General features: G+C 71.4%; 43 protein-coding genes. 25 read left to right on the forward strand and 18 right to left on the reverse strand.

Annotated features, from left to right (window positions below; all coding sequences use genetic code 11):
• Window positions 1-189: 189 nt before the first annotated feature.
• The 5 genes from ACFWPS_RS43560 to ACFWPS_RS43580 all read left to right on the forward strand — a co-directional run bounded on the left by ACFWPS_RS43560 (window position 190) and on the right by ACFWPS_RS43580 (window position 6,820).
• On the forward strand, window positions 190-2,181 hold the full coding sequence (locus tag ACFWPS_RS43560; RefSeq protein ID WP_383716847.1) for an Ig-like domain repeat protein: 1,992 nt from the start codon (window positions 190-192) through the stop codon (window positions 2,179-2,181).
• Window positions 2,182-2,258: 77 nt separating this feature from the next.
• Window positions 2,259-3,173: a sortase gene (locus ACFWPS_RS43565; protein WP_383716850.1), complete on the forward strand. Its 915-nt coding sequence runs from the start codon at window positions 2,259-2,261 to the stop codon at window positions 3,171-3,173.
• A gap of 77 nt (window positions 3,174-3,250) precedes the next feature.
• Entirely contained in the window at window positions 3,251-4,072 is an 822-nt protein-coding gene (pstB, locus tag ACFWPS_RS43570; RefSeq protein ID WP_383716944.1) for a phosphate ABC transporter ATP-binding protein PstB, read from the forward strand.
• A gap of 535 nt (window positions 4,073-4,607) precedes the next feature.
• Window positions 4,608-4,889 carry a hypothetical protein gene (locus ACFWPS_RS43575; protein WP_383716854.1) on the forward strand — a complete coding sequence of 94 codons (282 nt, stop codon included), beginning with the start codon at window positions 4,608-4,610 and terminating at the stop codon, window positions 4,887-4,889.
• Between the two features lie 131 nt (window positions 4,890-5,020).
• Window positions 5,021-6,820: a phosphatidylglycerol lysyltransferase domain-containing protein gene (locus tag ACFWPS_RS43580; RefSeq protein ID WP_383716856.1), complete on the forward strand. Its 1,800-nt coding sequence runs from the start codon at window positions 5,021-5,023 to the stop codon at window positions 6,818-6,820.
• Window positions 6,821-6,853: 33 nt separating this feature from the next.
• Here the strand turns inward: ACFWPS_RS43580 and ACFWPS_RS43585 are convergent, their stop codons facing one another.
• From ACFWPS_RS43585 to ACFWPS_RS43605, 5 genes are all read right to left on the reverse strand, one after another.
• Window positions 6,854-8,122, reverse strand: a complete 1,269-nt coding sequence (locus ACFWPS_RS43585) for an ArgE/DapE family deacylase (RefSeq protein WP_383716859.1) — start codon at window positions 8,120-8,122, stop codon at window positions 6,854-6,856.
• 103 nt (window positions 8,123-8,225) lie between these two features.
• Entirely contained in the window at window positions 8,226-9,644 is a 1,419-nt protein-coding gene (locus ACFWPS_RS43590; protein ID WP_383716947.1) for an ATP-binding protein, read from the reverse strand.
• A gap of 75 nt (window positions 9,645-9,719) precedes the next feature.
• Window positions 9,720-10,460: a response regulator transcription factor gene (locus ACFWPS_RS43595; RefSeq protein ID WP_383716862.1), complete on the reverse strand. Its 741-nt coding sequence runs from the start codon at window positions 10,458-10,460 to the stop codon at window positions 9,720-9,722.
• A 320-nt stretch (window positions 10,461-10,780) separates the two neighbouring features.
• On the reverse strand, window positions 10,781-11,377 hold the full coding sequence (locus ACFWPS_RS43600) for an FMN reductase (protein ID WP_383716865.1): 597 nt from the start codon (window positions 11,375-11,377) through the stop codon (window positions 10,781-10,783).
• Entirely contained in the window at window positions 11,374-12,483 is a 1,110-nt protein-coding gene (locus ACFWPS_RS43605; protein WP_383716869.1) for an LLM class flavin-dependent oxidoreductase, read from the reverse strand. Before ACFWPS_RS43605 ends, ACFWPS_RS43600 begins: the two co-directional genes overlap by 4 nt.
• 211 nt (window positions 12,484-12,694) lie before the next feature.
• On the opposite strand from ACFWPS_RS43605, the gene ACFWPS_RS43610 reads away from it, so the two are divergent.
• A complete protein-coding gene (locus tag ACFWPS_RS43610; RefSeq protein WP_383716872.1) occupies window positions 12,695-13,726 on the forward strand; it encodes a thaumatin family protein in 1,032 nt (343 codons plus the stop codon).
• A gap of 98 nt (window positions 13,727-13,824) precedes the next feature.
• On the opposite strand, the gene ACFWPS_RS43615 is transcribed toward ACFWPS_RS43610, so the two are convergent.
• Entirely contained in the window at window positions 13,825-15,795 is a 1,971-nt protein-coding gene (locus ACFWPS_RS43615; protein WP_383716875.1) for a sigma-70 family RNA polymerase sigma factor, read from the reverse strand.
• A 173-nt stretch (window positions 15,796-15,968) separates the two neighbouring features.
• On the opposite strand from ACFWPS_RS43615, the gene ACFWPS_RS43620 reads away from it, so the two are divergent.
• Together ACFWPS_RS43620 and ACFWPS_RS43625 are read left to right on the forward strand one after the other, a co-directional pair.
• A complete protein-coding gene (locus tag ACFWPS_RS43620; protein WP_383716878.1) occupies window positions 15,969-17,003 on the forward strand; it encodes a thaumatin family protein in 1,035 nt (344 codons plus the stop codon).
• A gap of 192 nt (window positions 17,004-17,195) precedes the next feature.
• A complete protein-coding gene (locus ACFWPS_RS43625) occupies window positions 17,196-18,032 on the forward strand; it encodes an alpha/beta fold hydrolase (protein WP_383716881.1) in 837 nt (278 codons plus the stop codon).
• A 22-nt stretch (window positions 18,033-18,054) separates the two neighbouring features.
• Here ACFWPS_RS43625 and ACFWPS_RS43630 read toward each other — a convergent pair whose 3' ends face one another.
• Window positions 18,055-18,519 carry a hypothetical protein gene (locus ACFWPS_RS43630; protein WP_383716884.1) on the reverse strand — a complete coding sequence of 155 codons (465 nt, stop codon included), beginning with the start codon at window positions 18,517-18,519 and terminating at the stop codon, window positions 18,055-18,057.
• 128 nt (window positions 18,520-18,647) lie between these two features.
• On the opposite strand from ACFWPS_RS43630, the gene ACFWPS_RS43635 reads away from it, so the two are divergent.
• From ACFWPS_RS43635 to ACFWPS_RS43655, 5 genes are all read left to right on the forward strand, one after another.
• Window positions 18,648-18,980, forward strand: coding sequence for a YnfA family protein (locus tag ACFWPS_RS43635; RefSeq protein ID WP_189266375.1), 333 nt, complete (start codon window positions 18,648-18,650; stop codon window positions 18,978-18,980).
• Between the two features lie 168 nt (window positions 18,981-19,148).
• Entirely contained in the window at window positions 19,149-19,907 is a 759-nt protein-coding gene (locus tag ACFWPS_RS43640) for an SDR family NAD(P)-dependent oxidoreductase (RefSeq protein ID WP_383716886.1), read from the forward strand.
• Window positions 19,907-20,089 (forward strand): hypothetical protein, encoded by a 183-nt coding sequence (locus ACFWPS_RS43645; protein WP_383716950.1) that lies wholly within the window; start codon window positions 19,907-19,909, stop codon window positions 20,087-20,089. The genes ACFWPS_RS43640 and ACFWPS_RS43645 overlap by 1 nt, the downstream gene beginning before the upstream one ends.
• An 11-nt stretch (window positions 20,090-20,100) precedes the next feature.
• Window positions 20,101-21,366, forward strand: a complete 1,266-nt coding sequence (locus ACFWPS_RS43650) for a tyrosine-protein phosphatase (RefSeq protein ID WP_383716888.1) — start codon at window positions 20,101-20,103, stop codon at window positions 21,364-21,366.
• Window positions 21,367-21,539: 173 nt separating this feature from the next.
• On the forward strand, window positions 21,540-22,334 hold the full coding sequence (locus ACFWPS_RS43655; protein WP_383716890.1) for a hypothetical protein: 795 nt from the start codon (window positions 21,540-21,542) through the stop codon (window positions 22,332-22,334).
• A 47-nt stretch (window positions 22,335-22,381) separates the two neighbouring features.
• Here ACFWPS_RS43655 and ACFWPS_RS43660 read toward each other — a convergent pair whose 3' ends face one another.
• Window positions 22,382-23,575: an RtcB family protein gene (locus ACFWPS_RS43660; RefSeq protein WP_383716892.1), complete on the reverse strand. Its 1,194-nt coding sequence runs from the start codon at window positions 23,573-23,575 to the stop codon at window positions 22,382-22,384.
• 227 nt (window positions 23,576-23,802) lie between these two features.
• Between ACFWPS_RS43660 and ACFWPS_RS43665 the strand changes: the two genes are divergently transcribed.
• The 3 genes from ACFWPS_RS43665 (at window position 23,803) to ACFWPS_RS43675 (ending at window position 27,105) form a co-directional block, all read left to right on the forward strand.
• The gene (locus ACFWPS_RS43665; protein ID WP_383716895.1) at window positions 23,803-24,651 is read left to right on the forward strand and encodes a DUF3558 domain-containing protein; all 849 of its coding nucleotides are present in this window, start codon (window positions 23,803-23,805) and stop codon (window positions 24,649-24,651) included.
• A gap of 117 nt (window positions 24,652-24,768) precedes the next feature.
• Window positions 24,769-25,668: a DUF3558 family protein gene (locus ACFWPS_RS43670; RefSeq protein ID WP_383716898.1), complete on the forward strand. Its 900-nt coding sequence runs from the start codon at window positions 24,769-24,771 to the stop codon at window positions 25,666-25,668.
• A 99-nt stretch (window positions 25,669-25,767) separates the two neighbouring features.
• On the forward strand, window positions 25,768-27,105 hold the full coding sequence (locus ACFWPS_RS43675) for a DUF2637 domain-containing protein (protein ID WP_383716901.1): 1,338 nt from the start codon (window positions 25,768-25,770) through the stop codon (window positions 27,103-27,105).
• A gap of 73 nt (window positions 27,106-27,178) precedes the next feature.
• Here ACFWPS_RS43675 and lysS read toward each other — a convergent pair whose 3' ends face one another.
• Window positions 27,179-28,909 (reverse strand): lysine--tRNA ligase, encoded by a 1,731-nt coding sequence (lysS, locus tag ACFWPS_RS43680; RefSeq protein WP_383716903.1) that lies wholly within the window; start codon window positions 28,907-28,909, stop codon window positions 27,179-27,181.
• A 346-nt stretch (window positions 28,910-29,255) separates the two neighbouring features.
• Between lysS and argS the strand changes: the two genes are divergently transcribed.
• Both argS and ACFWPS_RS43690 read left to right on the forward strand, forming a co-directional pair.
• Window positions 29,256-31,013: an arginine--tRNA ligase gene (argS, locus tag ACFWPS_RS43685; RefSeq protein ID WP_383716905.1), complete on the forward strand. Its 1,758-nt coding sequence runs from the start codon at window positions 29,256-29,258 to the stop codon at window positions 31,011-31,013.
• Window positions 31,014-31,059: 46 nt separating this feature from the next.
• Window positions 31,060-31,833 carry a DUF4253 domain-containing protein gene (locus ACFWPS_RS43690; protein ID WP_383716907.1) on the forward strand — a complete coding sequence of 258 codons (774 nt, stop codon included), beginning with the start codon at window positions 31,060-31,062 and terminating at the stop codon, window positions 31,831-31,833.
• Window positions 31,834-31,974: 141 nt separating this feature from the next.
• On the opposite strand, the gene ACFWPS_RS43695 is transcribed toward ACFWPS_RS43690, so the two are convergent.
• Window positions 31,975-33,168 carry a PLP-dependent aminotransferase family protein gene (locus tag ACFWPS_RS43695; RefSeq protein ID WP_383716910.1) on the reverse strand — a complete coding sequence of 398 codons (1,194 nt, stop codon included), beginning with the start codon at window positions 33,166-33,168 and terminating at the stop codon, window positions 31,975-31,977.
• 336 nt (window positions 33,169-33,504) lie between these two features.
• Between ACFWPS_RS43695 and ACFWPS_RS43700 the strand changes: the two genes are divergently transcribed.
• A complete protein-coding gene (locus ACFWPS_RS43700) occupies window positions 33,505-33,702 on the forward strand; it encodes a hypothetical protein (protein ID WP_383716912.1) in 198 nt (65 codons plus the stop codon).
• On the opposite strand, the gene ACFWPS_RS43705 is transcribed toward ACFWPS_RS43700, so the two are convergent.
• The 3 genes from ACFWPS_RS43705 to ACFWPS_RS43715 all read right to left on the reverse strand — a co-directional run bounded on the left by ACFWPS_RS43705 (window position 33,675) and on the right by ACFWPS_RS43715 (window position 36,157).
• Window positions 33,675-34,577 carry an SAM-dependent methyltransferase gene (locus ACFWPS_RS43705; protein ID WP_383716915.1) on the reverse strand — a complete coding sequence of 301 codons (903 nt, stop codon included), beginning with the start codon at window positions 34,575-34,577 and terminating at the stop codon, window positions 33,675-33,677. The genes ACFWPS_RS43700 and ACFWPS_RS43705 overlap by 28 nt on opposite strands.
• Before the next feature lie 125 nt (window positions 34,578-34,702).
• A complete protein-coding gene (hemB, locus tag ACFWPS_RS43710) occupies window positions 34,703-35,695 on the reverse strand; it encodes a porphobilinogen synthase (RefSeq protein ID WP_383716917.1) in 993 nt (330 codons plus the stop codon).
• Between the two features lie 96 nt (window positions 35,696-35,791).
• Window positions 35,792-36,157, reverse strand: coding sequence for a hypothetical protein (locus tag ACFWPS_RS43715; protein ID WP_383716919.1), 366 nt, complete (start codon window positions 36,155-36,157; stop codon window positions 35,792-35,794).
• A 162-nt stretch (window positions 36,158-36,319) separates the two neighbouring features.
• On the opposite strand from ACFWPS_RS43715, the gene ACFWPS_RS43720 reads away from it, so the two are divergent.
• The 3 genes from ACFWPS_RS43720 to ACFWPS_RS43730 all read left to right on the forward strand — a co-directional run bounded on the left by ACFWPS_RS43720 (window position 36,320) and on the right by ACFWPS_RS43730 (window position 37,895).
• Window positions 36,320-36,670 (forward strand): hypothetical protein, encoded by a 351-nt coding sequence (locus tag ACFWPS_RS43720; RefSeq protein ID WP_383716921.1) that lies wholly within the window; start codon window positions 36,320-36,322, stop codon window positions 36,668-36,670.
• Window positions 36,667-37,461 (forward strand): hypothetical protein, encoded by a 795-nt coding sequence (locus ACFWPS_RS43725; RefSeq protein ID WP_383716923.1) that lies wholly within the window; start codon window positions 36,667-36,669, stop codon window positions 37,459-37,461. Before ACFWPS_RS43720 ends, ACFWPS_RS43725 begins: the two co-directional genes overlap by 4 nt.
• Window positions 37,462-37,523: 62 nt before the next feature.
• A complete protein-coding gene (locus ACFWPS_RS43730; protein WP_383716926.1) occupies window positions 37,524-37,895 on the forward strand; it encodes a roadblock/LC7 domain-containing protein in 372 nt (123 codons plus the stop codon).
• 221 nt (window positions 37,896-38,116) lie between these two features.
• Here the strand turns inward: ACFWPS_RS43730 and ACFWPS_RS43735 are convergent, their stop codons facing one another.
• The 5 genes from ACFWPS_RS43735 to ACFWPS_RS43755 all read right to left on the reverse strand — a co-directional run bounded on the left by ACFWPS_RS43735 (window position 38,117) and on the right by ACFWPS_RS43755 (window position 43,778).
• On the reverse strand, window positions 38,117-39,823 hold the full coding sequence (locus ACFWPS_RS43735) for a uroporphyrinogen-III synthase (protein ID WP_383716927.1): 1,707 nt from the start codon (window positions 39,821-39,823) through the stop codon (window positions 38,117-38,119).
• Window positions 39,820-40,779 carry a hydroxymethylbilane synthase gene (gene hemC / locus ACFWPS_RS43740; RefSeq protein ID WP_383716930.1) on the reverse strand — a complete coding sequence of 320 codons (960 nt, stop codon included), beginning with the start codon at window positions 40,777-40,779 and terminating at the stop codon, window positions 39,820-39,822. The genes ACFWPS_RS43735 and hemC overlap by 4 nt, the downstream gene beginning before the upstream one ends.
• The gene (locus ACFWPS_RS43745; protein WP_383716931.1) at window positions 40,776-42,470 is read right to left on the reverse strand and encodes a glutamyl-tRNA reductase; all 1,695 of its coding nucleotides are present in this window, start codon (window positions 42,468-42,470) and stop codon (window positions 40,776-40,778) included. The genes hemC and ACFWPS_RS43745 overlap by 4 nt, the downstream gene beginning before the upstream one ends.
• Complete coding sequence (locus ACFWPS_RS43750) at window positions 42,467-43,222, reverse strand: redox-sensing transcriptional repressor Rex (protein WP_217554719.1); 756 nt, start codon at window positions 43,220-43,222, stop codon at window positions 42,467-42,469. Before ACFWPS_RS43750 ends, ACFWPS_RS43745 begins: the two co-directional genes overlap by 4 nt.
• A gap of 280 nt (window positions 43,223-43,502) precedes the next feature.
• Window positions 43,503-43,778 carry a glutaredoxin family protein gene (locus ACFWPS_RS43755; protein WP_383716934.1) on the reverse strand — a complete coding sequence of 92 codons (276 nt, stop codon included), beginning with the start codon at window positions 43,776-43,778 and terminating at the stop codon, window positions 43,503-43,505.
• A gap of 148 nt (window positions 43,779-43,926) precedes the next feature.
• Here ACFWPS_RS43755 and ACFWPS_RS43760 point away from each other — a divergent pair, with 148 nt between their 5' ends.
• From ACFWPS_RS43760 to ACFWPS_RS43770, 3 genes are all read left to right on the forward strand, one after another.
• Entirely contained in the window at window positions 43,927-44,850 is a 924-nt protein-coding gene (locus tag ACFWPS_RS43760) for an HAD family hydrolase (RefSeq protein WP_383716937.1), read from the forward strand.
• Window positions 44,851-45,355: 505 nt separating this feature from the next.
• Window positions 45,356-46,198, forward strand: a complete 843-nt coding sequence (locus tag ACFWPS_RS43765) for an ECF subfamily RNA polymerase sigma factor, BldN family (RefSeq protein WP_383716939.1) — start codon at window positions 45,356-45,358, stop codon at window positions 46,196-46,198.
• A 234-nt stretch (window positions 46,199-46,432) separates the two neighbouring features.
• Window positions 46,433-47,677: a DUF5667 domain-containing protein gene (locus ACFWPS_RS43770; RefSeq protein WP_383716941.1), complete on the forward strand. Its 1,245-nt coding sequence runs from the start codon at window positions 46,433-46,435 to the stop codon at window positions 47,675-47,677.
• The last annotated feature ends 50 nt before the right edge of the window (window positions 47,678-47,727 follow it).

Here is a 47,727-nt window from a genome sequence, read left to right on the forward strand (position 1 = left end):
GCCCCCCCCCGGGGCCCCCCCCAAAACAAAAACACCCCCCCCGCCCCCGGGGGGGGCCCCCCCGCGACCCCCCGCCCCCCCCCCCCGCGCCCCCCCCCCCCCACCGCGGGGGGGGCCGCCCGGCCCGCACCACCCTGCCAGATCCTCTGGCAACCACCCAGCTAGCTAGCTCTTGTCAGGAGACTCTCGATGCGCAGAATGCGCTCTTCGGCGGCGTTCGTCGCCGCTGCCGTGGTGGCCGGCGGCATCGCCCTCGCCAGCCCGGCGGTCGCCGACCCGGACGCCGGTGCCTTCCGCCAGCTGGTCGGCGTGGGCTCGGACACCACGCAGGACGTGCTGAACGCCCTGGCCGGTGACACCGTCAACGGCACCAGCTACTCCGCCACCGCGGTGAAGTCGGCGAACGGCGCGGGCATCGCGTCGTACGACGCGATCGAGCCCGGCACCGGCTCCACCACCTCCTCCATCAAGACCCGCACGGACGGCCCGTCCTTCCTGCGCCCGAACGGCTCCGGCAACGGCCGTCTCGCCCTCAGCGAGGCCCTGACCGGCGACAAGTTCCCGACCAGCGCCGGTGTCTCCATCAGCGGCCAGGTCGACTTCGCCCGTTCCTCCGGCGGCCCGTCCGTCTCCGGCACCGCGCTGACCTACATCCCGATGGCGCGGGACGCGGTCGGCGTCGCGGTCAAGGGCTCGGCCCTGGACACGCTGACCGTGGACCAGCTGCACGACATCTACTCGGGCACGCTCACCACGGTGAACGGCCAGACGGTGCACCCGCGGATCCCGCAGTCCGGCTCCGGCACCCGCAAGTTCTTCCTCGCGGCGATCGGCCTGACCGACGCGACGCTCTCCCCGAGCGTCACCACCGTCCAGGAGAACCAGGCCAACCCGGCCCTCACCGAGGACGGCGCGCTCGTCCCGTTCTCCGTCGGCTCCTGGATCGCCCAGAACAACGGCATCTCCCCCGACTACAGCAAGACGGCGGCCGCGGCCGGCGGTCACCTGGCCGCCGTCCAGCTGCCCGGCGACACCGGCGCCACCAGCCCGGTCACCACGGTGAACGGCAAGCTTGCCCCGGTCAACGCCTACTACGAGAACTCGACCTTCGGCCGCGACGTCTACAACGTCGTCCCGAGCCGCGCGATCGACACCGGCAGCATCTTCTTCGACAAGGACCTGTACGACGTCTTCGTCACCAGCGGCAGCCACAGCGCCGAGCTGGCGTCGGACGCCGCCGAGTCGGTCATCTCCAAGTTCGGCTTCGTCAACGAGTCCTACAACGGCTCCATCTCGGTGGCCAAGCACGCCAAGCTCGGCGGCCTGGAGGAGTCCGGCGTCGACGCCTCGGTGCCCGGCGCCCCCACGGTGAAGGCCTCCGTCGGCGACGCGAGCCTGAAGCTGTCCTGGACCGCCCCGTCCGCCACCGCGCTGCCGGTCACCGACTACCGGATCACCCTGACCGACGCGGACGGCGGCGTCGTCGCCGTCAAGGACGTCGCTGCCACCGCCACGTCGTACTCCTTCACCGGCCTGACCAACGGCACCTACACCGCCACGGTCACCGCCGACAACCTCAACGGCACCGGTGCCGCGGCCACCTGGACCGGCGCGGTCAAGTACGCGAGCAAGACGGTGGCCACCACCGCGACCACCGCCTACGGCAAGACCCCGAAGGTCGTCGTCACCGTCACCGACACGCACAGCGTCGCGCCGACCGGCAAGGTCACCGTCAAGGACGGCACCACCGTCCTCGGCACCGGCACCCTGGACTCGTCCGGCAAGGTCACCATCGGCCTGTCGAACCACCTCAAGGTCGCCACCCACTCCCTGTCGGTCTCCTACGCGGGCAGCTCCAGCCTGAACGCGTCCTCGACGACCGTCTCCCTGAAGATCACCAAGGCGACGGCGTCGGTCTCCACCTCCGCCCCGACCTCGGTGAGCCACACCGCCAAGGCCAAGGTCACCGTCAAGGTCACCGCGACCGGCACCACCCCGACCGGCACCGTCCGCATCTACCAGGGCACCAAGGTCATCGCGACCGGCACCCTGAGCAGCGGCAAGGTCGTCGTCACCCTGCCGAAGCTGGCCAAGGGCAAGCACACCCTGCACGCCTTCTACGTCGGCTCCTCGACCGTGAACTCGAAGACCGGCGCCAACTTCACCATCACCTCCAAGTGACCGTCTGACGGGCCCGCCGGGAGCCTCGTACGGCTCCCGGCGGCCCCTCACTCATTCTTCGAAGGAGGCGGGCCGCCATGACCGTCGCCGTACCGACACCGAAAACCCTGGCTCCGGCCGTGCCCCGCAGGCCCGTCCGCAGCCTCACCTTCGTCCGCCACCTCTCGCGCGGCGGACTGCTCAGCCTCGCCGCCCTGCTGCTCGGCATCACCGCCCAGCTGCTGGTGTTCAGCGGCGCCCAGGAACACTCCGCCCAGCACGCCGACTTCGACCAGCTCCGCGAGCAACTCGCCCTGGGCACCGCCCCGGTGGCCCAGACCGGGCAGGACGGCAAGCTGCTGGCACCCGGCACGCCGGTCGCGCTCATCCAGGTGCCGAAGCTGGGCCTGAGCCAGGTCGTCCTGGAGGGCACCGACTCCTCCGTCATGACCGACGGCCCCGGGCACCGCCGGGACACCCCGATGCCCGGCCAGGCCGGCACCAGCGTGCTGATGGGGCGGGCAGGGGCGTACGGCGGCCCGTTCGGCGAGCTCTCCGGGCTCGCCACCGGCGACACGTTCACCGTGACCACCGGCCAGGGCAAGGCGAAGTTCCAGGTCATCGACGTACGGCGGGCCGGCGACCCGGCGCCGACGGCGCTGGCCTCGGGCAAGAGCCGGCTGGTCCTCATCACCGCCACCGGCCCCAGGTACATACCCTCCGGGGTGCTGCGTGTCGACGCCGACCTGGTCTCCGACACGTTCCAGACCCCGTCCGCCGTGATCCGGGCCGGCACCCTGCCGGCCTCCGAGGAGCCGCTGGCCCGCCCCTCCGGGGTGCCGTGGCCGCTGGTGATGTGGCTGCAGGCGCTGCTCCTCACCGCCGTGGCCGCCGTCTGGACCTGGCACCGCTGGGGCCGCCACCAGACGTGGATCGTCTTCGCCCCGGTCGTCGCGGTGCTCGGCCTCCAGGTCGCGACGCGGACCACCGAACTGCTGCCGAACCTGCTGTGACCCAGGTGACCGAGGTGATCAAAGTGACTGAAGTGACTGACGTAACTGAAATGACCGAGACAGCCGGGACAGCCGAGATGACCGACACCGCCGTACTCCCCGCCGCCGTGGTGGACGGGCCCGCCCCCGCCACCCTCGACGCCCGCGCCGTCTCCGCCTGGTTCGGCTCCCACCAGGTGCTCAGCCAGGTGTCGCTGACCATGCCCGCGGGCGAGGTGACCGCGCTGATCGGCCCGTCCGGCTGCGGCAAGTCGACGTTCCTGCGCACCCTCAACCGGATGCACGAGCTGATCCCCTCCGCGCAGTTCGGCGGTGAGGTGCTCTTCGAGGGCGAGGACATCTACGACCCGTCCTGGCGGCTGACCGACGCCCGCCGCAGGATCGGCATGGTCTTCCAGAAGCCGAACCCGTTCCCGGCGATGTCGATCTACGACAACGTGGTGGCGGGTCTGAAACTGACCGGCACGAAGGTGAACCGCCGGGAGAGGGACGTCCTGGTCGAGGAGTCCCTGACCCGCGCCGGCCTGTGGAAGGAGGTCCGCGACCGACTCCGCCAGCCCGGCGGCGCCCTCTCCGGCGGCCAGCAGCAGCGCCTGTGCATCGCGCGGGCCCTCGCGGTCCGCCCCCGGGTCCTCCTCATGGACGAGCCGTGCTCGGCCCTGGACCCCACCTCCACCCGCCGCGTCGAGGAGACCATCCAGGACCTGGCCGGCCAGGTCACGATCGTCATCGTCACCCACAACATGCAGCAGGCGGCCCGCGTCTCCCAGCAGTGCGCGTTCTTCCTGGCCGAGCAGGGCACCCCGGGCGGCATCGTCGAGCACGGCGCCACGGACGCCGTCTTCAACTCCCCCCAGGACCAGCGCACGGCCGACTACGTGGCGGGCCGGTTCGGCTGAGCCCGGCCGGCGGTGGGCCGGCGGGCGCGGAACAGCCCCTGGCGCGCCCTCACCGTCCCATCGCCGTCAGAGCCGTCAGAGCTCCGCCATTACCGTCCCATCGCCGTCAGAGCCGTCAGAGCTCCGCCGTCACCGTCCCATCGCCGTCAGAGCCGTCACGGCACCGCATTCGCCGTACGTCGCCTCACAGCCGTCACGTCGCCGTATTGCCGTCACGTCGCCGTCATCGCCGTCCGGTCGCCGTGTTCGCCGTCCGGTCGCCGTGTTCGTCATCACGTCGCCGTCATCTCGGCGCACGCCGCGTCGTCACCCGTGTGGGCCACGGTGGAGCGCGCCGGACACGGCGGCGGCCCGCTGACCCGCTTGTCCGCCCGGTCCCCAGCCGCCCGCACGGCCCCCGCAGCTCCGGGCGAGGAGCCCGCTGCCGCCCCCATGTCCTCGTTGACGCGAACATGCACGTCCCGAGCCCGGCCGGACCCTACGTATTGTAGGTTCCCCATCGGCCACGGCGGCTCGTCAGCTCACGGGGGTACACATGCAGGGCACGGACACGCAGGAGGCGCGGCGCAGCCTCGCCCCCACGGTGGCGGTGCTGGTGGCGAGCCTGGTGGTCGCGGCGGTGGGTGTGTACGAGCTGTCCGGCTTCGGGCTGCACAGCCTGGACCGGCGCCCGCATCTGTTCAGCGACGGGCTGGCGACCGGTGGGGTGATCGTCGCGGCGGTGGCTGCCGGGGCGGCGATCGGCAACCTGGCGTGGATGCTGGCGGCCCGGCGGCGGGCGGAGCGGGAGCGGGTGCAGGCCCCCGCAGGTCCGTAAGAGGCGGTGCGCCCTTTCACACCGTTTTCCGTACCGAGGCGGATCCCCACCCCACCTCCCACAGTTACCTTACAGACTGTAGGGTCAGCCCTTCGTCAACCCGCTCCCCGTCCCCAAGGTGACCGGTCCCCATGCCCGCACAGCTGTCGACCCTGATCCCGCCCCGTGTGTCCGCCGCCCTACGCGCCCCCACAGGCGCATCCGGCGGCGCCCTGCGCAGGCGGGCCGCCGACTTCACCGTCTGGTACCTGCGTGTGATCGCCGTACTGAACATAGTGGCGGTGATGTCGCTCCCCTTCCGCCAGGAGGTCGACGAGCACAACAACGGCCGTCTCACCCTGCACCTGCACCGGCAGCACGCGCACCACTCCGGCCAGTTCTTCACCCCGTACCTGGCCACGGCGGGCCTGGTCTCGGCCGCCCTCGCCATCTTCTTCGTCCTGGTGATGCGCCGCCGAAAGCGCGCGGCCTGGGTGGTCAACGTTCTCCTGTCCACCCCGCTCTTCGCCCTCTACGTCCTCGCGCTCACCCAGCACGAGTACCGCGCCCACGTCTTCAACTGGGTCTCCGCCGCCGTCACCGGCCTCTTCCTGGCCGCGCTGCTGATCAGCCGCCGGGAGTTCAACGCGGTCGGCGACCCGTCGAACCCGAAGACGGCGCTGGCGGTGGGGGTCGGCGGCATCCTGGTGACCGGCGGCCTGGGCACGCTCCTCGTCCACGCCACGAACAAGATCCCGGGCGCCACCCTCACCGACGAGATCGCCTACACCCTCCTCCGGGGCGTCAGCGTCGGCCCGCTCGCCGACCACGTCACCGCGGTCCACGCCCCCCGCTGGACCGACATCGTCGTCAACGTGCTGCTCGCGGCCGCCTTCTGCCTGGTCCTGTACGCGGGTTTCCGCTCCCCGCGCGGCCGCCGCCTGCTCAGCACGGAGGACGAGTCGAAGCTGAGGTGCCTGCTGGACAAGCACGGCGCCCGCGACTCCCTCGGCTACTTCGCCCTGCGCCGCGACAAGATGGCGATCTTCTCGCCCACCGGCAAGGCGGCGGTCACCTACCGTGTCGTCGGCGGCGTCAGCCTCGCCTCGGGCGACCCGATCGGCGACCCGGAGGCCTGGCCCGGCGCGATCGACGCATGGCTGACGGAGGCGCGGCGCCACGCGTGGACGCCGGCCGTCATGGGCGCGAGCGAGGAGGCGGGCACCGTCTACGCCCGCCACGGCCTGGACGCCCTGGAACTCGGCGACGAGGCGATCGTCGACATCGCCGACTTCACCCTGGAGGGGCGGGCGATGCGCGTCGTCCGCCAGGCCCACAACCGCGTCCGCCGAGCCGGTTACACCGTCCGTATCCGCCGCCACGAGGACATCCCGCCCGAGGAGATGGCGACCCTGATCGACCGGGCCGACCACTGGCGCGACGGCGCCACCGAACGCGGCTTCTCCATGGCCCTGGGCCGCCTCGGCGACCCCGCCGACGGCCGCTGCGTGATGCTGGAGTGCCGGGACGCGAACGACGTCCCACGCGCCCTCCTCAGCTTCGTCCCCTGGGGCGAGCAGGGCCTCTCCCTGGACCTGATGCGCCGCGACCGCGACTCGGAGAACGGCCTGATGGAGTTCATGGTCGTAGAACTTCTCCTCAGGGCGGCGGAGTTGAAGGTGGACCGTGTCTCCCTGAACTTCGCGATGTTCCGCTCGGTCTTCGACCGCGGCTCCCGCCTCGGCGCGGGCCCGGTCCTCCGCCTCTGGCACGCGACCCTGACGTTCTTCTCCCGCTGGTGGCAGATCGAGTCCCTGTACCGGGCGAACGCCAAGTACCGCCCTGTGTGGGAGCCCCGCTACATCCTCTTCACGAAGAGCAGCGACCTCCCCCGCATCGGCCTGGCGAGCGCCCGCGCGGAGGGGTTCCTCACGGTTCCCTGGGGGTCCTGACCGAGCCCCTGACCGGGCAGGGTGCCCCGGCCCCTACCCGACCCCCACCGTCCGCAGCACCGTCACCACCAGTGTCCGGGCCACCGCCATCACCTCTGCCACCGACAGCCGCTCCTGCGCGCTGTGCGCCACCCGGACGTCCCCCGGCCCGTACTGGAGCGTCGGGATCCCGGCCCCGGCGTACAGCCGCAGGTCGCTGCCGTAGGGCGCCCCGCGCTCCCGGGGCCGGGACGCCCAGCCGTTGGCGTCCGTGCACGCGTCCCGGACCACCGCCGCCAGCGGATGCCCCTCCTTCAGCCGCCCGCTCGCGAACTGCCCGCCCGGCCAGGTCACCGTCGCCGGGTGCTCCCGCAACCACGGGTCGGCCGCGCACACCTGCGCCACGCACCGCTCCAGCTCGGCCCGCGCGGCCGCCGGTTCCTCGCCCAGCCGGACCCCCAGCCGGCCCTCGGCGGTCAGCAGGTCCGGCACGCTGCTCGCCCAGTCGCCGGCGTGCAGGGTGCCGACCGAGAGGGCGTACGGGATCGGGTACTCGGCCATCAGGGGCGAGGGGTCGAGGTTGCGGGCCCGCTCCAGGTCGGCCAGCGCCCGGTGGATCGCCAGGTATCCGTCGATCGCGCTCACCCCGGCATCCCGCGAACTGGCGTGTGCCGCCTTGCCCGGCACGGAGAGCCGGAACGTCAGCGCCCCCGCGTTGGCCGTGACGAGCGTCCCGGCGGTCGGCTCGGTGATCACGCAGGCGTCGCCGTCGTACCCCCTGCGCAGGGTCCCGAACGCCCCCAGCCCGCCGTCCTCCTCCCCCACCACGAAGTGCACCGCCACCCGCCCCCGCAGCCGCACCCCGGCCGCCCGGATCGCGGCCAGCGCGGCGAGGTGCGCCACCAGACCGGCCTTCATGTCACAGGCCCCGCGCCCGTGCACGACATCGCCCGTCACCCTCGGCACGAACGGATCTCCCTGCCAGGCGGCCGGATCCCCCGGCGGTACGACGTCCACGTGCCCCTGGAGGATCAGCGTCGGCCCGTCGCCGCCGCCGGGCGTCCGCCCGACCAGGCCCCACGCCTCGTCCCGCGCCACCTCCATGCCCGGAAACCCCGGGTCGGCGAGCAGCGCCGGCAGGTCCATGGACCACAGGTCGACATCGAGGCCGAGGCGTTCCAGCCGGCCGGCCAGCAGATGCTGGAGCTCGGACTCCGCCGGGCTCCCGGTCACGCTCGGCACCGCCATCAGTTCCAGCAGGCTCCGGCCGACGGCCGCCTCGTCGACGCAGCCGAGGGCCGCGGCCTCCTGATCGGTCAGCATGAGTTCCTCCCCGCAGTCACCCGATGCCCTGATCATCACCCCGCCGCCGGGGATGCGTCACCACCCGGGTCGGCATGCGGTGTGCGGGCCCGGGCCGGGTGGTTCAGCCGCGCCGCAGCCCGCCCACGATCCCCCCGCCCACCGTGAACCCGATCACCGCGCCGCCGCCCTCGCGGCGGAAGGCGAAGGGGGCGCCGCCGTGGGCCATGGCGACCTCGCGGACGATGGAGAGGCCGAGGCCGGAGCCGGGGAGGGAGCGGGCGTCGGCGGCGCGGTAGAAGCGGTCGAAGATCCGGATCAGGTCGCCCTCGGCGATACCGGGGCCGCGGTCGAGGACCTCGACGCGGACCGTGCCCGGCCGGGCCGGGCCGGTGACGCTGATCTCGATGGGGGCCTTGCCGTCCCGGTCGAACTTGGCCGCGTTCTCGACGAGGTTGGAGACGGCCCGCTGGAGCATCCCCGGGCGGCCGTCGGTGGTCGTGTCGCCGGCGGCGCGGAGGACGATCTCGCGGCCGGTCCGGCGCCGGGCCAGCCCCGCCACGTCCTCCGCGATGTCGGCCAGGTCCAGGTGCTGCGGGGGCTCGTTGTCGGACTGCCCGGCGGCGAGGTCGACCAGCTCGTTGACCAGGTCGGTCAGCTCGCGCGCCTCCTGGCCGAGGTCGGCGACGAGTTCGTCACGGGTCGCGGGCGGGAGTTCGTCGATCCGGCGGAGCAGGGAGATGTTGGTACGCAGCGAGGTCAGCGGGGTGCGGAGCTCGTGGCCCGCGTCCTGGACCAGGCGCCGCTGGTCCTCCTCCGACTGGGCGAGGCGGCCCAGCATCCGGTCGAAGGCGCGGCCCAGCCTGCCCACCTCGTCCAGTCCCGTCACCGGCACCTGGATGCCGAGCTGCCGGGTACGGGCCACGTCCTCGGCGGCCGAGGTGAGGATCACCAGCCGGCGGGTGATCCGCCGGGCCAGCCACCAGCCGAACAGGCCTGCGGCCACCACCACGGCCGACATCAGCAGCAGCGTCCGCTGCTGGAGCGCCTGCAGCAGGTCCTCGGTGTCGCTGAACTCCTGCGCCACCTGCACCGCGCCCCGCCCGCCGCCGAGCGAGACCGTGGCGATCCGGAACAGGTCCTCGCCGGCCTGGACGTCCTTGTGCTGGACCGTCTTCCCGGCCTGCGCGGCGGTGGCGGCCGCCCGGTCCGCGTCCGTGACGGGCAGCACCGGGCTGCCGCGGTCGACGATCTCGCCCTGCGCGCCGAGTACCTGGACGTCGGTGCGCGCGGGCCGGACCAGATCATGGCCGGGCTGGGACGAGGAGAACTCCTCCGGCGCCATCCTGTGCTGCTTGACCTCGTCCTGGACGTCGGAGACGACCTGCGTGAACACCGACTGCTGGTCGACGCGGACCAGCCGGGCGGCGGCGTTGTACGACAGGATGCCGACGACGATCGTGACGGCGGCGGTGATCGCCGCGAAGGAGACGACGAAGGTGGTGCGCAGGGAGACGAGCTTGGGCCGGCGCCGGGCCAGCATCCGCCTGAGCCGCTTGGGCAGCCCGGGCCGCCCGGGCCGCTCCGGCTGCTCCGGCCGCTTGAGGCGGCGGCCCACTCAGTCCTCCCGCAGCACGTAACCCACGCCCCGGACGGTGTGGATCAGCTGCGGGGCGCCCGGCTCGTCGAGCTTGCGGCGCAGGTAGCCGACGTAGACGGCGAGGTTCTTGGAGCCGGGGCCGAAGTCGTAGCCCCAGATGCGGTCGTAGATCGTGGAGTGGTCGAGGACGATGCCCGCGTTCCGCGCGAGCAGCTCAAGGAGCTCGAACTCGGTGCGGGTGAGCTCCAGCTCGCGCTTGCCGCGCCAGGCCCGGCGGGCCTGGAGGTCCATCCGCAGTCCGGCCGCCTCGACCTGCCGGTCGGAGACCTGCGGCTCCCGGCCGGGCTCGGCGGCGACACCGCCGCCGGCGCTACCGCCGCCGGTGGTCACGGGCAGGGTGCGGCGCAGCAGTGCCCGCAGCCGGGCGAAGACCTCTTCGACGTCGAAGGGCTTGACGACGTAGTCGTCGGCGCCGGCGTCCAGGCCCGCGATCCGGTCGGCGGTCTCGACCAGCGCGGTCAGCATGAGGATCGGGGTACGGTCCCCTTCCGCCCGCAGGACGCGGCAGACCTGGAGGCCGTCGATGCCGGGCATCATCACGTCCAGGAGGAGGACGTCGGGGCTGGTGCGGTGGGCGTGCGCCAAGGCCTCCACACCGTCAGCGACCGCCGTCACCTCATATCCCTCCAGGGTGAGGGCCCGCTCCAGGGCGTGGCGGATGGCACGGTCGTCTTCGGCGAGCAGCACAGTCTGGGGCACGTCCCCAGTCTGCCAAGGCCTCCGGCGGTTCTGCCGTGGTGAGCGGGCCTACGATCACCCTTTTTACCTGCCTCTCACCGTCACAGAGGCAACCGGGCGCCGCGATTCGGGTGCGGGTGGGTGGGGGCCGCGGTCGTTCGGGTGCGGGTGCGCGGGGGCTGGTCGCGCAGTTCCCCGCGCCCCTGAAGGGGCGCCATAGCTGCGGGCAGGCGTGCCGCAGGGCGGCACGGGTGGGCGCTGGGGGTCCCCCCGGCCGAAGGCTGGGGGAGGCACCCGGCAAGCGCCGGTGAGCGTCCCCACCCCCCGGCCCCAGCCCCGGCTCAGCTCGCAGCCAGCCTCGCCAGCTGCTCCGCGAAGGGGACGACCGGCAGAGCCTCGGGCTCCTCCCGCCCGGCCCCGCTCAGCCCCTGCATCAACCCCGCCAGCTCCCCCGCCGCCCGCTCGACCCGGCCCTCCAGCCCCTCCGCGCCCCAGTCCTCCGACGCCGCGTACACGCCCGTCGGCACGACCACCGCCCGCAGGTACGCGAACATCGGCCGCAGCGCGTGCTCCAGCACCAGCGAGTGCCGTGCCGTACCCCCGGTCGCCGCGATCAGCACCGGCTTCCCCGCCAGCGCGTCCTTGTCGAGCACGTCGAAGAACGACTTGAACAGCCCGCTGTAGGAGGCCGTGAACACCGGCGTGACCGCGATCAGGCCGTCCGCCCCGGTCACCGCATCCAGGGCCGCCGCGAGCCTGCGCCCGGGGAACCCGTTCGTGAAGTTGTGCGCGATCTCGACCGCGAGGTCGCGCAGCTCCACCACCTCGACCTCGACCCGGGCCTGGGCCTGCCGGCCCACGGCCGCGGCCAGCCGGTCCGCCAGCAGCCGGGTGGACGACGGCACGCTCAGCCCCGCCGAGACGACGACGAGCTTCATGCCCCGACCTCCTTCTTGTCCGAAGCCTTCTCCTGCGCGGCGGCGGCGACCAGCGACGCGTGCGTCGGCGCCTCGGGAACGTCCGCCGGACGGCCCTTCGCGAACTCCTTGCGCAGGACGGGGACGACCTCCTCGCCGAGCATGTCGAGCTGCTCCAGGACCGTCTTCAGCGGCAGCCCCGCGTGGTCCATCAGGAACAGCTGGCGCTGGTAGTCGCCCGCGTACTCGCGGAAGCCCAGCGTCTTCTCGATCACCTGCTGCGGCGAGCCCACCGTGAGCGGGGTCTGGTCGGTGAAGTCCTCCAGCGAGGGCCCGTGCCCGTAGACCGGCGCGTTGTCGAAGTACGGCCGGAACTCACGGACGGCGTCCTGCGAGTTCTTCCGCATGAACACCTGGCCGCCCAGGCCGACGATCGCCTGCTCGGGCGTTCCGTGCCCGTAGTGCGCGAACCGCTTCCGGTAGAAGTCGACCATCCGCTTGGTGTGGTCGGCGGGCCAGAAGATGTTGTTGTGGAAGAAGCCGTCGCCGTAGTAGGCGGCCTGCTCCGCTATCTCGGGCGAGCGGATCGAGCCGTGCCAGACGAACGGCGGTACGTCGTCCATCGGCCGCGGGGTGGAGGTGAAGCCCTGCAGCGGTGTGCGGAACTTGCCCTCCCAGTCGACGACGTCCTCGCGCCACAGCCGGCGCAGCAGGGCGTAGTTCTCGACGGCGAGGTTGATGCCCTCGCGGATGTCCTGCCCGAACCAGGGGTAGACCGGCCCGGTGTTGCCGCGGCCCATCATCAGGTCCACCCGGCCGTCGGCCAGGTGCTGGAGCATCGCGAAGTCCTCGGCGATCTTCACCGGGTCGTTGGTGGTGATGAGGGTGGTGGAGGTGGAGAGGATCAGCTTCTCCGTCTGCGCGGCGACGTAACCGAGCATGGTGGTCGGCGACGACGGCACGAACGGCGGGTTGTGGTGCTCACCCGTCGCGAACACGTCCAGGCCGACCTCCTCGGCCTTCAGCGCGATCGCGACCATCGCCTTGATGCGCTCCCGCTCGCTCGGCGTCCGCCCCGTGGTGGGGTCCGGCGTGACGTCGCCGACCGTGAAGATCCCGAACTGCATGCTCGCTCACCCTCCAGGTTGTTTACGATTCAACTATACCCACAGAACGAGACCCCGCCGCCACCTATTCCCCACGCCCGCCGACCCGACTGCTGCCCGGCTCCCGCCCGGTCGCCGCCGGCAGCCACCCCGTTTCCGTTATCCCGCCGCAACCGTCCGGGTCTCCGCTACGACAGCCCACGCCCGTGGGAACGGACAGGAGCCCCGTGACATGCAGCACCACCGCCGCCGCCGACCCCGCCGGTACTCCGGCCTCGCCGCCACCGCCGCCGTAGTCCTCACCTGCCTCGCCCTGGTGACCGGCGTGGTGCTGGCCCGTATGCAGACGGGCCCGGCATCGGACCGGCGCACCACCACCGCCGAGCCGGCGGTCACACCCCGTACGACGACCGCCGCCACCCCCCTCGCCGGCCCCTCCGGGAAGCCGTCACCGTCCGGCTCGGCCTCGGCCTCGGCGACCCCGCACGCCCGCACCTCGCCCTCGGCCAAGGCCTCGCCCACCCGCACCGCCCAGCAGCCGACGACCGCCGCCAAGGCCCCCGGCAAACGCACCATCACCCTCGTGAACCGGCTCGACCAGACCATCTGGCCGGCCATCGCCGCCGACCCGAAGCACCCGGTCGAGGCCACCGGCTGGGTCCTGCGCCCCGGTGCCAGCCTCAGCTTCACCATCCCCGACCACTGGGACGTCCGGCTCTGGGCCCGTACCGGCTGCTCCTTCGACGCCGCCGGCGACGGGGACTGCCTGACCGGCGGCTGCGGCCACTTCCAGTGCGGCTCGACCTGGGGAGAATTCCCCTCCACCCTCGCCGAGTTCAACCTGAACGCCTGGAACGGCATGGACTTCTACGACGTCAGCCTGGTCGAGGGCAACAACCTGCCGATGTGGATCAACAGTTACGGCGGCACGTCGAAGGACAGGATCGACGCCAACGGGTGCTCCGCCGCGGGCTGCACCCGGGACGCCAACGCGACCTGCCCCGCCAAGCTGCAGCGCGTCCGCGACGGCCACGTCGTCGCGTGCCTGAGCGCCTGCCTGGTCTTCAACACCGACAAGACCTGCTGCACCGGCGCCTACGCGGCCCGTCCCCAGTGCGTCCCGTCCTCCTGGCCGGTCGACTCCGCCGCCGTCTTCAAGGCGGCCGAGCCCTTCGCCTACTCCTACGTCAACGACGACGCGACCAGCGTGCTCACCTGCTCAGGAGAGTGCGGCTACCGCGTCACCTGGGGCGTGAGCCCATGATCCGGGACGACCCGGGAACGCCCCGGGGCTGACCCGGAGGGGGCCGGTGCCGACGACCGCACCGGCCCCCTCCGTCGAGCGCGCCGCTCAGCTCCCGCTCAGCGCGCCGCCTGGAAGGCCCGGCCCGCCGCCGTGGCCGCCGTACCGCTCGTGAAGAGCCCGCTGCTCGGCTTCGCCGGGTCCGCGCCCAGCCCGAACCACGCGTACCGCTGCACGTACGGCAGCGCGTCGAGCGCCTTCGTGGACGCCGTGACGAAGTCCGCCTGCTGCTGCGCCGAGGGGAAACGGGTCCCCTGCGAGAAGTCGATCAGCGCGTACTCGGTCAGCCAGATCGGCTTGTGGTACCGCGCGTACACCGCCGACAGATACGAGGTCAGCTGCTGTACGGCCTGCGGGGTGCGGAAGTCACCGCCGTACCAGTGCAGCGTGATGAAGTCGACCCGGTACCCCTTCGCCTTCGCCCCGGACATGAACCGGTCCAGCCAGCCGCCGGCCGTGTCCCCGCCGTACGCCACCGCCGGGCTGCCCAGCACCTTGCCCGCCGCCATCAGCCTGGGCCACAGCCCCAGCGCCTGGTCGACGGTCATGTTCGACTGCTGCGCCATGTCGGGTTCGTTGAAGCCCAGGAGGTACGGCCCCTCCGCACGCGCCTGCGCCAGCGACGCGTCGGTGACGGACGCGGCCCCCCAGATCATCGGCACGAAGGAGGCCGAGGACGGGGTCGTCACCCCCTGGTGCTGGGTGTTCCAGGTGTAGTACCAGCTCGCCCCGCTAGCGGCGAGCGCCTGGCTCACACCGTTGAACGACCACACGCCGACGCCCTTCTTGGCACCGGAGGCCACCTGCACCGGAGCCGCGGTGTGCTTCGAGGGGGTCGCCTTGACCGACGGTTTCGGGGACGCACTGCGGGAGGGGGACGGCGACGGGGACGCGGAGTGCGTCGGACTCGGACTCGGGGACGTCACGGCGACCGGCGTCGGCGGCGCATGCGTCTCCGCGGCCGGGACCGACGGGCCCGCCGTCATCCGGGCCGCGACCAGCGCGACCGCCGCGACGACCGCGACCGCCGCCGAACCGCCCACGACGGCCTGCTTGCCCACGAGACGGCTGCCCACCCGCCTGCCCGCACGCCCGTGCCGCCGCCGCAGCGCCCGGCCCCCGCCGCCCCCGCCGCCCCCGCTACCCGGATCGGCGGACACGGTGCCATGGGCCCCGCTGACATGCGGCGCGGTGACATGCGGCGCGGTGACATGGTGCGCGGTGACATGGGCCAGCACCCGCGCCGGATCGAGGCCGGCCGGTACCGCCACCAGCGGCAGGCCGCTCAGCAACCGGTCCATCGGCAGCAGCCCCCGCTCCAGGCCCGCGCACACCCCACAGCCACGTATGTGACGGCCGAACCGCTTGCGCCACAGCGGACTCGGCGTGCCGTCCCACGGCTCGGCGATCTCGTCCAGCTCCGCACAGCGCGGCTCGGCCCCCAGCCCCCGCACCACACACCGCGAGACCTCCATCTGCTTCTTCATCCGCTGCACCCGCACCGCGGCATGCCGGTCGGACAGCCCCAGCGCACCGGCGAGGTCCGCGCGCTCCAGGTCGCCGGTCTCCTCCAGCCACCACAGGGACAGCAGCTCCTGGTCGTCCGCGTCGAGCCAGCGCGTCGCCTCGGCAACCTCCCGGCGCTGCTCGGTCAGGCCCAGCCGCAGAATGGTCAGACCGGCGAAGTCGAGCGCCGGATCGGTGATCGCCTCCGCGTCGTCAAGACGCGCCCTGCGGTCCCGGTCCGTGGCCCGCGACTGCTCCCGGTTGCGCACCTGCCGGATCGTGATGGCGACGAGCCACGACCGGAACGCGGACGGATCCCGCAGCTTCTCCAGCCCGCGCACCATGCGCAACAGCGTCTCCTGTACGACGTCGTCGACATCGGCATGACCGTTCAGGGCCCGGCCGACGATGTTGTAGACCAGCGGCAGACACGCGGTCACGAGGTGCTCCAGGGCCGCGCTGTCACCCGCGCGAGCGGCCGTCACCACACCGGGGTCGGGTCCGCTCCGATGGTTCTCGGTCATGTGGGTCTGTTCCTCCGCGCAGGGTCCGGCTGTCGGAACGGAGACCCCGCACAGGACGCGGGGACAACAGAAAAACCGGCGAGTCGGCTTCGCAATTTATGTTGTACGGCCCCCGTCGAGGAGGTCACCGAAAGGCAGGCACACATCTGGCACAGCCCGAGGAAGGCACAAGGATGGCACGAGGACGCAGGAGACACGGCGCGAGACCACCGCGACGCCGCTGGTGGTACGCCGGCGCGGCCGCCCTCGCGACGACCGCCACCGTACTCATCACCTACGGGATGTGGACCCCGGCCGGAACCCAGGCCGCGCACCAGGACCGCCGGACGACGGCCGCGGCCCTCCCGTCCGGAGCGTCCGGCACCCCGCTCTCCCCGTCACCGAGCCCCAGCACCTCCCCCTCCGTCTCCACCTCCGCCTCCGCCTCGACGAGCGCCAAGGCCTCGGCGTCGCCGAAGACCACGCACAAGCCGACGACCGCCGCATCGCACCAGGCCGCCAAGACCACGCGACCGACCACCGCCCCCGCCGGCAAACGCCTGATCACCGTCGTCAACAAGACCCAGAAGACGGTGTGGGCGGTCGTCACCAACACCTCCGTCTACCCGGACGGCCGCAGACTCGCCCCCGGCCAGAGCCTCTCGGTGACCGTCGCGAACAACTGGGGCGGCCGCATCTGGGGCCGTACCGGATGCACCGGCACGGCCGCCGGCCCCTGCGCCTCCGGCGACTGCACCAGCGTCTGCAGCGGCGGCAACCCGCCCACCACCCTCGGCGAGTTCACCTTCGACGCCTACGCGGGCATGGACTTCTACGACGTGAGCATGGTCGACGGCTCCAACCTCCCCATGTACATCAACGTCTCCCACACCACGACCACCGACCCGGTCGGCTCCACGGGCTGCTACAAGGGCACCTGCACCACGGAGGTCGACTGCCCCAAGGCCATGCAGGCCCTCTCCGGCGGCCAGGAGATCGGCTGCAAACCACCGTGCGCGGCATTCGGCGGCGACACCTACTGCTGCCGCGGCGCCTGGGCGGGCCGCGACAACTGCGTCCCCTCCAAGTGGCCCGTCGACTACACCCAGGTCTTCAAGCGCGCCGAGCCCTACGCCTACTCCTACGCCTTCGACGACGGGGCGACCATGCCCTGCAAGGGGGCCTGCTACTACCGGGTGACCTTCGGCACGACAGCCGGCTCCAGCTGATCACCACGGGCGGCAGCGGAGCACGGGCCCCCGGGGCGGTTCACCCGGACGGCCCGTGCGCGGGGACACACCGGCAGGCGTCCCGGACGCTGGAATCCCGGGCGTCGACCGACGCTCCCGCACCGAAGGACCGGCATGCACATATCCCGCGTCTCCCGTGAGCCCCATCCGTCCCGCCGCACCGTGAAAGCCGTGAAAGCCGTGAAAGCCGCCCGCTGGGGTGCGGCACTGCTGGCACTGTCGGGGACGACCTCCGTCCTGGCCCCCGTGACGGCACAGGCCGGAGGTCCGAGCGGCGACCCGGGCCGGGCGAAGCCCACCATCGTGCTCGTGCACGGCGCCTTCGCCGACGCGTCGAGCTGGAACGGCGTCGTGCAACGCCTCCGGCAGAACGGCTACACGGTGGCCGCACCGGCCAACCCGCTCCGCGGTGTCGCCCAGGACTCGGCCTACCTCGCGAGCTTCCTGAAGTCCGTCACGGGACCGATCGTCCTGGTCGGCCACTCCTACGGCGGAGAGGTGATCTCCCAGGCCGCCGCCGGAAACGACAACGTCAAGGCCCTCGTCTACATCAACGCGATCATGCCCGACGTGGGAGAGTCGCAGGCCGTCCTCGCCGCGAAGTTCGCCCCCGCCCCGCTCACCCAGGCGCTGAAGCAGGTGCCCTTCCGCAACGCCGACGGCACCACCGGCACCGACGTGTACATACAGCCGGACCGACTGCGCCAGGTCTTCGCCGCGGACCTGCCCACGAGCCAGACCGACATCATGGGAGTCACCCAGCGCCCGATCGCGATGTCGGCGTTCGCCGACAAGCTCACCGGCGCCGCATGGCGGAACAGACCCGTGTACGCCCTCGTCGGCAAGGAGGACCGGGCGATCAACCCCAGCCTGGAGCGGTTCGAGGCGAAGCGCGCGAACGCCCGGAAGACAGTGGAGATCGACTCCTCGCACGTGTCCCTCGTCTCCCACCCGCAGGCGGTCAAGGACCTGATCGTCAACGCGGCCGAGGACTACATGTGGAAGTGAGCGCCGGTCCTCCGACGCCCGGTCAGAACACGTACGGATCCCCGGTCGCCAGCACCAGCACCCGCTGCCTGTCGTTCGTCCGGTCCTGGTCCACCGCACCCCCGCCCCACGCCACTTCCACCTCCAGCCTCACCTCCGCCGGCTGATCCCGCAGCCGTACCGGAACCACCAGCTCGCCGCCGGGCACCTCGACCGCCAGCGGCCCGGTGTCGCACACCACCTCCCGGTCACCGGTACGCGCACACCCGCCCGGCAGCTGCTGGGTGTCCGCCAGCGCCGCCGACGAGGCCAGCCGCACGCTGGCAGCCGTCAGGCCGTCCGGCCCGTGGTTGAGCGGGATCACCCGGACCTCCACCAGGTCCCCGCTCAGCACGGCGGACCCGTGCACCTCCAGATCGGCGTTCCCGGCCCAGGCGGTGCCGCCGCCCCCCACGACCAAAGCGCCCACCGCCACCGCACCGACCACCGCGAGCCCACCACGACGCATCACCACACCACCCGTCCCGTCCGTCTCCGGTATTCACACTCCGGCATGCGTACGGATGTATGCCACCCGAACCCCGCCGCAGGCGCCCCCCATCAGGTGACACGCACCGGGCGTGGCACGCTGCACGCATGCTGATCCTCCGCTCCGCCGCCCTGTTCGTCGTCGCGGCGTTCTTCGAGATCGGCGGCGCCTGGCTGGTCTGGCAGGGCGTACGCGAGCACCGCGGCTGGCTCTGGGTCGCCGGCGGCATCCTCTCCCTCGGCGCCTACGGCTTCGTCGCCACCTTCCAGCCCGACGCCCACTTCGGCCGCATCCTGGCGGCATACGGCGGCATCTTCGTCGCCGGCTCGATCCTGTGGGGCGTGGTGGCCGACGGCTACCGCCCGGACCGCTGGGACCTCACGGGAGCGGCGATCTGCCTCGCGGGCATGGCCGTGATCATGTGGGCGCCTAGAAACTAACCTGAGGTTCGCGCCCCCAAAGGGGCGCGGGGCTGTATCGATATGCGGCTCCGCCGCGTGGGCGCGAGGAACCCCCACCGGGCCCGCAGCCGCCCGATTCCGCACCGACCACGGCGCCTAGACTCTCCAAAGCAACCCGCACATATGAACCCCGCTGAGGAGCAACCCATGGCCCCCTCCCGCATCGCGGTCATCACCGGCGCGAGCAGCGGAATCGGCGCCGCCACGGCCCGGCAGCTCGCCGAAGCCGGCTACCGCGTCGTCCTCACCGCCCGCAGGGCGGACCGCATCGAGGCGCTGGCCAAGGAGATCACCGAGGCGGGCCACCAGGCCACGGCCTACCAGCTGGACGTGACGGACCGCGAGGCGGTCGACGAGTTCGCGACGGCCTTCCAGACGGTCGCCGTCCTCGTGAACAACGCCGGCGGAGCCCTCGGCGCCGACCCGGTGGCCACCGGCGACCCGGCCGACTGGCGCACGATGTACGAGACGAACGTCATCGGCACCCTGAACCTCACCCAGGCCCTGCTCCCCAAGCTGGAGGCGAGCGGCGACGGCACGGTGGTCGTCGTCTCCTCCACCGCCGGCCACGGCACCTACGAGGGCGGCGCCGGCTATGTCGCCGCCAAGCACGGCGCCCACGTCCTCGCCGAGACCCTCCGCCTGGAGATCGTCGGCAAGCCGGTCCGGGTCATCGAGATCGCCCCCGGCATGGTCAAGACGGACGAGTTCGCACTGACCCGCTTCGGCGGCGACGAGGAGCGGGCCGCGAAGGTCTACCAGGGCGTCGCCGAGCCCCTGACCGCCGACGACGTCGCCGACACCATCACCTGGACGGTGACCCGCCCCAGCCACGTCAACATCGACCTCCTGGTCGTCCGCCCCCGCGCCCAGGCCTCCAACACCAAGGTCCACCGGGACCTGTGATGCCGGACACCGCGATGCCGGACGAGGACCCCGCGTCCGCCCTGGAAAGGCAACTGGAAGAACGCCGCCTGAAACAGGAGACGAAGAACGAACGCCAGGTCTGGTACTTCCTGGCCTACTTCCTCTTCGGCATCCACATCATCGCCTTCGTGATGATCTACGCGGTACGGCACGCGAAGTAGGCTCGCGGCCCGTGGACAGACACATATCCTTCGACGGGCTGCACAACTTCCGTGACCTGGGCGGCTACCCGACCGCCGACGGCCGCCGAACCCGCCCCTGCCTGCTCTACCGCGCGGACTCGCTGGGCAAGCTGCACGAAGGTACGCGGGACTGGGACCGCTTCCTGTCCCTGGGCATCCGCACGGTCATCGACCTCCGCCACCCCTGGGAGGCCGAAGGCCGGGGCCGTATCCCGTCCGCCCCCTCCTTCGCGTACCACAACCTCAGCATCGAGCACCGCCCCTACGACCAGGCGACCCTGGCACCCGACATCGACCCCGGCCCGTACCTGGCGGAGCGCTACCTGGAGGTGGCGGAAGACGGGGTGAAGGAGATCCGCAGGGCACTGGAGCTGGTGACCCGGTCGGCGCAGTCATCCACCCCCCTGGTCTTCCACTGCGCGTCCGGCAAGGACCGCACGGGCCAACTGGCGGCGCTGATCCTGACCTTGGCCGGGGTGCCCGAACCGACGGTCGTCGAGGACTTCACCCTCACGGAACTGGCGACGCCCGCCCTGCTGGCCGGCTGGAAGGCGCGGAACGAGGGCCGCGAGCCGACCTGGCTGGGCTTCGGCCGCGCCCCGGCATCGGCGATGCGCCTGTTCCTGTCCGCGCTGAAGGCCCGCTACGGCTCGACCGAGGAGTACGTGACGCGAGCACTCGGCCTGGACGCGGACGCGCTGCGCGACTCCCTCCGCACGGCCCTCCTCGAACCCCGCCCCACCAGCCGGCCGCAGCTGTCCTACCGCAAGGCCACCCCGGCCGACGCCCGCACCCTGGTCCGCCTCCGCGACTCCGCGGCCCTCTGGCAACTGGCCCGCGGAATCGACCAGTGGAAGCCGGGCGAGAAGGACGAGACACACTTCCACACCCGCATGCGGGAAGGCGAGGTCTGGCTGGCCCATGCGGGCCCCCACCTGGCCGGCGCCTGGGAACTCTGGTGGGACGACCCGGCGGCCTGGGGCCCCCGCCCCGCCGACGCGGGCTACCTCCACCGCCTGATGACGACCCCGCACACGGCCCCGCCGGGCACGGGCCGCCACATGCTCGAGCAGGCAGAATCCCGCATCGCGGCAACGGGCCGCCCCTACGCCCGCCTCGACTGCCTCACCTCCAACCCCAGCCTCCGCGCGTACTACGAGTCGGCGGGCTACCGGACCGTGGGCGAACAGAAGGCAAAGGACGGCGGCTCGGGCAGCCCGTACGCGGTGACACTGATGGAGAAACGGCTCCGGTAACTCACAGGAGTGAACATCGTCGATCACCCGAACGCCCTCTGAACACCCGACCTAGGCTCGCACCACACCATCAACTCGACGGCCCTCGGCAGGGATGCAGCCCAGCCGAGGGCCTGACCAGCATGGAAGTGGGCTTCCCTGTGGCTGAATGCGAGCCTAGCGCCAAGCAGTTCATGGACCTCACGGTCCCGGAGTACGCGTACATGTTCGGCTTCTTGCAGGCGGACGGGCATCTGGCAAAGGGCGTGGGCCAGAAGGGCCGCCTGACTGTCGAGATCAGCGCACGAGATACAGATCTCCTGCGCACATTCCAGAAGCTGACCCCGTACTACAGCAGCATCACCGAACGCACCCGTTCGACCAACTTCGCCGAGACCCACACCGCCGTCGCCTGGAGCCTGTTTTCTCTGGAAGCCAGGACCAGGATCAACGAACTCGGTCTTCCGTACGGCCGCAAGTCCAAGACGATCGCTCCACCGACCGTCGAGTTCTCCCGCCGCGACTATCTGCGAGGCCTGATCGACGCAGACGAGTCAGTCGGCTTCACCAGCAAGGGTTTTCCCTTCGTCTCGCTCACCACCGCCAGCAGCGCCATCGCGGCCTATCTGCGCGAGTACAGCAAGGACGTGACGGGAGCCGAGCGCAGCCTCAAGCGCAACGCGCGCGACGGCATCTACAACGTCCCCTACACAAACGAAAGTGCGCAGGAGTTGGCAGCCGACCTCTATCACCCGGGCTGCCTCTCACTGGACCGGAAACGAACGGCCGCGAATTCACTCGGAACCTGGGTGCGCCCGGCAGGCACGGATCGCAGGCCGCCACGCATCGAGTGGACTCGTGAAATGGACCGGATCCTACTCAATGCACCAACCATCGCCCACGCGGCAGCGGAACTTGGCCACTCCAAAAGTCCTTGCCAGAACCGCCGCTGGAAGCTGTTGCATGGCGTAGTGCCGCTGCCGGACTGAGCGGCACATGATGGGCGCGGCGCGCAATCGTCGCGCCCATCACCGTCCTAGCCCTTCACACACACGAACTGCTTCAGCTTCGCCACGACTTCAACAAGGTCACGCTGCTGCTCCATCACCTGGTCGATGTTCTTGTAGGCGCCGGGAATCTCATCCAGCACCCCGGAGTCCTTACGGCACTCCACACCGTGCGTCTGCTCTTCCAGGTCCCTGGTCGTGAAGCGGCGCTTTGCCGCGTTACGACTCATGCGCCGACCGGCACCATGCGACGCCGAGTTGAAGGCCTTCTCGTTCCCGAGCCCCTTCACGATGTACGAGCTGGTGCCCATCGAACCCGGAATGATCCCGAACTCACCAGAGCCGGCCCGGATCGCCCCCTTGCGGGTGACGAGCAGGTCCATGCCCTCGTAGCGTTCCTCAGCGATGTAGTTGTGGTGGCAGGAGATCTCCGGCTCGAAAGTCGGCTTGGCCTTCTTGAACTCCTTGCGGACCACGTCCTTCAGGAGCGCCATCATGAGCATGCGGTTGTACTTGGCGTACTCCTGAGCCCAGTAGAGATCGTTCCTGTACGCCGCCATCTGCGGAGTGTCCGAGACGAACACCGCCAGGTCCCGGTCAACCAGTCCCTGGTTGTGCGGAAGCTTCTGCGCGACACCGATGTGATACTCGGCCAGCTCCTTCCCGATGTTGCGGGAACCGGAGTGCAGCATGAGCCAGACCGAGTTTGACTGATCAAGACACAATTCGATCATGTGATTTCCTGATCCGAGCGTGCCCATCTGCTTCACGGCCCGTTCCTCCCGGAACTTCACCGCCTCCGCAACCCCGTCGAACCGCCCCCAGAACCCCTCCCACCCAGCCGTGGCCAGCCCGTGGAAGTCGCCCGGCTCCACCGGGTCCGTATGCATCCCCCGCCCCACCGGAATCGCCTGCTCGATCTTCGACCGCAGCCGCGACAGGTCCCCCGGCAGGTCGTTCGCCGTCAGGGACGTCTTCACCGCCGACATGCCGCAGCCGATGTCCACCCCGACCGCCGCCGGGCACACCGCGCCCCGCATCGCGATGACCGACCCGACCGTCGCACCCTTCCCGTAGTGGACGTCCGGCATCACCGCCAGGCCCTCGATCCACGGCAGGGTCGCGACGTTGCGCAGCTGCTGGAGTGCGACGTCCTCGACGGTCGCCGGGTCGGTCCACATCCGGATGGGCACCTTCGCGCCCGGTATCTCCACGTACGACATGTCTTCCTCATTCCCCCGTGGACAACAAATCAAAAAGGACAAACAGCTTTAATCAAACAAAACGCAAATGCGGCGCCAGAGGCCCAGAAAACAGGCAGCGGACCGGCGTTCACGGCAGTGCGTGCGATACACATTGTCTCCAGGGGGCGCCCCGCTGCGGCAAGCGATTAACCAGCGGGGACACTGGAGCAGGACCGAGCGGACCAGTGAACGGAAGGAGCCTGACCGTGCAGCGGAAGGCGTACGTAACCGGCATCGCCGCCCTTCTCGCGGCCCTGCTGGCCGGCTGCACGAGCGGTTCCAGCGGTGGCGACGACATCAGCGACAAGAACGCGGACACCAGCACCTCCACCGTCGCCGCCCAGCCCGGCAAGTACCGCACCCTCCCGGAGGCCTGCGGCGCGGTCAGCCACGACACCCTCGACTCCCTGCTCCCCGGCATCGCCCAGATCACCGACGAGGAACAGCGCGCGAAGGCGTACGAGGGCGAGGCCACGCTCACCTACGACACCGACCGCAAGGTCGGCTGCCACTGGAAGATCGAGTCCACCGACGCCACGGACCGGCTGTCCGTCGACTTCGAGCGCGTGGTGTCGTACGACAACGCGGTCAGCGACGACAGCGAGGCGCAGACGATCTACACGCAGCTGGAGACGGCGGCCGACATCCCCCAGTCCGTGTCTCCGAGCCCCGCCGAGTCGGAATCGCCGTCCGAGTCGGCATCGGGCTCCCCGTCCGCGTCCGCGCCCGCGTCCGCCTCCCCCGCCGGTTCCGGCGACCCGTCCTCCTCTGATTCCGGCTCCGCCTCCGCCTCGGCTTCCACCACCCCGTCGGGTCTCCAGCCCCGCACTCTCTCCGACCTCGGCGACGAGGCGTATCTCGACGACCAGCTCAGCGGCTCCGGTTCGACGGCCGAACAGCGGACGGTGACTGTGGTGTTCCGCACGTCCAACGTCGTCGTGACCATCGTGTACGAGGAGCAGCCGATGGCCACCGGGACCGTCCCGGACAGCAAGGAAATGCAGGACAGGGCGCAGAATCTGGCCGCCCAACTGGCCGAGGCCCTCAACGGCTGAGGCCCTCGGCACACCTTCTGCACCCCGCTCGCAAAGGACGCGAACCGAAACCGCACAGCTCCCTCACCGCGTACCGTGGCCCCTCGGACCCGATCCGACCGCAGGAACCCCGAACGTATGAGTGAAGGAACCATGCAGCGAGTAACAGTCCAGTCAGACGACCAGCGCGCCCGGAACGATCGGAACGCACGGCGACGGGCAGGGCGCCTGCGCCGCGTCCTCGTCTGCGCGGCCGCCGTCCCCGCCGTGGCGCTGTTCGCGGCGGCCTGTTCCTCGGGCTCGGACAGTGCCGCGCAGGGTACGGGTGGCGGCTCGGATCCCGTCACCGCTGCGGGCGGCTCGGTGGCCGCTTCGCCCACGGTCCAGGCGGCGAAGTACCAGAAGTTGCCGGAGCCGTGCGCGGTGCTGTCGAAGAAGACGCTCACCGCACTGGTGCCGAAGGGCGCGAAGTCGGGCAAGGAGGGCACGTCGGACGACGTGGCCACGCGGGGCAGCTGTTCCTGGAGCAGCCTGGACAACAACGGTGTGAAGGGCTCCCAGTTCCGCTGGCTGAACATCTCCTTCCTCCGCTTCGACTCGGACTCCAGCCGTGGTTCGGGCGAGAAGCAGGCCGAGGCGTACTTCGCGAGCCAGGTGCAGGGTGCCCAGTCCGTGAGCGGCGCGAAGAACACCAAGTCGGAGCCGGTGGCCGGGACCGGCGACCAGGCGACGGTGGTGCGCTACGACCTGAAGAAGAAGGAAGGCGCCTTCAAGCAGCAGACGGTCGTGGCACGCGTCGCGAACGTCGTCGTCACCCTCGACTACAACGGTGCGGGTCTGGCGGGTGAGAAGACGCCGGACGCGAACGCTCTGGCGAAGGCGGCGGAGCAGGCGGCCAAGGAGGCGGTGGCGTCGGTCACGACGGCCAACGGCTCGGGTACGGCGCCGAGTTCACCTGCGGCGACACCCTCGAAGTCGGCGTCCGGGTCGCCCTCGGCGAGTGCCTCTGCGTCGAAGTCGTCGACCAAGAAGAGCTGACCGGCCGTACGGGCGCCGCACTGATGTGCCACCCTGTTGCGCGCAACAACACGCAAGGGGAGGGGAGTACGGGTGGCCGCGCCAATACAGCTGACTCGGATGCACCGCGTTCTCATCGGTGTGGTCGTGACCGGCGCGATGATCATCGCCGGCATCGGCTTCGCCGGCTCGTACGCGGCCGTCCGTGAGCTGGCCATCAAGAAGGGCTTCGGGAACTTCTCCTATGTGTTCCCGATCGGCATCGACGCGGGCATCTGCGTCCTGCTGGCCCTCGACCTGTTGCTGACCTGGATCCGCATCCCCTTCCCGCTGCTGCGGCAGACGGCCTGGCTGCTGACCGTCGCGACGATCGCCTTCAACGGCGCGGCGGCCTGGCCGGACCCGCTGGGTGTGGGCATGCACGCGGTGATCCCGATCCTGTTCGTGGTGTCGGTGGAGGCGGCCCGGCACGCGATCGGGCGGATCGCGGACATCACGGCGGACAAGCACATGGAGGGCGTCCGCCTCACCCGCTGGCTCCTGTCCCCGGTCCCGACCTTCCTCCTCTGGCGCCGGATGAAGCTCTGGGAGCTCCGCTCCTACGACCAGGTCATCAAGCTGGAGCAGGAACGTCTCGTCTACCAGGCGAGGCTGCGTTCCCGCTTCGGGCGGGCCTGGCGCAGGAAGGCTCCCGTGGAGTCCCTGATGCCGCTGCGGCTGGCCCGGTACGGCGTCCCGCTGGCGGAGACGGCCCCGGAGGGCCTGGCGGCGGCGGGTATCGAGATCCCGGTCCTGCTGCCGGCGGCGCCCGATGCCGTGGCCGTGGGCGGTCGTGCCGCCGAGGCGGCGCCGGCCGGCGAGCAGCGCGCCGAGCTGGTACCCGGCCCCCGTACCGGGCAGCCGGAGTTCCCGCAGCAGCAGGTGCCGGCGCCCGATCCGGAGCTGAACCCCTGGCTGCATGCCAGGGACCCCCAGCAGACCGAGTACCAGGGCGGCTACGACCCGACGTACGACCCCCGGTACGCCGCCTGGCTGGCAGAGCAGCAGTACCAGCAGGAGCAACAGCAGTACCAGCTGTACCAGCAGCAGTTCCCGCAGGAGCAGTTCGCGCAGGACCGGTTCCCCCAGGACCAGTTCCCGCAGGACCAGCAGCCTCTGCCCGAGGAATCCCCGTCGGAGACCACCGGCAGCTTCCCCATCCCCTCCGGCCCGGGCCGCACCCGTGAGCTGGGCGAGGGCGGCGGCCCCCCGGAGCCCCCGGCGCCGTCGGAGGAGGACTACTACCTGGTCTTCCGTGAGTCGATAAAGAGCGGCAACGGAGCGCCCACCCCGCGCGGGTTCATCGCCGACGTGGAGGCGACCTACGGCGTGGCCCTCGACGAGGCCGAGTCCAAGCGCATGGTGACCCGCTTCTCGAACCGTCTCAACGCGGAGCTGGCGGACGAGCACATCGCCTGACAGGCGCAGAGAACCTGGCAGGCACGGAGAAGGGGCCCTCTGGATCTTCAGAGGGCCCCTTCTCCGTGCTTGCCTACTCGCCGAGCAGCAGCCGTACCCGCTCCTGGCCCACGGCGAGGAGCAGGGTGGGCAGCCGGGGCCCGGTGTCCCGGCCCACCAGCAGGTGGTAGAGGAGCGCGAAGAACGCCCGCTGGGCGGTCTTGATCTCGGCCGGCAGCTCCTTGGGCGTCGCGTCGGCGGAGAACCCGGCCTGGACCTTGGGCACGCCGTAGACGAGGTGGGTGAGTCCGTCCAGCGACCAGTGCTCGGCGAGCCCGTCGAGCAGCAGTCGTACGGACTGCTGGGACGCCTCGTCGAGGGACTTCAGCAGCTCGGCGTCGGGCTCGTCGCGGACGATGGTCCGCTGGTCGGCCGGCACCTGCGTGTTGATCCAGGCCTCGGCCTTGTCGTACCGCGGCCGTGCCTCGTCCACCGACCCGAGCGGGTTCGAGGGGTCCAGCTCGCTGAGGATGCGCAGCGCCTGGTCCTCGTGTCCGGCGGTGATGTCGGCGACGGAGGCGAGTGTCCGGTACGGCAGCGGGCGCGGCGTCCGCTGCAGCTCGCCGCCGGCCGTACCGACGGCACGCGAGTGCGCGGCGATGTCACCGGGCAGCGCGGAACCCTCGGCCACCTTCCCGTCGAGCTTGTCCCACTCGTCGTAGAGCCGCTGGATCTCCTGGTCGAAGGCGATCTTGAACGACTGGTTGGGCCGGCGCCGGGCGTACAGCCAGCGCAGGATCTGCGGCTCCATGATCTTCAGGGCGTCGGCCGGGGTGGGAACCCCGCCCCGCGAGGACGACATCTTCGCCATCCCGCTGATGCCCACGAAGGCGTACATGGGCCCGATGGGCTGCTTCCCGCCGAAGATCCCGACGATCTGCCCGCCCACCTGGAACGACGAGCCGGGCGACGAGTGGTCGACACCGCTCGGCTCGAAGACGACACCCTCGTAGGCCCACCGCATGGGCCAGTCGACCTTCCAGACCAGCTTGCCCCGGTTGAACTCGCTCAGCCGGACGGTCTCGGAGAACCCGCACTCGGTGCAGGTGTACGTCAGCTCGGTGGTGTCGTCGTCGTACGCCGTGACGGTGGTCAGGTCCTTTCCGCAGCCGCCGCAGTACGGCTTGTACGGGAAGTACCCGGCGGAGCCGGAGGACCCGTCGTCCTCGCTCGCCGCGCCCGAGCCCTCCTCGGCCTCCAGCTCGGCCTCGTCGACGGCCTTCTGCTGCTTCTTCGCGGGGGCCTTCTTGGTCCGGTACTGGTCGAGGATCGCGTCGATGTCCCCGCGGTGCTTCATGGCGTGCAGGACCTGCTCGCGGTACACGCCGGAGGTGTACTGCGCGGTCTGGCTGATCCCGTCGAACTCCACGCCCAGCTCGGCCAGCGACTCGACCATCGCGGCCTTGAAGTGCTCGGCCCAGTTCGGGTACGAGGACCCCTCCGGGGCGGGCACCGAGGTGAGCGGCTTGCCGATGTGCTCTGCCCAGGACTCGTCGACGCCGGCGATGCCCGCGGGCACCTTGCGGTAGCGGTCGTAGTCGTCCCACGAGATCAGGTGCCGGACCTGGTACCCGCGCCGCCGGACCTCGTCGGCGACGAGGTGCGGGGTCATGACCTCGCGGAGGTTGCCGAGGTGGATCGGCCCGGAGGGGGACAGCCCGGACGCGACGACAACGGGTTCACCCGGGGCCCGACGCTCCGACTCCTCGATGACCTCATCCGCGAAACGGGAGACCCAGTCGGTGGTCTCGGTGCTCTGAGCCACGTCGGCACGTCCTTCTTTCTGGCAACGGGCAGCCGGTACGGTCGCACGGCTGACCGCTCCATTCTCCCTGCCGAGCTCGAATCCACGAAAACGGGTTATGGACGCGCCCCTGATGGGCGGCGCAGCCCCCGTTCTGGGGGCGCAGCCCCCGTTCTGGGGGCGCAGCCCCCGTTCTGGGGGCGCAGCCCCCGTTCTGGGGGCGCGGGGAACTGCGCGACCAGCCCCCACGGCGCCGCACCCGGCAACGCACCGAACCCCCCGAGCTCTCACCCGCAAAAACCCCTTTACCCCCCGTGAAATACTGGACCCGTCCATCAGACCCCACGAGGAGAACGGCTCCCACCCCATGGCCTCGGTCACGTCGCTCACCGATCTCGTCAATCAGCGCCTCGCGAGCGCCCTCTCGGCTGCCCTGCCGGAGGCCTCCGTCGACCCGCTGCTGCGACGCAGCGACCGGGCCGACTACCAGGCGAACGGCATCCTCGCCGCCGCCAAGAAGGCCAAGGCCAACCCCCGGGAGCTGGCCACGCAGGTCGTCTCGAACATCACCACCGGCGCGGACCTGATCCAGGACGTCGAGGTCTCCGGCCCCGGCTTCCTCAACATCACCCTCTCCGACCAGGCGATCACCGAGAACCTGGCCTCGCGGTACACGGACGGCGACCGGCTCGGCGTGGCCGCCAAGGCGAACCCTGGCATCACGGTCATCGACTACGCCCAGCCGAACGTCGCCAAGGAGATGCACGTCGGCCACCTGCGGTCCGCGGTGATCGGCGACGCCCTGCGCGGCATGCTCGACTTCACCGGCGAGCGGACGATCGGCCGGCACCACATCGGCGACTGGGGCACCCAGTTCGGCATGCTCATCCAGTACCTGATCGAGAACCCGGACCAACTGTCCGCGGAGACCGACACGGACGGCGAGCAGGCCATGTCGAACCTGAACCGGGTCTACAAGGCGTCAAGGGCGGTCTTCGACGCCGACGAGGCGTTCAAGGAGCGGGCGCGGAAGAGGGTCGTGGACCTCCAGTCCGGCGACAAGGAGACCCTCGACCTGTGGCAGCGGTTCGTGGACGAGTCGAAGGTCTACTTCTACTCGGTCTTCGAGAAGCTCGACATGGAGATCCGGGACGACGAGATCGTCGGTGAGTCGGCGTACAACGACGGCATGCCGGAGACCGCCCGCATCCTGGAGGAGACGGGCGTCGCGGTCCGCTCCGAGGGCGCGCTCGTGGTCTTCTTCGACGACATCCGGGGCAAGGACGACCAGCCGGTCCCGCTGATCGTGCAGAAGGCGGACGGCGGCTTCGGCTACGCGGCCTCCGACCTGACCGCGATCCGCAACCGGGTCACCGACCTGCACGCCACCTCGCTGCTCTACGTCGTGGACGTGCGGCAGTCGCTGCACTTCAAGATGGTCTTCGAGACGGCGCGGCGGGCGGGCTGGCTCACCGACGACGTCACCGCGCACAACATGGGCTACGGCACGGTGCTGGGCGCGGACGGCAAGCCGTTCAAGACGCGTGCGGGCGAGACGGTACGGCTGGAGGACCTGCTGGACGAGGCGGTGCAGCGGGCCGCCGAGGTCGTCCGGGACAAGGCGCAGGACCTCACCGAGGACGAGATCCAGGAGCGGGCCACGCAGGTCGGCATCGGTGCCGTGAAGTACGCGGACCTGTCGACGTCGCCGAACCGGGACTACAAGTTCGACCTGGACCAGATGGTCTCGCTGAACGGCGACACGTCCGTCTACCTCCAGTACGCGTACGCCCGTATCCAGTCGATCCTCCGCAAGGCGGGAGAGGTTCGGCCCGCCGCCCACCCGGAGCTGGAACTGCATGCGGCGGAGCGGGCGTTGGGCCTGCACCTGGACGCCTTCGGCGACACGGTCTTCGAGGCGGCGGCGGAGTACGCCCCGCACAAGCTGGCCGCGTACCTGTACCAACTGGCGTCGCTGTACACGTCGTTCTACGACAAGTGCCCGGTCCTGAAGGCCGCCACCGCGGAGCAGGTGGAGAACCGCCTCTTCCTGTGCGACCTGACGGCCCGCACCCTCCACCAGGGCATGGCCCTGCTGGGGATCAGGACGCCCGAGCGTCTCTGACCGGTCGCCGACGGCGTTGTCAGTGGCGCCCCTTACAGTCACTGGCATGGCGACTCTTCCCAACCCGCTGCCCAAGCTGGCGACCGACCCCAGTGGTCGGTCGCTGGGGCTCCAACTCCCGCCCGGGACACTGCTCGACGACACGCTCGACGGCTCGTGGCACGAGCCGTTGCTGTGGTATGCCGGGCAGCCCGCCGGGCCCGGGACCTGGACCGCGCTGGGCGTGCCGGCCGCCCGTGCGGGGCTGCTGCCGGTACTCATCGACGTGTCCGAGGTCGACGACTGGGACTTCGCCCCGGGGGAGACGTCGTACCCGGGGGACCACGACGCCGACGAGGTGCTGGAGGACTACTGGGAGGAGGACCCGCCGGACGGCGAGGAGTTCCCGGGGCTGGCCGCCGCGCCGGCCCTGGTCGCCGATCCGGACACGCGGGCCGCTGACGTCGCCGACGCGCTCAGCCAGGGGCGGCCCTGGCTGAAGGAGCCGCATCTGGCGCTGGTGTCCGCCCGGCGCAGCGCGGACATACCGGCGGCCATCGGCTGGAGCGGCCCGGTGAACTACGAGGAGGACACGGGCCGGCTGTGCGCGGTGCTGCGCTCCTGGGAGGACCGGTTCGGCATCCGCGTGGTGGCCCTCGGCTTCGACCACCTCGCGCTCTCCGTCGCCGCCCCGCCCGCCGACCTCGACGAGGCGGAGGCGGTCGCCGCCGAGCACTTCGCGTTCTGCCCGTACACCGTGCTGCCCGGCGCCGACGACACCCTGCCGTCGTACGCCGAGCAGCTGGTCGGCGAGCGGCTGTGGCACTTCTGGTGGGACTGAGCTGACCAGCCGGGCAAGTTCGGCAGCGCCCCGAAGGGGCGCGGGGCTGTGTCAAATTTGCGGCTCCGCCGCGTGGGCGCGACCAGCCACGACGGCGCCGCATTCGGCAGACGGCCTGTCCCGGCACTTCCGGCGGAGCGCTCAGCTGCCCAGGCCCTTGGCCAGCCTGCGCAGGCCCTCCCCGATCTCCTCCGGTGTCTGCGTCACGAAGCACAGGCGCAGGGTGGAGCGGTCGGGGTCGGCGGCGTAGAAGGGCTCGCCGGGGACGTAGGCCACGTTCTGTTCCACCACCTGGCGGAGCAGGGCGGTGGTGTCGTACGACTCCGGGAGCCGGGCCCACAGGAACATGCCGCCTGCGGGCCGGTTCCAGGTGGAGCCGGCCGGGAGGGCGGCGGGCAGCCCCGCGAGCATGGCGTCGCGGCGTTCGCCGTAGACGGCGCGCACCTTGGCGACATGGGCGTCCAGCACGTCCAGGTAGCGGGCGGCGGCGAGCTGGTTGAGGGTCGGGGTGTGCAGGTCGGCCGCCTGCTTGGCCACCGCGCAGGCGCGGCGCAGTCCGGCCGGGGCGCGGAGCCAGCCGAGCCGCAGGCCGGGCGCCATGACCTTGGAGAAGGAGCCGAGCAGGACCACCCGGTCCTCGGCGCCGGGGAGGGACGCGATCCAGGGGACGTGGTCGCCGTCGTAGCGCAGTTCGCCGTAGGGGTCGTCCTCGACTATCCACAGGCCGTGCCGGGCGGCGGCCGTGGCGAGGGCGGCGCGGCGGGCGGCGGGCATGGTGCGGCCGGTGGGGTTCTGGAAGGTGGGGACGAGGTAGAGGAGTTTGGGCCGCTCGGCGCGGATCAGCTCCTCCAGGGCGGCCGGGTCCACGCCGTCCTCGTCGCCGGGCACAGGCAGCACGCGCGCCCCGGCCAGCCCGAAGACCTGTAGTGCCGCCAGGTAGCAGGGGCTTTCGACGAGGATGGTGTCCCCTGGGTCGATCAGAGCGCTCGCGAGGAGGGAGAGGGCCTGCTGGGAGCCGGTGGTGACGAGGAGGTCGTCGGCGCCGGTGGGCAGGGACCGCGCGGAGACGCGCGCCGCCAGTCGCTGCCGCAGGGCCGGTTCGCCCTCGGTCGTCGAGTACTGCAGCGCCCGCTCCGGTGCCTCTTCGAGGACCGCGTGGAAGGCGGCGGCGATGCCGTCCCGGTCGAACAGTTCGGGGGCCGGCAGCCCGCCCGCGAAGTTGATCACCTCGGGGCGGGCGGTCACCGCGAGGATCTCCCGCACGGGTGACCCGCCGACGGTGCGGGCGCGGGCCGCGAGCGGGGGAAGCGGGGCGGGGGCAGGGGTGAGGGTCATGGACGGCTCCTTGGGCTGATCCTCGTCTTGGCGGGAGCGTAGAGAGGTACGTGCCGCTTACACCCGTAATTCCGCGATCCGGACGGACGGGGTGCGGGTGGGACTGGGCCGTCCCGTACCGCCGTCCCGTACCGCCGTCCCATGGGATGGGATAGGCGCAGGTCACAAAGGTGGACCGGGACCGGGCGTCCCGAATCCCCGGCCAGCTCTGGCGGTCCGGGCGGGCCGGCCCACAGGCTGAGGGAACGTCAACCCCGCCGCCACGTCTCACCTTTGCTGCCAGTGCCGGCGCCACCGCCGGCGGCACCGCGCCGAGATCGTCAAGGGAGCCCTCGTATGTCCGCCACGCACCGCACCCCGGCCCGCGTCCGCCGTCGCCGTCTCCTCGCGGCGGCCGCCCTCGCGCTGGTCGCCGCGACCGCACTCGGCGGGTGCCGGGACGGAGAGGGCGTACGCGACGAGGGCCCCTCCGCCGCCGCCCGCCTGCGGCCCGCGGCCGACCCGGCTCAGGCCTTGGTGCCGACGCCCGCGTAGACGTTGATGTCGGCGTCGGTGACGTCGTTGATGTCGGCGTACCGGGACCGGTCGATGGCGTCGAGGGTGGCCAGCAGCGCGGGGTCCGGCTGCTCGGGGACGGGGGCCGCGTGGTCGGGGTGCCAGTGGTGGACCGGGACCACGCCCGGGTCGGCGAGGGCGAGGGAGTTCTCCGTGAAGAAGCGCTCGACCTCGGGCTTGGACCGCAGGACGAAGGTCAGGCCCCGCTCGGTGTACGACCGCTGGACCCCGCGGATCTTCTCGGCGTTGAGGTCCTCCGTGAGGTGGCTGACGACCAGCCGGCTGCCCGGGGGCAGCGCCTCGACGAGTTCGCGCACGGCCGGGTGGGCGACCTCGTCCTCGATGAAGTGCAGGATGGCCACCAGGCACAGGGCGATCGGCTGGTCGAAGTCCAGGGTCTTCGCGGCCTGTTCGAGTATCTCCGCGGGGTTCACGAAGTCGGCGTCGATGTAGTCGGTCCGGCCCTCGGGCCCGCTGGTGAGCAGGGCGCGCGCGTGGGCGAGGACGATCGGGTCGTTGTCGACGTACACGACCCGGGCGCCGGGGTTGATCCGCTGGGCGATCTGGTGGACGTTCTCCGCGGTGGGCAGCCCGGTGCCGATGTCGAGGAACTGGCCGATGCCGTCCTCCTGGGTCAGCCGGGTCACGGCCCGGCGCAGGAAGTCGCGGTTGTGCCGTACGTCGAGGTAGCCGCGCGGGTTGGTGGCGAGGGCGGCGGCCGCGGCGGTGCGGTCGGCGGGGTAGTTGTCCTTGCCGCCGAGGAAGACGTCGTAGACCCGCGCCGGGTGCGGCTTGGTGTTGTCGAACCTCTTTCTCAGCTCGGCGGGATCCTGGCTGAGGGCGTCACCGGACATGGGCGTCTCCCGGATGGTCGGCGAAGGGCGAGGACAGTCAAGGACGGTCAACAACCTAACGCCGCGGGCGACTTGAAAAGTGCCCCCGGCCGGAACTCACAGGCCGGGGGCGCTCGTCGGGTCGCTCAGCCCAGCATCCGGGCGGCTTCGACCGCCCAGTAGGTGAGGATGTTCTGCGCGCCTGCCCGCTTGATGCCGGTCAGGGTCTCCAGGATCGCCCGGTCCCGGTCGATCCAGCCCTTCTCGGCGGCGGCCTCGACCATCGAGTACTCGCCGGAGATCTGGTAGGCGACGACCGGCACGTCCACGGAGTCGGCGACCCGCGCGAGGATGTCGAGGTAGGGCCCGGCCGGCTTGACCATCACCATGTCGGCCCCCTCCTCCAGGTCGAGGGCCAGTTCGCGCAGGGACTCACGGACGTTGGCGGGGTCCTGCTGGTAGGTCTTGCGGTCGCCCTGCAGGGAGGATCCGACGGCCTCGCGGAAGGGGCCGTAGAAGGCGGAGGCGTACTTGGCGGTGTAGGCGAGGATCGCGACGTCCTCGCGTCCGATCTGGTCGAGCGCGTCGCGGACGACGCCGATCTGCCCGTCCATCATCCCGCTGGGCCCGACGACATGGGCGCCGGCGTCGGCCTGCACCTGGGCCATCTCGGCGTACCGCTCCAGGGTCGCGTCGTTGTCCACGCGCCCTTCGGCGTCCAGCACCCCGCAGTGCCCGTGATCGGTCGTCTCGTCGAGACACAGGTCGGACATCACGAGCAGTTCGTCGCCGACCTCGGCCCGCACGTCGCGCAACGCGACCTGGAGGATCCCGTCGGGGTCGGTACCGGGGGTGCCGAGGGCGTCCTTCTTGCTCTCCTCCGGCACCCCGAACAGCATGATCCCGGAGATGCCCGCCGCGACGGCCTCCGCGGCCGCCTTCTTCAGGCTGTCCCGGGTGTGCTGCACGACGCCGGGCATGGCGGCGATCGGCACGGGTTCGCTCACGCCCTCCCGGACGAACGCCGGAAGGATGAAGTCCGCGGGGTGCAGCCGGGTCTCGGCGACCATGCGCCGCATGACGGGGGTGGTCCGCAGCCGCCGCGGCCGTGTGCCGGGGAAGGAGCCGTACTTCGTCATGCGCTCTACGCTACGCCCGTCACATGAGCGCGCTTACCGACTCGGCGTCGGCGCCCCGGCCCACCCGCGGCCGGGGCGCCAGGACCTCCGGAGGGGTCAGACCTCCAGCCCGGTCTCCAGCTTCCTGAGGCTGTGCCGGGCCAGCGCGAGGTTGCTGCGGCCGCGGTCCAGGGCGAGGTAGAGGAAGAGCGAGCCGCCGGTCTTGGTCAGGGGGCGGATCAGGTGGTACTGGCCGCCGAGCGTGATCAGGATGTCCTCGATCTCGTCGTCGAGGCCGATGGACTTCAGCGTGCGCTGCTTGGCGCGGACGACCTCGGTGTTGCCGGCCGCCGCCAGCTCCAGGTCCAGGTGCGGTCCGCCGCCCAGCACGCCGAGCGACATGCCGCTTTCGTAGTCGACCAGGGCGGCGCCGAGGGCCCCGTCGATGCTCATGGCTTCCTTGAGCGCTGTCTCGATGTTCACGCTGGTGCCCTCGATTTCCTTACGTGGGTGGACTCGGACGCAAGCGGTTCGACGAAGGTTGCTTCCCGACTTCTCCGAGTCCGAATAAGTGTCATCTTTGGCCGGTGTTGCAACAGTTGGCAATAAAGTACTGTGCGACCGAGGGGTCAGGAGGGGGAACTCATGGCTTTGCTCGACACCGTCCTGAACGCTGTCGGAAGGACGCCCGGCGTCACCGCCGCCGCCCTCCTGGACGGCGTGACGGGCCTCTGCTACGCCGGGTACGGCGACCCGGAACCGGCACAGGACGCCCAGGAGACCGCCCACTTGGCGATCATGAACCTGAACCGGGCCGGTTTCACGGGCGAGTTGGAGAGCATCGTCGTCACCACCACCGCCCATCACCATGTCACGACACGTGTCAACCAACAGGGTGACCCGCTCCTGCTGTTCGCCCTGGTGGACCGGGACCGTACGAACATCACGTGGGCGCTGCGCGACCTGGCCGAGCACACGGACCGACTGCTCGCATGACCCAGGAGACACCGACCGCCCGCAACGTCCCCGCTCTGCTGGCCGGCCTGTACGCCGAGAAGCGCTCCTGTGCCGTCCTGGTCTCCGGCACCCCGGGCGGTGTCATCCACGTCCGCGACGGCATGGTCATCGGCATGGAGACCCCCGGCGCCCCCGGCGTCGAGGTCCTGCTCCTGAAGTCGCACCGGATCACCGAGGACGACTGGACGGCCACTCGCGCCACCGGCACCGACCCCGCCCGGCTGGCCCTGGAGCTGGTCGCCCGGGGCCTGCTGGGCGCCGCGGAACTGGCGGTCATCGGCCGGGCCGCACTCTTCGACGCGGCCTTCGCCCTGGCCCTCACCAGCCCGGACGGCTGGGAGGTGACCGCTCCCCGCCCGCTGCTCGACACGGGCACCGCAGTGCCGCCCGACCTCCTGGTCACCGAGAACACCCGCCGTACCCGCCTGCTGTCGAACGAACACGGCGCCACCGCCCGCTTCGCCCGCGACCGCCTGGAACCGGCCCCGGCCGCGCGCGACCCGCGGCAGACCGCCCGGCTCTCGCCCCGCCACCGGACCCTCCTGACGGTCACCGACGGCCGCAGGACGCCCCGGGACATCGCGTTCGCCCTCGGCCGCGGCCTGTTCGCCGTGATGCTGGACCTCCGCGACCTCCTGGCCCTGGGCCTGCTCCAGCCCCCGTCCGCCACCCCCGCCGGCCGCCCCAGCACGGCCCCGCGCACCCCGTCCTCTCCCCCCACGGCGGCACCGCACCCCTCAGCGACCCCGCTCCCCCGCCGCAGGCGCTAGCAACCCCGGGGAGGCCGTTCGCCTCCGCACCACCAAGCACGACAGCACAGGAAGAGGCCACCATGAACGATCCCGTGCAGGACATCCTCGTCTCGTTGCGCGACCGGGTGATGGGCGTCTCCGAGACCGTCCTGGCCACCGTCGACGGCCTGGTGGTGGCCGCCGACGCCGACAAGACCCACCCCGAGTCCATGGCTGCCCTGGCCTCGGCCGCCCTCTCCCTCGGCCACCGCCTGGCCGACCAGGCCAACACCGGCACCCTCCGCCAGCTGACCGCCCAGTGCAGCGCGGGCCACGTCATAGTGACAGCGGTGGGCACCCGAGCCCTCCTGGCCGTGGTCACCGACGAGGGCGTGGACGGCCTGGCGTTCGACCGAGAGATCCCCACAGTGATCGAGGACCTGAAGAAGATCCTCGCCCATGACACCCCGTAAGCAAAGGCGCCCCGTAGGGGGCGCGGGGAACTGCGCGACCAGCCACAACGCACCCGCAGACGACCGACGACAGAAAAGGGGGCGGGGGGGGGCGCCCCCCACCCCCCCCGACGAACCACACCAAGTGGGGAGCCGCCCCCCCCCCCCCCCCCCCCCCCCCCCCCGCCCCCACAAACAAACGGGCGCCTGGCGCCCCCCCCCCCCACCCCCTCTGTCTCACCTCACGTAGTGGTACGCCTCCGCCGAGCCCCCGGCCGCCGCTCACTCGGCCGCGTCACCGGATCCCCGGCCTCCAGCGCGCTCGCGCGCCTCCGCAGCCCGAACTCGGCCAGCGCCTCCGCCAGCTTGCCCGCGGACGGCTCCGGAGCCATCACGTCCACCCGCAGCCCGTGCTCCTCGGCCGTCTTGGCCGTGGCGGGCCCGATACAGGCGATCACCGTCACGTTGTGCGGCTTCCCGGCGATACCCACCAGGTTCCGCACGGTCGACGACGACGTGAACAGCACCGCGTCGAAGCCACCGCCCTTGATCGCCTCCCGGGTCTCGGCCGGCGGCGGCGACGCCCGCACGGTCCGGTAGGCGGTCACGTCGTCCACCTCCCAGCCGAGCTCGATCAGCCCGGCGACCAGCGTCTCCGTGGCGATGTCGGCACGCGGCAGGAACACCCGGTCGATGGGGTCGAAGACCGGGTCGTACGGCGGCCAGTCCTCAAGGAGACCCGCGGCGCTCTGCTCCCCGCTGGGCATCAGGTCCGGCTTCACGCCGAAGGCGACCAGCGCCTTCGCGGTCTGCTCCCCGACCGCCGCGACCTTGATCCCCGCGAAGGCCCGGGCATCGAGCCCGTACTCCTCGAACTTCTCCCGGACCGCCTTGACGGCGTTGACCGAGGTGAAGGCGATCCACTCGTACCGTCCGGTGACGAGCCCCTTCACGGCCCGCTCCATCTGCTGGGGCGTGCGCGGCGGCTCGACGGCGATCGTCGGCACCTCGTGCGGCACGGCCCCGTAGGACCGCAGCTGGTCGGAGAGCGACGCCGCCTGCTCCTTCGTACGCGGCACGAGCACCTTCCAGCCGAACAGCGGCTTGGACTCGAACCACGACAACTGGTCGCGCTGGGCGGCGGCGGACCGCTCACCGACCACGGCTATCACCGGCCGGCCGCCGTCCGGTGACGGCAGCACCTTCGCCTGCTTCAGCGTCTGCGCGATGGTGCCGAGGGTGGCGGTCCAGGTCCGCTGCCGGGTCGTCGTACCGGCGACGGTGACGGTCAGCGGGGTGTCCGGCTTGCGGCCGGCGGCGACCAGCTCGCCGGCGGCCGCGGCCACCGAGTCGAGCGAGGTCGACACCACGACCGTGCCGTCCGAGGCGCCGACCTCGGTCCAGCACCGGTCCGAGGCGGTACGGGCGTCCACGAAGCGGACGTCCGCGCCCTGCGCGTCCCGCAGCGGCACACCGGCGTACGCCGGCACCCCGACCACGGCCGCGACACCCGGCACGACCTCGAAGGGCACACCCGCGGCGACGCAGGCGAGCATTTCCTCGGTCGCGTACGTATCAAGTCCCGGGTCCCCGGACACCGCACGGACGACCCGCCTGCCACCCCGCGCGGCCTCCATGACAAGATGAGCCGCATCCCGCACGGGCGGGAGGGAAGCGGTTGTTGACGCACCGTCAACAACCGTCAGTTGAGGCGTGCCTGTGCCCGGATACGGGTCCGACGACGGATCCGGATTCGTGGTCACGACGGAGACGCCCTGCCTGGCGTGGGTCCTGATCACGTCGAGCACGTCGTGCTCGGCGACCAGGACGTCCGCGCTGGACAGTGCCTCCACGGCACGCAAGGTCAGCAGTCCCGGATCCCCGGGTCCGGCACCCAGGAAGGTGACGTGCCCGTGTTCCAGGCCGGCGGGAAGGTTGGTGGGGCTCACTGTGCTCGCTCCCCCATCAGACCGGCCGCGCCCTGGGCAAGCATCTCGGCGGCGAGTTCGCGACCGAGCGCCGTCGCCTGGTCGTGTGTCTCGGGCACGGGACCGGTGGTGGACATCTGCACCGTCCGGGTGCCGTCGGTCGTGCCGACGACTGCCCGCAGGCGCATTTCCTTGACAATCTGCCCGTCGGCCAGCAGGTCGGCCAGCGCGCCCACAGGGGCGGAGCAGCCGGCCTCCAGGGCGGCGAGCAGTGATCGCTCGGCGGTCACGGCGACCCGCGTGAACGGGTCGTCGAGTTCCCCGAGCAGGGCGACGAGCTCCGCGTGGTGCGCGGCGCACTCGATCGCCAGTGCCCCCTGGCCGGGGGCGGGCAGAACCGTGTCGACCGACAGGAAGTCGGTCACCTCGTCGATGCGGCCGATCCGGTTCAGTCCGGCGGCCGCCAGTATGACGGCGTCCAGCTCACCGTCGCGGACGTACCCGATCCGGGTGTCCACGTTTCCGCGTATCGGCACCGTCTCGACGTCCAGCCCATGGGTGCGCGCGTACGCGTTCAGCTGCGCCATCCGGCGCGGCGAACCCGTGCCGATGCGTGCCCCGCGGGGCAGGTCGGTGAACTTCAGCGCGTCCCGGGCGACGATCACGTCGCGCGGGTCCTCGCGCACCGGTACGGCGGCCAGGACCAGGTCGGCGGGCTGGGTGGTCGGGAGGTCCTTCAGCGAGTGAACCGCGAAGTCGACCTCGCCGCGCAGCAGCGCGTCCCGCAGGGCGGTCACGAAGACACCCGTGCCGCCGATCTGTGCGAGGTGCTCGCGGGAGGTGTCGCCGTAGGTGGTGATCTCCACCAGCTCGACGGGCCGCCCGGTCACCCGGCTCACGGCTTCCGCCACCTGCCCGGACTGGGCCAGGGCGAGTCTGGATCGCCTGGTCCCCAGCCTCAGTGGATTGTCACTCATGCCGGTCGGTCCTTCTTGTCTGTGCTGTCCACGGCCCGGGAGACGGCGGCAACCGTCTCGGGGTCGAGGTCGAACAGGGTCCGCAGCGCGTCCGCGTACCCGGCGCCGCCGGGCTCGGCCGCGAGCTGCTTGACCCGTACGGTCGGCGCGTGCAGCAGTTTGTCGACGACCCGGTGCACGGCCTGCCGGATCTCCCCGCGCTGCCGTTCGTCCAAGTCGGGCAGGCGCCCGTCGAGCCGCGCGATCTCACCCGCGACGACATCGGCGGCCATCGTCCGCAGCGCGACCACGGTGGGCGTGATGTGCGCCGCCCGCTGGGCCGCGCCGAAGGCCGCCACCTCGTCCGAAACGATCCGCCGGACCTCGTCCACGTCGGCCGCCATCGGGGCGTCCGCGGACGCCTCGGCCAGCGACTCGATGTCCACAAGCCGCACCCCGGCCAGCCGGTGCACGGCCGCGTCGATGTCGCGGGGCATGGCGAGGTCGAGGAGGAAGAGCGCGGGGGCGGGCCGGACGAACCCGGCGACCGGCTCCGGCCTGCGCCGCTCCGGGATCCGGCCGACCCGGGCGGCGGCCGCGGCCAGCGCCCCGATCAGCTCGGCCTCGGCCTCGGGCGCACGGCGCCCGGCCTCCCGGATGTCGACGGTCCCGTTGTCCACCCAGGCCGCGTGCTGCTCCAGCTCGGCGGCGGCCATGCCGGCGACGGCGGCCTCCCCCATCACGGAGAAGCCGCTCTGCGCCGCGGTGAGGTCGAGCGGGCAGTTCTCGTCGGTGCCGAGCCCGGTACCGGCAGCGGCCGGCAGCTGCTTGGACGCCGACGGTACGTCGATCTCGGCGACGGGCTCACCCGTCCGCCCCTCGACCGCCGCCGCGACCGCCTCGGCGGTCAGCACCAGCCCGGTCGCACCCGTGCACGACACCACGACGTCGGCACGTGTCAGCTCGCCCGGCACCGCATCCATCGGTACCGCGCGGGCCGCCACGTCCGTCTCGTCGTTCTCGGCGATGATCTGCGCCAGCCGCTCGGCACGGTCGTACGTGCGGTTCGCGACGACGATCTCCGTGACCCCCGCCCGCGCGAGCGTGGCGGCGGCCAGCGAGGACATCGATCCGGCGCCGATGACCAGCGCCTTCCTGCCCTTGGCCCATTCCTGCACATCCCCGCCGGCGGCCAGCTGCTCAAGACCGAAGGTGACCAGGGACTGTCCGGCCCGGTCGATCCCGGTCTCGGAGTGGGCACGCTTGCCGACCCGCAGACCCTGCTGGAACAGGTCGTTCATCAGCCGCCCGGCGCTGTGCAGCTCCTGCGCGCGGGCCAGGGAGTCCTTGAGCTGCGCGAGGATCTGCCCCTCGCCGACGACCATCGAGTCGAGCCCGCAGGCCACCGAGAACAGGTGGTGGACGGCCCGGTCCTCGTAGTGCACGTAGAGATAAGGGGTGAGCTCGTCCAGTCCCACCCCGCTGTGCTGGGCGAGCAGCGTGGACAGCTCGGCGACCCCTGCGTGGAACTTGTCCACGTCGGCGTAGAGCTCGATGCGGTTACAGGTCGCGAGCACGGCGGCCTCGGTGGCCGGCTCGGCGGCGACCGTGTCCTGGGCCAGCTTGACCTGGGCGTCCGCGCTGAGCGCGGCCCGCTCCAGGACGCTGACCGGGGCGCTGCGGTGGCTCAGCCCGACGACGAGGAGACTCATGCCGGCATCACGGCGGGTACGTCCCCGTCGGGCCCCTGCTCGCTGGAGTCCTGGTGCGCGGCGACGGGCGGGACCGTCCCCTCGTGCTCCTCGCCGGCCTTGCGCTGCTCGTGGAAGGCGAGGATCTGCAGCTCGATGGAGAGGTCGACCTTGCGTACGTCGACGCCGTCCGGGACGGACAGCACGGTCGGCGCGAAGTTCAGGATGGAGGTGACCCCGGCGGCCACCAGCCGGTCGCAGACCTGCTGGGCGACGCCCGGCGGGGTGGTGATCACGCCGATGGAGACGCCGTTGCCGGAGATGATCTTCTCCAGGTCGTCGCTGTGCTGCACGGCGATCCCGGCGACCTGCCGCCCGGTCATCGCCGGATCGGCGTCGATGAGGGCGGCGACCCGGAAGCCACGGGAGGCGAACCCGCCGTAGTTGGCGAGAGCGGCGCCGAGATTTCCGATACCGACGATCACAACCGGCCAGTCCTGGGTCAGGCCCAGCTCGCGGGAGATCTGGTAGACGAGATACTCGACGTCGTAGCCGACACCGCGCGTTCCGTACGAACCCAGGTAGGAGAAGTCCTTGCGCAGCTTCGCGGAGTTGACCCCCGCGGCCGCGGCCAGCTCCTCCGAGGAGACCGTGGGGACCGAGCGCTCGGACAGTGCGGTCAGAGCGCGGAGGTACAGCGGAAGCCGGGCGACGGTGGCCTCGGGGATACCTCGGCTGCGGGTCGCCGGTCGGTGAGTTCGGCCAGTTGCCACGGTGCTCCAACGGGTTGAGCGGGGCTGCGGACGGTCACACGTACCCAGACCGCCCCGTCGACAGCAGGCTATGTCTTTGTGAACGCGTGCACAAAGATGGTGTCCGATTTGCCCGGCCAACGTGACCGGGGTCACGCGCCCCCGGCGCAGCCGTGCGGAGCCGGTGCACAAGCGCCCGCGCTCCCTCTCCGATAGGGGCAAAACCGTACACACTCCTTACGAATCCCGCCCCCGAGACCAAGCCGCCGTCGATCCTAAGCGACTTTGCAGCCGGTTTGGACTAGTCGGTCAGTGCCTTGCGGAGCCGTTCCTCGTTCACGCGCCAGAAGGTGTGCTGTTCGCCGTCGACGAGTACCACCGGGATCTGTTCCCAGTAGAGATCGTGCAGTTGCGCATCCTGGGTGATGTCCTTCTGCTCCCAGGACACTCCGAGGTCGCCGCACACCTTCTCGACCACGACCTGTGCGTCATCACACAGATGGCAGCCGGGTTTACGGATGAGGGTGACCGATCGCGCACTCGGCGCGGGCGCCTTCCGGCCAAAGAGGGGACTCATGACGTCCATTGTCCCGCCCCTGGCAGGGCATGTCCGCCGCCTTCTGCACGGGTTCTTCGCTTTGTTTAACGACCTGGTCGCGGAGAGTTCACACCCATCCAACTCCCGTGACTCCGGAACCTCCGAACAAACTGGCTATGCTCACGACATGGCCGCTCTCGGATGGCTCACTCCCCGTAGGCGCTCCGCCACGGCGCGGAGCGTGTTGGCAGGCGAGGCCTCGGCGGAGGCCGCGCGCAAGAACCAGGAAGCGCCGGCACCCCTCGACGAGGCCGCGGAGCCGGACTTTCCCGTGCTCGGGGACGACAGGGCCGCCGCGTTCTTCGACCTGGACAACACCGTCATGCAGGGCGCCGCCATCTTCCACTTCGGCCGTGGCCTGTACAAACGGAAGTTCTTCGAGACCCGCGACCTCGCCAGGTTCGCCTGGCAGCAGGCGTGGTTCCGGCTGGCCGGCGTCGAGGACCCCGAGCACATGCAGGAGGCGCGGGACTCCGCCCTCTCCATCGTGAAGGGCCACCGGGTCGCGGAGCTCCAGACCATCGGCGAGGAGATCTACGACGAGTACATGGCCGAGCGCATCTGGCCCGGCACCCGCGCCCTCGCCCAGGCCCACCTGGACGCGGGCCAGAAGGTGTGGCTCGTCACAGCGGCCCCGGTGGAGATCGCCGGCGTGATCGCCCGCCGGCTGGGCCTGACGGGCGCGCTGGGCACGGTCGCCGAGTCGGTGGACGGCGTCTACACGGGCAAGCTGGTCGGCGAGCCCCTGCACGGCCCGGCGAAGGCCGAGGCGGTGCGCGCCCTCGCGGCGGCCGAGGGCCTCGACCTGTCCCGCTGCGCGGCCTACAGCGACTCGCACAACGACATCCCGATGCTCTCTCTGGTCGGTCACCCCTACGCCATCAACCCGGACACGAAGCTGCGCAAACACGCCCGTGAACTGGACTGGCGCCTGCGCGACTACCGCACGGGGCGCAAGGCGGCGAAGGTGGGCATCCCGGCGGCGGCGGGCGTCGGCGCGGTTGCCGGTGGCACTGCGGCCGCGATCGCGTTGAGCCGCCGGCGTCGATAGTTCGGCGTCGGCCGAGCAGGACATCGCCGTAGCACCGCGGGCCGGTTCCCGGCTGCGGGCACGTCGTGGCCGGTCGCGCAGTTCCCCGCGCCCCTTTAGGTTTCTCCGGCCGCGGGCAGTCGTGCCGGTGGGGCGGCACGGGTGGGCGCGGGCGGCACCCTGCAAGCGCCGGTAAGCGTCCCCACCCCGCCCCAGCCCCCACCCGCCGGCCCCCGAACACACCGGCGTCCTCTCCACGCGCCCGGAATTATCGCGCGGTCACCTCAACACGCCCCGCACATCGCCGAAACCCGCACGTTTACGTTCAACAACCGATCACTCTAGGGCCCTTGAGGCGCCGCCAAACGGTTACAGAAGCGACGCAATCGATGATTTGAGCAACTCGGTGTAGCAGTGCCTGCACGAAGCGTTATTCTCCTCAGACGCAAACCGGTTCCCCTCCGTCGCTACGACGGGTGAAAGGTTCCGTACTGCACGTGATGGAAGCTCTGCCTCTGGGAGTCCCGTGTACCCACACGTCGGGGTTGACGCCTCGGGCCTGGCTACGCTGCGCGCAACAGTCGCGACGGTCAAAGAGACGCTGCGCGGCCTTGTCCCGACCGCGTACGCCGTCCCCGCCTTCGCCAACGCCGCCCCCGTCGGCCCGTGCTACGCACTGGCCGACGGCATGGAACAGGTGCCTGCGCGCAGCGCCGTCGCCGAGGGCCGCCGGTCCGGCGACGGACGGGGCGTGGGCAGACGCGGCCGCGCCACCGGCGCCACCGCCACCACCACCGCCCGCCGCCCGGCCGCGGACAGCGACAGCGCCCGGATGATGGATCTCGTGGAGCGCGCCCAGGCCGGCGAGGCCGACGCCTTCGGCCGCCTCTACGACCAGTACAGCGACACCGTGTACCGCTACATCTACTACCGCGTCGGCGGCAAGGCGACCGCCGAGGACCTCACCAGCGAGACGTTCCTGCGCGCGCTGAGAAGGATCGGCACCTTCACCTGGCAGGGCCGGGACTTCGGCGCCTGGCTGGTCACCATCGCCCGCAACCTGGTCGCCGACCACTTCAAGTCGAGCCGCTTCCGCCTGGAGGTCACCACCGGCGAGATGCTCGACGCCAACGAGGTCGAGCGCTCCCCGGAGGACTCCGTCCTGGAGTCCCTCTCCAACGCGGCCCTGCTCGACGCCGTACGACGCCTCAACCCCCAGCAGCAGGAGTGCGTGACGCTCCGCTTCCTCCAGGGCCTCTCGGTCGCCGAGACCGCCCGGGTGATGGGCAAGAACGAGGGTGCCATCAAGACCCTCCAGTACCGGGCCGTGCGCACTCTCGCCCGGCTCCTCCCGGACGACGTGCGCTGAACCGGCCACCCTGGGCGACAGGCAACTCACGCTCCGTGAAAGCGTGTTGTCTTTCTCAGCCGATCACCGGTCGTCCGTAACCCAAGTGCCGAGCCGCTCGTTGTGCGGGATACAGGCTCCCTGTGGTCACGTCCGACCAGTCCCCGATCACACGATCGTGTGGATTGGTCGGGGGCGTGCAACCCTCAGGACCCCCTGGGGAGTCGACCGTCATGACGAGAGGAGGTGCCGCCAGTGATCGCGAACGTATCGGCCCACCGGCGGGCGAACGCCTTCGCCCAGGCTCTGGAGGAGCAGCCCGACCGGGACCCGGCGGCCGCCCGGTCCGGGGGACCGGCGGGCGATCCGGCCGCTCCGGACCGGGCCGAACGGACCGAGCAGGGCGAGCTGTTGGCCCTGGCGACTGAGCTCGCCGCACTGCCCAAGCCGGAGCTCGACCCGAAGGTCAAGGTCGTCCAGCGGGCCCAGCTTGTGGCCGCGATGGAGGCCATGCTGGCCGAGGGCACCCTGGGCAGGGCGGCGGACGCTTCGGTACCCGAGCAGCGTGCGCCCCGTTCCAAGGGCGCACATCGGGCCAGCCCCCTGGGCAAGTTGCGACCGCGTTCCCGGCTTGCCAAGGGGCTCGCCGCGGGCGGCCTGAGCGTCGGCGTGGCAGCAGGAGCCTTCGGCGGGGTCGCCGCCGCCAGCTCCGACGCCCTGCCCGGCGACTCGCTGTACGGCCTCAAACGCGGCATCGAGGACTTCAAGCTCAACTATCTGGCCGACGGCGACGACCAGCGCGGCCAGACCTACCTCGACCAGGCCTCGACCCGGCTGGTGGAGGCCCGTCGGCTGATGGACCGGGGCCGCGGCGGCCACCTCGACCACGAGTCGATCGGGGAGATCCGCCGCACCCTGTCCGGCATGCAGCACGACGTCACCGAGGGCCACCGACTGCTCCACGAGGCGTACGAGCGCGACCCGGACTCGCTGGGCCCCATCCAGGCCCTGTCCTCCTTCGCCCAGTCCCACCGCGAGGCCTGGGGCGCCCTGCGCGAGAAGCTCCCGGTCCAGCTCGGGGACGTCAGTCAGCAGGTGTCGTCGGTCTTCGACGCCATAGACCAGGAGGTCGCCCCGCTGCAGTCCCTGCTCCCCCAGCCGCCCCAGAACACCGGCGGCACCGGCAAGCAGGGCTCCGGCACGGCGTCCACCGGCTCCTCCGGCAGCCACCGGTCGACGACCCCGTCCACCTCCGGCAGCTCCTCCTCCGGCCACGACTCCGGCACCGGCAGCCCCAGCGGCTCGGCCTCCGGCAGCGCCGGCGAGGGCCTCATCGGCGGCACCACGGGCGGCCTGCTCGATCCCCCGAAGACGGGAAGCTCGGGGAGCAGCACGTCCCCGTCGAAGACCCCGTCCAGTGCACCCGACGTCACCCTGCCCCCGCTCCTCCCGGGCCTGCTACCGGGCCTGGGTATCGACAGCGAGGACAGCAGCAGCTAACACCCCCCGCGCCCCCCCAAGCGGCGAAGCCCCCGCGGGGGGGGCGCGGG

The organism is Streptomyces sp. NPDC058457 (assembly GCF_042720695.1).
GTDB lineage: Bacteria > Actinomycetota > Actinomycetes > Streptomycetales > Streptomycetaceae > Streptomyces.

Excerpts from the sequence above, each read along its gene's own strand:
- argS (WP_383716905.1), top strand. The coding sequence starts at position 29,256 with ATGGCCTCGGTCACGTCGCTCACCGATCTCGTCAATCAGCGCCTCGCG.
- ACFWPS_RS43575 (WP_383716854.1), top strand. The coding sequence starts at position 4,608 with ATGCAGGGCACGGACACGCAGGAGGCGCGGCGCAGCCTCGCCCCCACG.
- ACFWPS_RS43605 (WP_383716869.1), bottom strand. The coding sequence starts at position 12,483 with ATGCAGTTCGGGATCTTCACGGTCGGCGACGTCACGCCGGACCCCACC.
- ACFWPS_RS43565 (WP_383716850.1), top strand. The coding sequence starts at position 2,259 with ATGACCGTCGCCGTACCGACACCGAAAACCCTGGCTCCGGCCGTGCCC.
- ACFWPS_RS43730 (WP_383716926.1), top strand. The coding sequence starts at position 37,524 with ATGAACGATCCCGTGCAGGACATCCTCGTCTCGTTGCGCGACCGGGTG.
- ACFWPS_RS43600 (WP_383716865.1), bottom strand. The coding sequence starts at position 11,377 with ATGAAGCTCGTCGTCGTCTCGGCGGGGCTGAGCGTGCCGTCGTCCACC.
- ACFWPS_RS43720 (WP_383716921.1), top strand. The coding sequence starts at position 36,320 with ATGGCTTTGCTCGACACCGTCCTGAACGCTGTCGGAAGGACGCCCGGC.
- ACFWPS_RS43630 (WP_383716884.1), bottom strand. The coding sequence starts at position 18,519 with ATGCGTCGTGGTGGGCTCGCGGTGGTCGGTGCGGTGGCGGTGGGCGCT.
- ACFWPS_RS43580 (WP_383716856.1), top strand. The coding sequence starts at position 5,021 with ATGCCCGCACAGCTGTCGACCCTGATCCCGCCCCGTGTGTCCGCCGCC.
- ACFWPS_RS43615 (WP_383716875.1), bottom strand. The coding sequence starts at position 15,795 with ATGACCGAGAACCATCGGAGCGGACCCGACCCCGGTGTGGTGACGGCC.
- ACFWPS_RS43635 (WP_189266375.1), top strand. The coding sequence starts at position 18,648 with ATGCTGATCCTCCGCTCCGCCGCCCTGTTCGTCGTCGCGGCGTTCTTC.
- ACFWPS_RS43610 (WP_383716872.1), top strand. The coding sequence starts at position 12,695 with ATGCAGCACCACCGCCGCCGCCGACCCCGCCGGTACTCCGGCCTCGCC.
- ACFWPS_RS43560 (WP_383716847.1), top strand. The coding sequence starts at position 190 with ATGCGCAGAATGCGCTCTTCGGCGGCGTTCGTCGCCGCTGCCGTGGTG.
- ACFWPS_RS43645 (WP_383716950.1), top strand. The coding sequence starts at position 19,907 with ATGCCGGACACCGCGATGCCGGACGAGGACCCCGCGTCCGCCCTGGAA.
- ACFWPS_RS43755 (WP_383716934.1), bottom strand. The coding sequence starts at position 43,778 with ATGAGTCCCCTCTTTGGCCGGAAGGCGCCCGCGCCGAGTGCGCGATCG.
- ACFWPS_RS43670 (WP_383716898.1), top strand. The coding sequence starts at position 24,769 with ATGAGTGAAGGAACCATGCAGCGAGTAACAGTCCAGTCAGACGACCAG.
- ACFWPS_RS43640 (WP_383716886.1), top strand. The coding sequence starts at position 19,149 with ATGGCCCCCTCCCGCATCGCGGTCATCACCGGCGCGAGCAGCGGAATC.
- pstB (WP_383716944.1), top strand. The coding sequence starts at position 3,251 with ATGACCGACACCGCCGTACTCCCCGCCGCCGTGGTGGACGGGCCCGCC.
- ACFWPS_RS43675 (WP_383716901.1), top strand. The coding sequence starts at position 25,768 with ATGCACCGCGTTCTCATCGGTGTGGTCGTGACCGGCGCGATGATCATC.
- ACFWPS_RS43620 (WP_383716878.1), top strand. The coding sequence starts at position 15,969 with ATGGCACGAGGACGCAGGAGACACGGCGCGAGACCACCGCGACGCCGC.
- ACFWPS_RS43705 (WP_383716915.1), bottom strand. The coding sequence starts at position 34,577 with ATGTCCGGTGACGCCCTCAGCCAGGATCCCGCCGAGCTGAGAAAGAGG.
- hemC (WP_383716930.1), bottom strand. The coding sequence starts at position 40,779 with ATGAGTGACAATCCACTGAGGCTGGGGACCAGGCGATCCAGACTCGCC.
- hemB (WP_383716917.1), bottom strand. The coding sequence starts at position 35,695 with ATGACGAAGTACGGCTCCTTCCCCGGCACACGGCCGCGGCGGCTGCGG.
- ACFWPS_RS43745 (WP_383716931.1), bottom strand. The coding sequence starts at position 42,470 with ATGAGTCTCCTCGTCGTCGGGCTGAGCCACCGCAGCGCCCCGGTCAGC.
- ACFWPS_RS43655 (WP_383716890.1), top strand. The coding sequence starts at position 21,540 with ATGGACCTCACGGTCCCGGAGTACGCGTACATGTTCGGCTTCTTGCAG.
- ACFWPS_RS43585 (WP_383716859.1), bottom strand. The coding sequence starts at position 8,122 with ATGCTGACCGATCAGGAGGCCGCGGCCCTCGGCTGCGTCGACGAGGCG.
- ACFWPS_RS43660 (WP_383716892.1), bottom strand. The coding sequence starts at position 23,575 with ATGTCGTACGTGGAGATACCGGGCGCGAAGGTGCCCATCCGGATGTGG.
- ACFWPS_RS43590 (WP_383716947.1), bottom strand. The coding sequence starts at position 9,644 with ATGCTGGCCCGGCGCCGGCCCAAGCTCGTCTCCCTGCGCACCACCTTC.
- ACFWPS_RS43725 (WP_383716923.1), top strand. The coding sequence starts at position 36,667 with ATGACCCAGGAGACACCGACCGCCCGCAACGTCCCCGCTCTGCTGGCC.
- ACFWPS_RS43700 (WP_383716912.1), top strand. The coding sequence starts at position 33,505 with ATGTCCGCCACGCACCGCACCCCGGCCCGCGTCCGCCGTCGCCGTCTC.
- ACFWPS_RS43695 (WP_383716910.1), bottom strand. The coding sequence starts at position 33,168 with ATGACCCTCACCCCTGCCCCCGCCCCGCTTCCCCCGCTCGCGGCCCGC.
- ACFWPS_RS43760 (WP_383716937.1), top strand. The coding sequence starts at position 43,927 with ATGGCCGCTCTCGGATGGCTCACTCCCCGTAGGCGCTCCGCCACGGCG.
- ACFWPS_RS43690 (WP_383716907.1), top strand. The coding sequence starts at position 31,060 with ATGGCGACTCTTCCCAACCCGCTGCCCAAGCTGGCGACCGACCCCAGT.